Genomic DNA, 44,879 nt, shown 5'->3' with positions numbered 1-44,879 from the left:
GAGATTTTTATATTTCTCAGCTAAAAAACGCATAATTCTGCCTATTTTGTGTTAAATCGAATTAATTCCCAGCTTGACAAATTCTAAAAAATTTTATGCAACGCTACTGAGAATAATTATAAAATAAGAAACTGAGGCGATCAGGAATGAAAGTCTGGAATCGCATAAAAGTAAAGGTTTTAGCCTTTGGCATTACAATGTCTATTCTACCGCTGGCATCATTGGGTTATCTCAATGTTCGAACTGCCGAACAGGATTTGTTGATGTCCATCCAGCAACGGAATACTGACCTCGTAAAAGGAATATCCACAGATCTAGGTCAGTTAATTACTGGAATCGAAGATAAGATATCTACAGCTGGTAATATTTACGGGGAAACCCTTTTGCAACAGGACCGGGAAAGCCAGGAAAAATTCCTGTATATTTTTTTACGGGATATACCGGCTGTCGAGGATCTAAGTCTGTTGAATTCCCGGGGAATTGAGGTCATGCGGGTTTCCAAGCGGGAAGTAATTACTCCTCAAAAGTTGTCACAAGTGGACCCGAAACTGTTGACCCAAAAAGGCATGGTTAAACATTATCTTACTGCTGACCAGCGAACTATGGTAAGCTTGATTATCCCCATTAAAAATAGGTTAACCAGGGAAATTAAAGGTGGTTTTTATGTTCAGGTTAATTTAAGGTCAATTATGAACAGAATTATTACCAGATATGGTAACCAGAAAGGTGCTATTTTTGTAGTTGACCGAGAAGGAAAATTGATTGCCCATGAAGATTTCAGTCAAGTTTTAAGACAAACTCCGGTAAGCTCCAGCCTTGCTGTTCGCCAGTTTATGGAGGGGAAAGAGAATGCAGGCAGGATACCGTTAAGATATGTCTCATTTACCGGGGAGGAAGTATTAGGGGTTTATGCTCCCATTAAACAGTTAGGCTGGGCGGCAGTGGTGGAAATACCGGTCCGTGAGGCTTATCGCCCTGTTGCTGCTTTGAGTGTCAAGTTTCTGATCGGGACAATTCTGGTGGTAGTGCTGGTTGTTATCATCAGTATTCTTTTTGCTTTGCGTTTTACTAAACCCATTGAGACCCTGGAACAAGGAGCTAAACGGGTGGCTGCAGGCGAATTGAACCTGGTCTTACCCAAAACTACGGATGATGAAATCGGTCAGCTGGTAGATGCTTTTAACTTTATGACTCAACAGATCAGGAGCAAATCTGCTGAACTTATTCAGACGGAAAAAATGGCGGCTTTGGGTTTATTGGCTGCGGGGGTAGCCCATGAAATCAATAATCCCTTAGCTACGGTTTCCGCTTATGCTGAGGACCTGTTAGAGCGGATCGATCAAGAAGATATTGAGGAACTTTACCGTTCTGGTGAATTGGCAAAATATTTACAGGTAATATGTAAACAGACCGAAAGGGGCAAAAAAATTACAGGAAGCTTATTGAATTTTGCCAGACAACCTGCCGGTCATATGATGGATATAAATCTTAACGAATTGCTGGAAGATACTTTGGCCCTGGTTAATCACCGGATTAAGCAACTTGGTATCCAAATAGATAAAAAATTGGCTGTAAATTTGCCTGTAGTTAAAGGGGACCTTTCCCAGCTGCAACAGGTTTTACTCAATCTTATCTGCAATGCTCTGGATGCTATGGAAACAACGGGCGGACGGCTTAAACTGATTACGGAAAAAGGACAAAAAAGCATAGTAGTTAAAATTATTGACACCGGAACCGGTATTGCCAGGGAGGAGCTGAAGAAAGTTTTTGATCCTTTCTATACAACAAAACCACTGGGTAAAGGTACTGGCCTGGGACTGTCCATTTGTTACGGTATTGTCAAAGAAATGAAGGGAGACATTCAAATTAGTAGTGAATTGGGCAGAGGAACAACGGTTACTGTGATATTACCAATTGATAGTATGACTGGAGGGAAAGAAGGTGATGAACATGAGGGAACAGATTAAAGTTTTAATAGTTGATGATGAAGAAAATTTCCGGGATTTGTTGATTCAACGTTTGAGCAGAAAAGGTTATTGGGTCAAGGGGGCAGCGACGGGCGAAAAGGCTCTGCATTTTTTAAAAGAGGAAACCTTTCAGGTAGCAATTTTTGATATCAAACTGCCGGGGATGGATGGAATAGAACTGCTGCAACAGGCCAGACAAATAGAAGAGAATCTCCAGGTTATTATCCTTACGGGGCACGGGACCATAGAGTCTGCTATTGAGGCGATGAAGATGGGTGCTTATGATTATTTAACCAAGCCCTGCAACCTGGCGGAACTGGAAATCACTCTCCAAAAAGCTTATGAGAAAAAACAGTTACTGGAAGAAAATTTGGGGATGAAAGAAGTCCTGCGGAGGGACAGGAGTTCCAGAGTAATTGTAGGTAAAAGCCAGGCCATTACCAGAGTGCTGGAGCTGGCTAAAAAGGTGGCTGCTTCCGATTCACCGGTACTGATTGAGGGAGAAAGCGGTACCGGCAAGGAACTGATTGTCAATGCTATCCACCACTGGAGCAGCAGAGCCCAACAACCATTAGTAGCTGTCAATTCCGGAGCTCTGCCGGCCCAACTGTTGGAAAGCGAGCTCTTCGGTCATGAAAAAGGGGCTTTTACAGGAGCATTAACTACAAAAAAAGGTTTAATTGAAAGTGCTCACCGCGGAACCCTTTTTTTAGATGAAATTGGGGAAATGGAATTAGGATTACAGGTAAAACTGTTGCGGTTTTTGGAAACTGGTGAGTTCAGGAGAGTTGGTGATGTGCGTTTACGTAAAGTGGATGTACGGGTGATAGCGGCTACCAACCGGAATTTGGAAGAAGAAGTGGTTAAAGGTAATTTCCGGGAAGACTTATATTACCGGCTGAATGTCATTAAGATTCGGGTTCCGCCTCTGCGGGAGCGAAAAGAAGATATTCCCTTGCTGGCAGAGTATTTTTTGCAAAAAGCTGGTAATGGAGCACCTAAACAACTTGCTTCCGATGCCCTGGAGGCACTCATGAGTTATGACTATCCGGGGAATGTCCGGGAGCTGTTTAATATTCTGGAACGCGGCATACTGCTCAGCACCGGTGCTAAAATTCAGAAGGAGGACCTTTTTGGCTGTTTTGCCAGGGAAGATGAACCGAAGCTATGTACCCTTGAGGAAATGGAAAAGAGATATATTAAACAGGTTTTAGAGGCAGTTCAATGGAATAAAACCAAAGCGGCAGAACTACTGGGAATCAGTGTCCGTAATCTTTATCGCAAAATTGAAGAATATCAATTAAAGAAATAATTTCATCCATGACATTTTGTCACACCGGAATGACAAAATGTCATGGATTTTTTTATGAAAGGCCTATTTTCAGGCCTTTTTAGGCTGGTATGGTTTTTGCTCTTATATTAGCGGCGCGTAAATGAAGGCAGACAAAACTGGAGCACTCGGGGGAGGTGAAAAAAATGGAGCTGCAGCTTGAACCCGATAAATGCCTCAGGGTACGGACTGCTGCTAATATTTGTGATAACTGTGTTAAAGTCTGTCCGTCACAGGCGATAGAGATTAGTAATGGGTTCAGAATTGATAAGGAAAAATGTGATACTTGTGGCCTGTGTGCCGGAACCTGTCCGACAGAAGCCCTTACGCTGGACCAGCATTCTTATCATCAATTGATTGGTCGGGCCAGGGAAAAGCGGAAGATTGCCTTTACCTGTGAACAGAATCCATTGCTAGGGGTTATTAATCTTCCCTGTTTAGGTTATTTGTCTGAAACTTTACTGATAGGCCTGGTTTTAAACTGTAACCGGATCCGATTGGTTTTTGCTGCCGAAAAATGTGCTTCTTGTAACAGGCAAGCAGGGGCATTGATTGAAGAGAGACTGATTCGGGTGCAAGCGATGGCTTCCAGGCTGGGAAAAGAGGGAGTCTTGCTTGTTGATAATGGAGAGGAAGAAGAAGTTTTGACGAAACGGGAATTCTTCTCTTTTCTCAAAGACCGGATAGTAACTTTAACCTATTCTGGCTGGGAAGATAAAAGAGCCCGCAAAGGCAAAAAGTTGCTGCCTGCTGCCAGGGAGTTTCTCCTGAACAGCACAGGTCAAAGTTTAAAGCCTGGATCACAGCTTATGCTATCAGGCGGTAATTGGCCTTTTGCCCAGATAGAAGTGGATGAGCGCTGTACAGGCTGTCAGGTTTGTACACAAATTTGTCCTACTGGTGCCTTGCAGATAAATGATGATGATGAAGAAAAGGAGTTGCGGCATACTCCAGCCTTATGTCTAAATTGCGGGGCTTGTGCAGACTATTGCCCGCAGCAGGCGGTAAGCCAGGGGGATAAGGTGGACCTGGGCAAGGTGGTTGCTGCAACCAGTTTTCCGCTCAGGAAAATACATCAAAAAAGGTTTTGGCAGGAATGTGAACCTGAATTTTTACACCGGTCAAAAGCTAAAAAGCTTTTACTTAAATTCTAAAAAGGGGAGGAGTAGAATGAATCTAGTTTGCAAATGCGGTTACACCCACATTACGACAAAGACTCTGAACAAAAGGCGTAACAGTATTACAGGGAGAATCAGTTTTATATGCAAGCATTGCGGTAAAATGATCCACGTTCCTACTGTTACGCCCAGGGTTTTCAGAGAGCTCATCAGCAAGACAGGGACCAGGGGTTATAATGGCAACATTTTACTTAGTGAATAGAAAGGAGAATAAGCAGTGAGCACTGAAAAAAAATGGGCGATGGTAATCGATTTGCAGAAATGTATTGGTTGTGATACTTGCACAGTGGCCTGTAAAGCAGAAAACCGCACTCCGCCTGGAGTAACCTACAATGTGGTTATTGAGGAGGAACGGGGAACTTATCCCAATGTCAGCAAGGTTCATGTGCCCAGGCCCTGTATGCAGTGTGACCGGCCCGCCTGTGTCCAGGTTTGCCCGGTCAAAGCAACCTATAAACTGGAAAACGGGATCACCGCCATTGACTATGATCGCTGTATCGGCTGCCGCTACTGTATTATAAACTGTCCTTATGGAGCCAGGTATTTTGACTTCGGGCTGGATTATAGCCAGGAGATGGTTGGATGTAACGAGGTACAGGCCCCCGAATACGGTATTGACAGAGGTAAGCGGGAAAAAGGCAAGTCTCCGATAGGGAATGTTCGTAAATGCATGTTCTGTTATCACCGTTTACAGCGCGGAGAAGAACCGGCCTGTGTTGAGGTTTGCCTGGGAGATGCCCGTTATTTTGGCGATCTCAATGATCCGGAAAGTGTGGTCTCAAAATTGGCAGCAAGTCCAAGGGCTTTTGTTCTGCAGGAAGAAATGGGAACTAAGCCCAGGGTCATCTACTTGAAATAATGTTCAATAATAAGAGGAGGATGTGAGTACGGTGAAAAGCAGCGAACAGTTGACTAAAGCCTGGTATGGGGTACTCATTTTATTAATGGCGCTCGGCGGCTGGGCGATTATCGAAAGAATTAACGCCGGATTGGCCGTTACCAATTTGACCAGTGCTACACCCTGGGGAGCCTGGGTAGCTTTCTATATCTTTTTTGTGGGTTTAAGTGCCGGTTCTTTTCTCCTGTCTACCATGATCTTCGTTTTCAAGATGGAACAGTATGAAAAAATTGGTCGTGATGCCTTGCTGGTGGCCATTCTCAGTATGGTTTTGGCCATGTGCTTTATCTTACTGGATTTGGGGAGGATGGAACGGTTCTGGCATACCCTCCGTTACTGGAATTTTACCAGTGTGCTGGCCTGGGAAGTTCGTTTTTATGTAATCTATGTTGGCTTATTAACTGCTGAACTTTACTTCTCCATGCGCCAGGATCTGATTCGGGTTGCTCAAGGCACAGGGTGGCAAGCGTCTCTGGCTCGCTTCCTTACCTTTGGCAGTACTGACCTGAGCGAAGAATCGAAACAACGGGGTCATAGATGGTTGAAAATTTTAGGCTCAATCGGGATTCCCATCGCTATATTCGGAGTTCACGGTGGTACAGGAACGCTGTTTGCAGTGGCCAAAGCCCGGGCTTTCTGGAATAGCGGCCTTTTCCCGGTAATCTTTGTTGTCTCTGCTCTGGTTTCCGGTACCGCTCTGTTGCTGGCCTTTTATGTAATCCGGACCAAGGTAATGGGTCGTGAAGTCGATAAGGATATGGTCAAATCTCTGGCCGGACTTTTAAGCCTGTTCCTGCTTGTGGATGTAGGTCTGGAATTCTATGAATTCTTTGTTGGCGCCTATGGGCTGGAACATGCGGAACTGGCTACTATTGAAACTATCTTCGAGAGTCCTTTTTCCTGGTCATTCTGGTGGATACAAATGTTTTTGGGAGTAGTTGTTCCGTTATTCATTTTCTTTAACAGCAAGCTAAAAGAATCAGTTAAGGCCATTACCGTGGGAGCTGTTCTGGTAGTGATAGGTATTCTGGGTGTGCGGTTTAACATTGTAGTCCCTGCTTTAATTGTACCTGTTTTACACGGATTGCCCTGGGGCTATTACTATCCGACTTTAATCGAATGGGTCAGCAGTATTGGAATTATAGCTTTCGGTCTCTTTTTATACTCGGTAGCAATCAAGGCTTTACCGATTGATGCAATAGAAGACATCGAAGATATTAAGGAGGGAAAACTATATGGCGCAACTAAAGAAGTCTATTAAAATTAGCAGAAGAAGTTTTATTAAAACTGGTGCAGTCCTGGCGGGAGTAGGAATGGTGGCTCCTGCTGCCCTGGGGTCTGAGCAGTCAATGGTTGAAAACTGGTTCCTGGATGATCCCCATGGAACGGGAAAAGAGACCCTGAATTATGGCGCTGAGGATGTCATCTATACAACCTGTGAACAGTGTAATACCCATTGTACTCTGAAAGCTGTGATAACTCCTGCTCAAGGCAACGGTCCTACTTCTTACATCAGAAAGTTAGCCGGCAACCCATATAGTCCACTCAATATGCAACCTTTTGGTCAGATTCCTTACAAGACTCCAGTGGATAAGGCGGCCAAAGGCAATGGTGATTTGGCCAGGGAGGGACGAGGCTTTCGGGGTGGACGGACCTGTCTCAAGGGCCAGGCTGGTATCCAGACTGCATATGATGCGTTAAGAGTGCAAAAGCCGCTGAAAAGGGTTGGGCCCAGGGGAAGCGGGCAATGGCAGAGTATTAGCTGGGAACAGGCGCTGAAGGAAATTGTTTATGGCAGCCCCGATTTGGGAACTCCGGGGTTGAAAAGCATCTGGGCCTTTGTCCCCCAAGAAGAGGTTATGTCTGATTGGGAAAAGGTGAAGAAAGGGGAGCTGTCCCAGGAGGAATTTGATGCGAAATACAAGGATGTACTGATCGATACCAAACATCCGGATTTGGGACCCAGGGCTAACCAGATTGTAGGCTTTTTCGGGGACCGGCGGGAGTTCTTCAAGGACAGATACTGGAGCCAGACTATTGGCAGCATTAACAGCCTTGACCATGGCGGTATTTGTGGTGTCAATGGTGTAATCGGGAATGTACAGTCCTTTAATACTGATAAACCGAAAAAGCGTATGTATGCTGATGTGGACAATGCTGAGTTTGTCATTGTCTGGGGAACTGACCCGCTGGTAGCCAACAAGGGACCGACCTGGCTGGCGCCCAAATTCATGAATGCTCTCAAAAGAGGGATGAAGCTGGCAGTGGTGGACCCGAGATTGAGCCGGATTGCTGAGAAGGCACATATCTGGGTGCCCATAAAACCAGGAACCGACGCGGCTTTAGCGCTGGGAATGGCCCGCTGGATTATTGAAAACGGGCGTTATGATCTCAGGTATTTGACCAATCCCAACCAGGCAGCAGCAAATGCTGACGGGGAACCGACCTGGTCAGATGCAACCTATTTGGTCAATCTCAGCGCCAAAGGCAAGCCCAAACTCCGGGCCAGTGACCTCGGGATCGGAACGGAAGAACAGTTTGTGGTAATTCAGAATGGGAAACCCGTACCCCATGATCAGGCTACAGAAGGACAATTAGAAGTGGATACGGTTATTAACGGTATCCAGGTCAAGTCGGTATTTACCCTGTTTAAGGAACGGGTTATGGAACATACCATTGAGGAATATGCCAGGATCTGTGAAATCGAACCGCAGCAGATTATCGAACTGGCCCGGGAGTTCACTTCCCATGGTAAAAAAGCTGCCATTACCTCTTATCGGGGCCCGGCAATGCATGTTAATGGTTTCTATAATTTGCGGGCAATTAACTGCCTTAACCACTTGATCGGCAATTATGACTGGAAAGGGGGCAGCATGAGCACCGGGGCCAAGTTTAAGCCTTTAGAGGGCAGGTATGATCTAATGAAAGTGCCCAAAGCCAATAAAGCCTGGGGTATTCCGCTGGTACGCAATAAGGTTGTCTATGAAAAGACTACTCTCTTTGAGCGGGATGGCTATCCGGCTAAACGTCCCTGGTTCCAGTATTCCGGCAATAACATTCAAGAGGCTTTACCCAGCGCTGCTGAAGGTTATCCTTATCCCATCAAGGCCCTGTTTATTCACCGGATTTCCCCCTTGTTATCAGTACCGGTTGGCATGGCCCACAAGGAGATTTTAAAAGATCAGAAAGCTATACCCCTTCTGGTGGTATCCGATGTGGTCATCAGTGAAACAGGAACTTATGCTGATTATATTTTACCTGATTTAACTTACCTGGAACGCTGGGGTTTTGAAACAATCTATCCCAATTTCCCGTTGAAAGAAACCCATATTCAGCAGCCGGTAACCCGGGTTTATCCTGAAGCCCGGCAGATGGAAGACTTCTTCATTGATCTGGCCAAGGAACTGAAGTTGCCGGGAGTTGGTCCCGGAGCTTTCCCGGATGGCAGTTCACTGGATCGGGCCGAGGACTTTTATCTGAAACTGGTGGCCAACATTGCTTATGATGGAAAAGAACCTGTACCGGAAGCTGATGACAAAGAACTGTTAATCTTTGAAAAGTCAAGACAAAAAGCTTTAGGAAAGTTCTTCGATCTTCAGGCATGGAAAAGAGCGGTTAAGCCGGAAGAGTGGCGCAGGGTTGTCTATGTTCTAAATAGAGGGGGAAGATTTGAAAAACAGGGCAATGAATATGATGGTCCGTACCTTAAGTATAAATTAGCTTCTGAGGTTAATTTTTACTCCGAAAAAGTAGCCAAAGGGAAACACCCATATACCGGTAAACCCTTTGACGGCTTGCCCAGAATTGAAGAAATCACTTACTACAATTGCAAAAAGGTAGATATTAAGGATTATCCCCTAATTTTCATTAACTGGAAAGCAAGACATATCGGTACTCATCGCAATATCAGCGATGCCTGGCTGCGGGAGATCGAGGCAGAAAATTATGTATGGATGAATCCGGTTGATGCCAGGAAACGCGGGCTTAATACCGGAGATTCCATTATAATTAAATCTCCAGATTTTGAAGCGAAAGGCAAGGTGCTGGTAACTAATGGCATTAAACCCGGCGTTGTAGGATGCAGTTATAATTACGGCCATTTCGCCTATGGCGCATCCTCGGTACAAATAGACGGTAAAAAGACCAAAGTTGTGCAGCCCTATGGCCATACCCAATGGGTGGCAGGAGATAATGATACCGGTTTTGCCTTAGGAAGAGGTACTGGTTTTGCTGCCAATGCAGTTCAACTGGTGGATGTCACATTGAAAAACGCTTGTCTGTCCGATCCTATAGGCGGCGGAGCCAGTCAATTGGATACTAGAGTGGAAATAGTCAAAGCCTTATAAAAGTCTAGCCCCTGAAGCATTCAGGGGCTCAATTTTTATGTCTGTTTGCAAAACCTGAAACAGTAAGTTTTAAACTCATTAATTGCTGTGTTAAAAAATTTGTTTTTATGATAAACAAGGTTGAATTTACGCTTAATATTTAATCCGACAACCTTTACAACTGAAACTTTACCGGTTGCTACCGCATTCTGTACCGCAAGCCGGGACATGAAGGATAGTCCAAAACCACAATGAACAGCATTGATTATAGCTTCGACACTGTTAAATACTCCAACTGCTTTCCATTTTATTCCGTGGGATTTCATGGCGGCTTCGAATACTTCACGAGTGCCGCTGCCCTCCTCTCGTACAATAAAGCTCTGATCTTCAAGCTGTGCAGTGTCAATGCTCCCTGCTTTCGCCCATTCATGCATTGGTGGGCAGACAAGCACAAGCTCATCTTCATAAACTGGTACCTTAACTATGTCTGGCCAGTTGCCTATGCCCTCTACCAGTCCGATGTCAAGCTTGGCCACATACAGCATGTTTATAATGGTGGCCGTATTATCAATTACGGCATTTATCTGAACAGTTGGATGAGCAGCGGAAAATTCCCTGATGAGAAAGGGCAGGATTGCTGAGCCTATGGTTTTGCTGGCACCTACGCGCAAAATGCCGCCTTTTGACAGATCTGATAACCGTTTTTCAGCTTCATTTGACAGGCTTAATATGTGCGAGGCGTAAGAGTAGAGCTCCTCTCCAGCCTTCGTAAGATAAATCTTACGGCCAATCCGTTCAAAAAGCTTTATACCATAGTACCGTTCCAGTTCTACTATGGCCTGGCTAACTGGTGGTTGGGTCATATGTAGCTGTTTTGCTGCGGCCGTCATACTGCCTGTTTCGCACACTGCGAGGAATATTCGTAAATGTCGCAGAGTCATGTTCACACCTCAATCTATATGTATTTACATATCTTTTTCATTTTATTTTAATATTTTACGTTTATATAAGTCAAGAGTATAATAGCTTATGGAAACAAACTGAAGGATAGGAGGAGATATTAAATGGAAAATACTAAAGATCAGGTAAAGACCGGGATTAATGAGCGAATCAAAGATGCAACAGTCTGGATTGCCGAACATCTACCAGGCTTTTTACTTGTAACTGCAGTTACTTTCATAGCAATAAAGCTTCAGTCGACAAGGCTTTTTTCAGAGGTCCTGCCATTAAGCTCGCTCATTATCGCAATAATTATAGGTATGACTATAAAGAACGTCATTTCTTTGCCAACAAGCACACAAAAAGGTATAAGTTTCAGTGCTAAAAAAATCTTAAGACTTGCTATTATTTTTCTTGGTTTTAGACTCAGTATATCACAGGTCTTAGAGGTAGGCCCCTCCGCCCTTATATCTATCCTGATTGCTACTACTTCAGCTATCCTTTTCACTTTATGGCTTGGCCGCATCATGGATGTTCCGCTTAAGCGTGCCCTGTTGCTCGGTAGCGGTGTATCTATCTGCGGCGCAGCGGCGGTAGCAGCAGTTGATGCCGTAATTAAATCCGAGGAGGAAGACACTGCATTTGCTATTGGTGCAGTGACACTGTTCGGCACTATATTCATGTTTCTTTATCCGGCCCTGCATGGTCTTTTAAACATACCTGATCTGTTTTACGCATTGTGGGCAGGAAGCTCGATACATGAGGTTGCACAGGTAGCGGCAGCAAGCGTTGTGGCCAGCGGTCAATTCAAAGCCATGGCCTCTACCGTAAAAATGATCAGGGTGCTCTTTATTATTCCACTTACCCTTATCCTGACTTTTATCCCGTGGAACGACAATGTAACAGAAGAGGACAAAAATCCTGTTATCCCTCCACAGAAGAGCAAAATTACTATCCCGTGGTTTGCTATCCTCTTTTTTGTTATGGTGCTGATTAACTCATTCGCTGGACTGCCACAAAATGTTGTCGCCGGGCTTATAACTTTTGATAACTGGATTATGACTGCAGCTATGGCGGGGTTAGGTCTCGATCTCTCCTTCAAAGCAATGGCTAAAATTGGTACCCGTGCTGTTATTTTAGGTGCTGTTTCTTCGGTGTTTATTTCCATCCTCAGTGCTGCTGTAATCGGAGTTATATTAGACTAAAGTGATAAAAATTTCTTATCGATCCCCATTTATAATAAATATAATTTATTAGACAGATAAAATATGGTTATGTTACAATTAGACCGAAATTGAGAGAAAGGGGGAGGATTATGGGTACTTTTTGGTCCAGGGTTTACCGGAAGGCAGTGCAGGAACACTGGAGTCCAATGACAGCAGTTGGAGTGCTGGGTATCTTAAGTGCGCTCTATTTTGGTACACTGCAAACAGTTTGGGCGGTAACAGGGGAATTCACCCGCTGGGGCGGTCATCTGCTTCAGTTATTCGGTTATGACACCGGGGAAATGAGTTATTTTAAAATTATTAAGCTCAAAGGAATGCCATGGGACCGGGTTGATGGCTGGGTGGTCTTCGGCATGTTTGCCGGCGCCCTGATTGCTGCCCTCCTGGGAGGTAATTTCAAGATACGGGTGCCGGTGCAAAGACGCCGGCTGGTGCAGGGATTGTTAGGCGGTATAATTGCTGGCTTCGGCACAAGATTAGCTATGGGTTGCAATCTGGCAGCCATGTTTACGGGAATACCGCAGTTTTCTTTACATACCTGGCTCTTTACTCTGGCGACCATAGCCGGTACCTATCTTGGTCTTAAAATAACTTTGATGCCTTTCTTTTTGGGTAAACCGGTGATTTTGCCAGGTGGAACAGTACAAATGGCAAAAAAATATAACAGTCATCAGCCGGTATTGGGTTTTTTGTTAGCAGCAGTGGCCATTGTTTTGGCTGTACTGGCCTGGCAGAATGGTAACGGGAAGCTGGCCCTGGCAGGGTTATTTGGTCTGGCCTTTGGAGCTGTGATCGAACGGGGCCAAATCTGCTTCACCTCTGCTTTTCGTGACTTGTGGCTGGTGGGAAGAACGACGATAACCAGGGCGATTATTGTAGGGATGGCTATCCAGTCTTTGGGTACTATTTATTTTATTGTTCACGGAACTCCGGCCAAGGTGATGTGGGCAGGAGCTGGGGCAGTTCTCGGTGGACTGCTATTTGGCTTTGGCATTGTCATTGCCGGCGGGTGTGAGACCGGCTGGATGTATCGGGCTATGGAGGGGCAATTAAATTTTTGGGTAGTAGGTATAGGGAACATCATCGGTGCTACTTTGCTGGCGATAGGCTGGGATAAAGGTATTTTCACCTCTCTGGTAGCACCCTATCCGAAGGTGGACCTGGTGAAAATTCTCGGTCCGGCAGGGGCTTTAGCCGCAACCTATCTTTTCTTAGCGCTGATCTACGTTTGGGCTACCTGGATGGAGAAGCGCCGCAAATATAAATCGGAAATTCATTTGCCAGTTGAAATCAATACAGCTGTGGCAGAGAGCAAATAGGGGAGGAGAAGACTGTGGGAGATCGTTCCTTAGAGGTTGATTTTGTACTTGATTTACGGGGTGAACCTTGTCCTTATCCGTTGATCTACAGCCTGGAAACCCTCAGTAAGCTCCAGCCAGGGCAGACCCTGGAAGTGCTGGCCGACTGTCCTCAATCCTTCCGTTCGGTTCCGGAAGAGGCTGTGAAACACGGATATATTATGATGCATGAGCCGATTAAAGAAGGGCCGCTTATCAGGTTCTTCTTTAAGGTGCCGGATAAAAAATAAATCGAAAGGAAGGGAGTAATCCCTTCCTTATTTATTTCCCGCGAAATTCTTGTTATAATAACCTGAGTACATACTAGCAACCGGAGGTTACTATGCAGTACCAGTCATCTCTTAACAAATTATATTACTTTTTGCTTTATGCGATTATTGCGCTGCAAATTCCCTACTTACCTTTATATTTTAAGGAAGCAGGTGCCAACGGAAATTTTATCGGTCTAATTTCTGCTTTAGGGCCTTTTGTTGGCTTATTTATGCAACCATTTTGGGGAATCATTGCTGATAAAACCCAGCGGCTTAAATTCATAATCCAAGTATTATTGTTTTCTTCAGGTGTTTTTATTTTATTAGTCCCTTTATATAACAATAAAATTTGGTGGATGCTGACAATGCTATTATACACAATGGTACAAACAGCGTCTATGCCACTTACTGATACTCTAATGCTAAGTGATAATCAACGTTCCCGGGAATTCGGGAAATATCGCTTATGGGGTTCGCTGGGCTTTGCTGTGATAGTACTGATTACATCAGCATTTTTAACTAAATCCAATATTAAGTTTATTTTCCCTCTCAGCAGTATTCTTTTTTTTATTGTCTGGATTCTTAGTTTTTCTTTACCTAAAACTCCAGTTGTGCCTATAAAACAAAACATTTCAGAAATTTATCAGCTTATAAAAAATCCACTTTTTATCTTGTTAGTCGTTTATGCTTTCATAATCCAAATGCCTTTTAGTGCCTATAATACCTTTTTCAGTATCTATTTTTCCAGCCTTGGGGCTACTACAACAATGGTCGGATTAGCCTGGGCCTTGGCTGCCAGCAGCGAGATTCCTGTCTTTTATTTGTTTAATGTCCTGCGCAAATCTTTAAATTTATATCAAATCCTCACCATCGCCGGTATCATCTACGCAGTGCGCTGGTTTGTCTATGCCTATTTTCCATACCTCTGGCTGATACTATTACTACAGTTGAGCCAGGGTCTCAGTTTCGGGCTTTTCTACTTATCTGCTATTCAACTATTAAATGAAACTACCTCTCAAGAAGTAAAAGCCTCAGCTCAAACTATTTTTACTGCGATTGCCTGGTCATTAGGTGCTGCTGCCGGCAGTTATAGCGGGGGAATTATCTACACAGCTTTTGGGCTATTTACATTGTTTAAGTTATCTGCTCTGCTCGCATTCTTATCTGCCTTAACTTGGTATGTATTTACGGTAAAAGCGAAATTGCCATTAATACCGACTAAATACCGGTAGAACAGCCCGCCAGCCAATCCTGGTCCAGGGGGAATCGAGGAACAAAACCCCCATCTGCCGGTGACGGTGGAGGAGAGTATCGCTGATATCGTCAGAGTGCGACAGGCTGGGGCTGCCATGGTGCATTTGCATGTCCAGGATGAACAGGGACGGCCCAGCCAGAGCCGGGAGCTGTTTGCTAAGATAGGAAAAGGGCATTAAGCCCGAGCTGGAGATTTTTGATGCTGGTGCTGGGTACGGCCCGGCGCTTGCTGCGGGAAGGGCTGCTCCAGCCACCTTTGCATAACTACAATTACAAAATCATTAAGTAATTACAACTATAATCAATTAAAGGGCCATATTATTTGGTATTCTCCAGTATGTTTACCAAGTTCTTGGATTAAAAACTTCTCACAAAATGTGACCTTTTAGGAGGTAATGAGCGATGAATAAGAAGATTATCATTATTTATAGTTTCCTATGTATCTTTGTTCTAGCTACCATTAATTTAGCATATTCAAAATCTGATGAATTTCTTTTAGGCGAAAAAATAAAAAATTTATCTAAGTCGGAAAAGATCGTTGTAAAAATTAATGGAATACCTGTAACCGAAAAAGAATATGAGAGCAAAAAATTGTTCTTGGAAACACAAAAACAACCTGCAAATTTTGAAAATGTAATAAGAGCAATTGCCGAACAAAAACTACTATTTGAAGAAGCAAAAAAGCGTGGTATTACCGTCACAAAAGAAGAACTTGATAATTTTATACAATTGCAAAAAAGACTTTCAGAACAAGTGAGTGACGAAGAAAAAGCAAATTTCCGTGACTTTTTGGCCGGCCAGGGTCTTACCGTTGAAGAATACTGGTCTAATCCCGATGTTATAAATGCTTATGAAAGAGGTATATATATTGGTAAATTTAAAGCACAGTTAAGAAAAGAATTATTAATACCTGAGAATGAAAAAAATTCCCCAAAAGCTTATGAAATGGTTAAAACTAAAATAAATGAAATAGTTAATAAAGCTAAGATAGAGAAACTAGATGACCAAATAAAATGAGTATAAAGGACTTATGGTTATTGAATGAAGCCAGAGTGTATTTGGCAAGCTTTTTATCCCCCTAACTAATTTAGACACTGCGACTTTAAGAGTTAATGGAGGGCCACCACTTGACCAAATCACTCAAGAAGCCTGAGCAGGCCAACAAAATTCAGTATAAGCAGGCTCCATTCCGTCAATAATGTAACTGAAACTACAAGGACGGGGTGGAGCCAATGCTGATCAATAAGGTGGAAATCTGCGGTGTCAATACCGCCAAACTGCCGGTGCTGACCAATGAACAGATGCGGCAGCTGTTTGCCGCCATGCAGCAAGGCGATCAGGCTGCCAGGGAAAAACTGATTGAAGGCAACTTGCGGCTGGTCCTCAGTGTAATTCAGCGTTTTGTTAACCGCGGCGAATATGTGGACGACCTTTTCCAGGTCGGCTGTATTGGCTTGATGAAAGCCATCGACAACTTCGACTTAAGTCAGAATGTGAAGTTTTCCACCTATGCCGTCCCTATGATTATCGGGGAGATTCGCCGCTACCTGCGGGACAACAACCCCATTCGCGTCAGCCGCTCCCTGCGGGATATCGCCTATCGGGCCCTGCAGGTGCGGGACAACCTGGTCAACAAACTGAACCGGGAGCCCTCGGTTAATGAAATCGCCGAGGAGTTGAAATTACCCCGGGAAGAAGTGGTATTTGCTCTGGATGCCATCCAGGAACCCATCTCTCTCTTTGAACCAATCTACCATGATGGGGGAGATCCCATTTTCGTCATGGACCAGATTAAGGATGAGAAAAACCAGGATGTTGGCTGGCTGGAAAACATCTCCGTCAAAGAGGCCCTGGCCCGCCTGGGAGAAAGGGAAAAACAGATTCTCACCTTGCGCTTTTTTCACGGTAAAACCCAGATGGAGGTGGCAGAGGAAATCGGGATTTCCCAGGCCCAGGTCTCCCGGCTGGAAAAAGCTGCCTTAAACCATATGCGCAAACACGTCGGAACTTGAACACAAACCGCCTGCGGAACAGAGATGTTCCGGACAGGCGGTTTTTTTAGCAGGAAAAACGGCCGCCGGTGTTGAATACCTTTTAGGGAAACGGAGGTCGTACTATTATGGGTAAAAGGAAGCGACATGGAGCGGACTTGATGCTGCTTGGGGCTATCCTGGTGCTGCTGACTATCGGTCTATTGATGGTCTTCAGTGCCAGTTCCATTGAAGCGATGTTGCCCAAAAACGGGAATCCCGGCGAGTTTGGCAATCCCCTGGCCTTTTTTTATCGCCAGAGTGTAGCGGCTGGTATTGGACTGGTCTTAATGTTTGCCATACTGCGGCAGGATTATCGCAAGTTGATCGGCTGGAAAAAAATCATTTTTTCTGCCACCATCATTTTACTGGTGCTGGTTCTGATTGCGGGAGAATCTCGCAATGGTAACAAGGCCTGGCTGGGAGCGGGTGGTTTTTCCCTCCAGCCATCGGAGATGGCCAAGCTCTCTCTGGTAATTATGCTGGCTGCCTATTTTGAGCGGGAAGAACGTTTGGTGAAACGGGGTAAAAAACGCAAAATCAGCTATGTGCCCGCAATTATACAAGTAGTACTTATACTTGTCCTGGTGGGGCTGGAAGGAGATGCCGGTTCCGCAGGGGTTATTTGTCTGATTGCAGCGGTGGTATTGTTTGCTGCTGGTATCCCCTGGGCCTGGATTGGAGCTCTGGCGGCAGTGCTGGTACCGGTAGCGGTACTGGCTGTAACCACGGTTGGCTACCGGCTGAAACGGTTTACTGTTTTTCTCGACCCCTTTCAGGATCCTCTTGGTTACGGTTTTCAGCAGGCCCAGGCTTTGCTGGCCATCGGCTCCGGTGGGCTGCTGGGCGTGGGATTAGGGGACGGCAAGTCCAAGTATCTCTGGTTACCCGAACAGCACAATGACTTTATTTTCGCCGTACTGGCCGAGGAGATGGGCTTTATCGGGGGTATAATCGTCTTTACTCTGTTTGCCATTGTCCTTTACCGGGTCTATGAAATCAGCAAGAAAGCTCCAGATACCTTCGGCCGCTTGCTGGTTACGGGCATGGGGGCGGTATTGCTGGTAGAGGCTCTGGTCAATCTGGCCATGGTGCTGGATGTTTTCCCGGTAGTAGGGGTAACCCTGCCCTTTATCAGCTATGGCGGGTCTTCTCTATTGTTTAAACTGATTGCTGCCGGGATTATCCTCAATGTCTCCCGCTATACTGTGGAAGAAGAAAATGAGGGACAGGAACTGGCGGTAAGCTGACACACTTTCAGCCTCGTCTACATATAATGTAGGTAGACAGGAGGTGAAAGCCGTGCTCAAGGTGTCGGACTTACGGCTGCGGGAAGTCATCAATGTGGTGGACGGGCGGCGTTTGGGCCCCATCAAGGATATCGATATTGATGTGGAAAATGGCACCATCCGGGCCCTGGTACTGAACCCGGAAGGTGGGCGCATGTTTCGCATGTTCGGGCGCCAGGAGGATATCGTGATCCCCTGGGAAAATATCAACAAGATCGGCATTGATGTTATACTGGTAGAATTGGAGCAAATCGCCTATAATTACCAATAACCAGCCCTTAGGGCGGTTTTTTGCACGAGAGGAGGGGACAGCCTTTGGAACCTTTTCAGTTACGCGATAAAGGGGGAGTTGTCCATCTGGCCTTACCGGACTGGGAACCGTGGGCACAGGTGGCTTTTTCAACGCGCATCGGGGGGACAAGCAAGCCACCGTACAATACCTTGAATCTGGGGCTGCATGTAGGAGATGAAAGCGGGCGGGTGATTGTCAACCGTAAACGCTTTGCCCAGAGTTTGGGACTGGAAGCCGATGCCCTGGTCAGTGTACGGCAGGTTCACGGCTGCCATCTGGTTTGGGCTGGAGCTGCCCGCCGTGGCCAGGGGGCATTTAGCTGGGATGAAAGTCTGCAGGCAGCGGATGCCCTGGCCACAGCGGAACGGGGCTTGCCCCTGATCACTTTTTATGCTGATTGTGTGCCTTTGTATTTTCTGGCTCCGGAAGGCGGAGTAGTCGCTATGGCCCATGCCGGCTGGCAGGGAACGGTGCAACAGATTGGCCCCCTGGTAGTGCGGGAGTTATGTCAGCAACTGGAACTTGCTCCGGAGCAAATCTGGGTTGCGATCGGTCCTCATATCGGACCCTGCTGTTATGAAGTGGATGAACGGGTGGCCCTCAAGATCGAGGCTCTGGGGGTTGGAGGGCTTACCCCGGGACGGGAAGGCCACTGGCAGCTGGATCTGGGAGAGACCAACCGCCAGCTTTTGCTGCAGGCCGGGATCAAGCCGGAAAATGTCTGGCAGAGCCGCTATTGTACTGCCTGCCATTCGGATTTGTTTTTCTCCCATCGCAAGTCCGGGGGCAAAACGGGCAGGATGGGAGCCTTGATAATGCTGAAATAAAATGGGGAGGTAGATTATGGCGACTATTTTGCTGGTTGATGATGATCCGCTGATCGTAGAGCTGGTACAGTTCAATCTGGAAAAATGGGGTTACCAGGTGCTGGTGGCCAGAGATGGGCAGGAGGCCCTGAAACTGGCCCGTAATGAAAAACCGGATCTGGTGATTCTGGACCTGATGTTACCGGTAATTGACGGCCTGGAAGTTTGCCGCCATCTGCATGATGACCCGGCTACCCGCAATATACCGATTATCATGCTGACGGCCCGGGGTGAAGAAACCGACAAAGTGCTGGGTTTGGAGCTGGGGGCTGATGACTATATGACCAAGCCCTTCAGTCCCCGGGAACTGCTGGCCCGTATCAAGGCTCGCTTGCGGCGGCTAAGTCCGGCCGAAGAAGGCAAGGAAACGGGAGAAAAAGGGATCAGCTATGGGGAAGGGGAAATCATGTTGTTTCCCGAAAAATACCAGGTGGAAGTACGGGGCAGGAAGCAGAGCCTGACCCCCAAGGAGTGTGAGCTGTTACAGCTCCTGATGACCCATCCGGGCCGGGTGTTTTCCAGGGATTATCTGCTGGAGAAAATCTGGGGCTATGACTATGCCGGTGATACTCGCACTGTGGATGTGCATATCCGCCATTTGCGCATGAAAATAGAAGCTGACCCGGCCAATCCCCGCTATCTGGAAACAGTACGTGGGGCTGGCTACCGCATGAGGGAGTTGGAGCAGTGAAGAGAAAATTTCACTGGAAGATTATTATTTTATCCCTGGTAGTCTTAACCGGTGCTTTTATTCTGGTAGATCAGGTGCTGGTCAGTCGCTGGGAGGCCCGGCTGGCCCGCCAGGCCCACTGGCAGGAAAAAGCGGATTTGCAGGCAGAAGTAACCTACCTGCGTCGCCTTTTGTTTGAAGCTCTGCTGGGTACCCTGGTGCTGGCAGCTGGAGGCAGTTACCTGCTGGCCGTGCGCTTTACCAAGCCGGTTCAGGAGCTGGCGGAAGGGGCAATGGCGCTGGCCAAAGGGGATTTAAATTACCGTTTGCCGGTGCGGGGCGATGATGAACTGGCCTATCTGGCGGTGGCTTTTAACCGTATGAGTGAACGGTTACAGCAGCAGATCGAGCTGGCGGAATGGGAAAAACAGCGCCTGCAAACCATTCTGGCTTCCATGGCGGAAGGGCTGATCGCGGTTGATCGCCTGGGGCGGATCATGCTGATCAACCGGGCGGCCTGCAAGATGTTCGGAGTAGAGGCCAAGGATGTCTCCGGCCGAACGGTGCTGAGCCTGGTGCGCCATCCGGAAGTGGAAGAGCTGATCCGCAAAACCGTTCGACTGAAAGAGGTGCAAAAATCCGAAATTCGCCTGGCTGGCGAGAAGGAAATCTTTCTGCGCCTTACCGCTGCGCCCCTGGGCCAGGATGCCCACCACCAGGGGGCGGTAGTGCTGATGCAGGATATCACCGAATTGCGCAAACTGGAACAATTGCGCACCGAGTTTGTGGCCAATGTTTCCCACGAATTGCGCACCCCACTGACCTCCATTCGAGGTTTTGTAGAGACTTTGCTGGATGGGGCCATGGAAGACCGGGTGCTGACAGAACGTTTCCTTACCATCATCCAGTCAGAAGCAGAACGGCTACAGCGTCTGATCGATGACTTGCTCAGCCTGAGCCGGATTGAGGCACCGAGGGCGGAAGTGGTACGCCAGCCGGTGGATGTGGCGGAAAAGGTGCAGAAAGTGGTGGAAATTTTACAACCCCTGGCAGAAAACAAGGGTCTGGGTTTGCTCCAGGAGATTCAGCAGCCTTTGCCGCCGGCGGCTATGTCCGGGGATTTGCTGGAACAGGTGCTGTTGAACCTTATTGATAATGCCATTAAATATACACCGGCGGGATCTGTTTCCGTCAGAGTCTGGGCGGAAGCCAATCAGATCCGGGTGGAGGTAGCCGATACCGGTATCGGCATTCCCCCTGAGTCTTTACCGCGGCTGTTCGAGCGCTTTTACCGGGTGGACAAGGCCCGTTCCCGGGATCTGGGCGGGACAGGCCTGGGCCTGTCCATTGTCAAACACATTCTGGAACGGTATGGCCAGACTATTGAAGTCAAGTCAGAACTGGGCAAAGGCTCGGTTTTTTCCTTTACACTCCCGGTTTATTCCTGAAGCAAGCAGGAAGTGGCTGGTTTTTGTAGAATATTACTTAGTTAAGACACGAACGAGGTGAAAGAATGAACAAGCAAAAGCGGAGAAAGAAAGAGTACAGGTTGTTCGTGTTAGCCAGTATTGTCTTGCTGCTGATCGGGGCGTCTGTCCTCTGGTGGGGAATTCGCTTTATGGCCAACCGGATTGTGGCCAGGGTTATAGATATTCAGCCGGTACAATGGGGGAAACTAGAAGAGGTGGAACAGGCTGAGGCCTGGACCATCCGCCGGGAGAAGATTTTACCCGTTCCAGCCGGGGCTAAACTGGAGCCAGTGGTTCCCGAGGGGCAGCGGGTACGCCGGGGAGAAGTGATCGCTCGCTTGCAACAGGGGCAACTGGATGGTGCTGCTGGTCGCTGGGACGAACGGGTAGTTGCTCCTGAGCCCGGCCAGGTTTGCTATCATGTGGATGGGCTGGAAAGCGTTCTCCTGCCTGAGCTGATCGATACCGTTGAACCGGACCAGCTCTGGCAGGCTTTACAACAGGAACTGGGCAAAGAAAAACCCCCGGTCCAGGGGGTAAAGCTCCTCGACAATCTGCAGAACCCGGCTTTTTTGCTCCATCTCAACTCAACAGTACACTGGCAGGCGGGAAAAACAGTGCTTAAACTGAGAGGTAAGGATACCAGCCTGCTGGTGAAAAAGCTGAAACAACGCGGTGGTGAGACCTGGGTAATCCTGACCGCTCTCAATGATGTGGGGGATCTGGCCCATGAGCGCCGGAACAATCTGGAACTGGTGGAAAGGACCTACCGCGGCTATCTGGTCCCTGCCTCTGCCCTGACCGAGACAGGGGGGAAAAAGGGTCTGTATGTGGTCTACAAAGAAATCGCCTATTTCAGGCCGGTGAAAGTCAACGGCCAGGTAGGGGAAATGGCGGCTGTGGAGGAAATAGCACCGGAAAATAAAGCGCCCTTGCTGGGCCCAGGTGCGCGGGTGGTGGTCACACCGGCCCTGGTCACCGATGGGCAAAGGGTGATGAGGTGAGAAGTATGGCTGATAGCTGGGCTGAGATTGCAGTGAATCTGGCCAGAGTCAGGGAGGAAATCAGGACAGCAGCCTTGCGGGCTGGCCGGCGGCCGGAGGAGATCACCCTGGTGGCGGTGTCCAAGACTGTGCCACCCGAGGGGATTCAGGCAGCTCTGGCTGCCGGGGTGACTGACCTGGGGGAAAACCGGGTACAGGAACTGCTGGCCAAGCAGCCGGAATTGCCTCCTGGACTGCGCTGGCATTTGATTGGCACGCTCCAAACCAATAAAGTAAAATATATTATCGACCGCATTCATCTGTTGCACTCTCTGGACCGCTGGGAACTGGCCCGGGAGATCAGCAAGCGGGCTAGTGCTCGGGGGCTGATCCTAAAAGCCCTGATTCAGGTGAATGTATCGGGAGAAGAAACCAAACATGGCCTGGCTCCTGGCGATGTCCCGGTTTTTTACCGGGAAGTCCAGGAACTGCCGGGTTTACAGATTGAAGGGCTGATGACTATGGCGCCTTTTGTGGCTGACGCTGAACAGGCCCGCCCTTATTTTCGTCAGTTGCGGGAATTGGCCCGGGAGCTGGGACTAAAACATTTATCCATGGGTATGTCCAATGATTATCAGGTGGCCATTGAAGAAGGGGCTACCCTGGTACGCATTGGTAGTGATATATTTGGTGCAAGGAGGTAAACTAAAATGGCAAAAATTATGGATAAGGTAATGGGTATGATCGGTCTGGCCGATGAGGAAGAAGAACTGCTGGAAGAACAGGATGAGTTCATGGAAGAACGGGAAGAGCAGTTTCGTCGTGGCAAAAAGGCGCCTGTGGTAGCCCTGCCGCAGCAAAAAGGCATGAAAGTGGTAGTAATTGAACCGCGCGCCTTTGATGAAGTCCAGTCCATTGCCGATAATCTGAAAAACCGTCGCAGTGTAGTGGTAAACCTGGAAAAAACCGATCCCAGTGTGGCCCAGCGCATTGTAGATTTTGTTTCCGGCACAGTTTATGCTCTGGGTGGCAGTCTGCAAAAGGTTGGCACCGGTATTTATCTTTTCGTTCCCAATGGAGTGGACATTTCCTCCATGCTGGACAGCCGGGATGAACAGCGGGATCGAGGCATTTTTACCTGGGTGAAGTAAGATGGCTTTAACGGATAAGCGTATCGGTTTTATTGGTGCCGGGGCCATGGGTTCGGCCTTGATCAATGGTTTGCTGAAAGCCGGACTGGTTACCCCTGATCAGATCTATGCCGCCGACATCCACCGGGAGCGACTGCTGGCCTGGCAGGAAAAAATGGGCATCCATGCCTGTGCTGATAATGGCGAAGCCGCTGCTGCCGCCGATATCCTGGTGCTGGCGGTAAAACCGCAGGCCATGGAAGAAGTGCTGGAGGAGATTCGGGAAAGGGTCAATGGAGATAAACTGATAATCTCTATTGCTGCTGGAATTACCACTACTCTGATTGAAACTTTTCTGCCCGGCGTGCCGGTAATCAGGGCCATGCCCAACACTCCCTGTCTGGTAGGGGCCGGAGCTACGGCTATGTGTCTGGGCAAATATGCTACTACAGCCCATGAAACTATGGCAGCCGCTATTTTTGGTGCTGTTGGCACAGCTGTTACCGTCAAGGAAAATCTGATGGATGCCGTTACCGGTTTATCCGGTTCCGGGCCCGCTTATGTCTACATTATGCTGGAGGCTCTGGCCGATGCCGGGGTGCGGGTGGGCATCCAGCGGGATATCGCCATGACCCTGGCGGCCCAGACCATGCTGGGGGCGGCCAAAATGGTGCTGGAAACAGGAGAGCATCCCGGTCGCCTGAAGGACATGGTTACTACTCCCGGGGGCACCACCACCGCCGGTATTTACGCCCTGGAAGAAGGGGGCTTAAGGGTAACCTTGATGAATGCCGTGATGGCGGCCACCAGGCGGGCCCAGGAAATGAGTGCCGGGCAAAAATAGGGAGGTAGGAGCTTGCTGATCGATTTTATTGACACTTTGTTTAAGGTTTATAGCTGGATGTTGATCATTTATATTCTCTTGAGCTGGTTTCCGGTTAACCGTTATCACCCGGCGGTCCGGTTATTACGGGATATGACTGAACCATATCTTGACCTATTTCGCCGGTTCATTCCTCCGGTCGGGATGGTGGACTTTTCGCCAATTATTGCCTTCTTTGTTCTCGATTTAATCCGGCGAGGCGTTCTCTCTTTCCTCAGTCGCATGCTGGGGGGATATTGATGCGGGAATACTGGCTGCGGCAGGCGGGCAATGACGAGGAAAGAGCCCTGGTGGAACGGCTCTGGGATCTGCTGGTGCAGGTGGAAACCAGGGAAGTGCCCGCTTTTACTTTTTTCCTTGACCCCGGCCAGCAGGTTTTGGCCAGAACTATCCTGGAAACAAGGCGACAGACAGTTGCTTATCAGCAACAAGGAGGTTTTACCGGTGAACCGGAACGCTGCCGCCTGCTCTTGTTTCCGGCTGACTGGGCTGAATTTGGCTTTGAACAGCCGGGCGTTACGGTCATGCGGGTAGAAGGCCGTTTTCAATTCTTTCAACCGGGTCACCGGGATATTCTCGGGTCTATGCTGGCCAGTGGGATCAAGCGGGAGCTGGTAGGAGACATCCTCTGTACAGAAAAAGGAATCTGGGTAGCGGTGGCCAGTGAAATTGTTTCTGCCTTGCAGTGCCAGTGGAACCGGGTGGGCCCTGTACCCGTTGAACTTTTGCCAGAGCCTGAACCACCGGCAATTACGCGCCCCGCAGGGGAAGAACGGCTGGTGAGTTTGGCTTCTCCGCGGCTGGATGCTCTGCTGGCCCAAAGTGCAGGCGTAGCCCGCCAGCAGGCGGTAGAGTGGATTACCAGCGGTCTGGTACGCCTCAACTGGCGCCAATGCCTTAAACCCGCTGCAGAGATCCAGCCAGGAGACTGGTTGTCTGTTCAGGGGTTTGGCCGGGTGCTGGTGAAGGCCCAGAACGGTAACAGCAAAAAAGGCAGATTTTTATTCAAAGTGGAAATCTGGAGCAAAACCGGCAGAGGAGGATGAGCGATGGCACAGGTCAAAACGCCCCTGGATTACAAAAACCCCGATTTTGAACGGGGTTTTCGGGGTTATAGTCCGGAAGCGGTGGACAAATATGTAGCCGAGTTGCTGGCTGACTATGAGAAGATCTATAAGGAAAACCTGGAGCTGAAAGAACAGCTGGCCTCCAGAGAATTATCCCTCAGCCATTACAAGCGCCTGGAGGATGATATCAAGGAGGCCCTGGTGCTGGCTCGCCGCACTGCCGATGACCTGCGCCGGGCAGCGGAAACAGAAGCTACAGCTATCCGGGCGGCGGCAGAAAAGGATGCCAGCCAGCTGATCAGTCAGGCCAAAGAGCGGGTAAAAGATATCTTGCAGGAGCAGGAAGAACTGCTGAAACTCAATCATAAGCTGCGTACGGAACTGAAAGCCATGTTACAGGCTTATCTGGACTTGCTGGAAAAGGGAACCTACTTTGCAACAGAGACTAAACAAGAATAATCCATAGAAAGAGAAGCGGCAGGAATCGGGCATTTCTGCCGTTACTTATTTTGGGGAGGTATGTAGCCAGTGTTTTTTGTGAATCAACCGCTGATTGTAGACCTGACCCGGCTGCTGCCGGGACCATATGGCACTTTCTTGCTGGCCCAGTTTGGGGCCCGGGTGGTGAAAATTGAAGACAAAGGCAAGGGAGATTATCTGAAAAGCCTCTTTCCTGAACGGGAAGGGGAGGATGCCTATATTTACCACCTGCTCAACAGCTGCAAGGAAATCCGTTACCTGGATTTGAAACAGGCAGTGGACCGGGAGGAGTTCCTGCAGCTGGTGAAAGAGGCTGATTTGTTGATTGAAAGTTTTCGGCCCGGGGTAATGGAACGACTGGGCCTGGGTTATGATTTTCTGCAAACGTTAAATCCGCGCCTGGCTTACATCACTATAGGGGGCTATCAGCCGGATTCCCCCTGGGCTAAAGATGCAGGCCATGACCTCAACTACCAGGCGGTAGGAGGAATCATCGGCAGTACCGGTAAACAGGAACGGGCCATTCCCGGGTTATTGCTGGGCGATCTGGCCGGGGGCATGGCATTGTTTGCAGTGGCTGCCGCAGCCCTTTACAAGCAGGCAGTGAGCGGACAGGGGGGACGCTATACTATTGGTATTGCCGAGGTAGTCCAGAGCTGGGCCAATGTTACCGGTGCCTTTTATGGCCAGGACAAACGCCGTTACTCCTTACCCGGCCAGGGTGTGGTAGCCGGAGGCATAGTCTGTTATAACCTCTACCGCTGTCTGGACGGATATGTGGTGCTGGCTGCACTGGAAGAAAAATTCTGGGCCAATTTTTGCCGGGCCACCGGCAAAGAACACTGGCTGTCCCAGCAATTTGCCCCGGCCTTGCCCGGACAACCGGTCTATGAGGAAGTGTGCCAGTATTTTGCTCAGCGCCGGAAGGAACAGATTCTGGCCGAACTGGGGGATAAGGATTGTTGCCTCAGTCCGGTGCTGGAGCTCAAGGAGCTGGTACCTGATTCGGAAACGGAACACCGGGAAAGGATTACCGGTTTTGTCCGCTAAGAAAAGGAAAACCCGGCGCGGACCGGGTTACTTCTGTTTGCGGAAAAAGGCGGCGATGGCTTCTTTTTGTTCCTGGGTACCACAACAATATACGGATTGGGCCTGCTCGAACAGAAGGGCCGCAGCGAGACTGGCTTCCTGGGCCACCTGCACGCCCTGTTTGGCAAAGCGTAGCCCGGCCGGCGGGAAGGAAGCGATAGCTTGCGCCCAGCCCAGAGCAGCCTTTTCCAGCTCTGCTTCGGGTACCACCTTTTCCACCAAACCGATGGTTTTAGCTTCCTGGGCATCGATTTCCTCACAGGTGAGCAGCAGGCGTTTGGCCTGACCGGCCCCGACCAGTTTGGTCAGGCGACTGGTGCCCCCCAGGTCAGGGGCAAGACCAAAACGCACTTCCGGCAAGGCAAAACGGGCATTAGCGGCTGCGATCCGGAGGTCACAGGCCAGAACCAGCTCCAGGCCGGAACCAAAACAGACTCCCTGAATGGCGGCAATGACAGGAACGGTTAATTGCTGCCAGCGCTGAAAAATCTGCTGTAATCTCTGGACCTGCTGCAGCACAAAGCTGGCATCCACCTGAGCCAGCAGGCTGAGATCGATACCGGCAGAAAAATGGGGACCGGCCGCCTGCACCATTACGGCCCGCAGGTTGGGGTCCTGAGCCAGTTTCTGCTGGATTTCTTCCATTTCCTGCAGCAGATCCAGATTAATGGTATTGAGGGCAGCAGGACGATTGAGGGTAATCAGGGCCAGATTGTCCAGATACTCCAGAATTAAGGTTTTTTCGGCCATGCTCTCTACCTCCCATAACTGAATGAACGCTTATTCAATATTATAGTATTTTCTGGCATGAAAAGATAGCCCTTGACAAAAACCGTACGAAAAGTATACAATAATTGACAAAATGAGCTATTTGTCTAATGGCGATGAACGGGACAGGCCGTAGGGAGGCAGGGAACAGCGACTCCGGGAGGGTGGAAGCCGGAGCCCGGGCAGTACGGCGGATCCCCCGGGAGCTGGCGGCTGAAAGGCTTACAGGCGGAGTAGGCTGGCCCGGTGCAACCGTTACCTGCACAAGGAGTGGCCGGTTTATGCCGGCAAGTTGGGTGGTACCACGGGTATAACTCCCGTCCCATAGGGGGCGGGAGTATATTTTTTGCGGTAAACATTTTCAGTTTAGGAGGAAAGGCAATGGATTACAGCAAAACTCTCAATATGATCAAAACCGATTTTCCCATGCGGGGCAATTTGCCGCAACGGGAGCCGGAAATTCTCAGGTTCTGGGAAGAAATGGATATCTACCGGCAGGTACAACAGAAAAACCAGGGCCGGCCCAAGTTTATCCTGCATGATGGCCCGCCTTATGCCAATGGGGATATTCATCTGGGCCATACCCTGAACAAAGTATTAAAGGATATTATTGTCAAGTACAAATCCATGACCGGCTATGATGCCCCCTATGTACCGGGCTGGGATACCCATGGCCTGCCCATTGAACAGCGGGCGATCAAGGACCTGGGTCTTAACCGCAAGGCGGTAAGCCCGGTGGAATTCCGCCAGCGCTGTGCGGAATATGCCAGAAAATATGCCGGTGTACAAAAAGAACAGTTTAAACGCCTGGGGGTAAGGGGAGACTGGGAAAACCCCTATCTTACCCTGATGCCGCATTTTGAGGCCAAACAGATTGAGATTTTCGGGGAAATGGCCAAACGGGGCTATATTTACAAAGGTCTGAAGCCGGTGTACTGGTGTGCCAGCTGCGAAACCGCCCTGGCGGAAGCGGAGGTGGAATACAATGACAAGACCTCCCATTCCATTTATGTCCGCTTTCCGGTCCAGGATGGCAAAGGGAAACTGCCGCAGGAGGCAGGGGTGGTAATCTGGACCACAACCCCCTGGACCCTGCCCGCCAACCTGGCCATTTGTCTGCATCCGGATTTCGATTATGTGCTGGTGCAAACGGAAAAAGGGCAGTTGCTGGTGGCCCGGGAATTGCTAAAACAGTTCCTGGAAGCTACCGGCCTGACGGAACAGGGGATTGTGGCCCGGTTCAAAGGCCAGGAACTGGAAGGAGTAGTTTGCCGCCATCCTTTCATGGATCGGGAGAGTCCCCTCATCCTCGGTGACCATGTCACTCTGGAAGCCGGTACCGGTGCGGTCCATACTGCACCAGGCCACGGGGCGGAGGACTTTGAAGTGGGTCAGAAATATGGCTTGCCAGTTGTTAACCCGGTGGATGACAGCGGCTATTTCACCCAGGAAGCTGGACCTTTTGCCGGGCTGCATATCAATGACGGGAACCTGAAGGTAATCCAGTGGCTGGATGAACATGGCTATTTGCTGAAAAGCGGCAGGATTTCTCACCAGTACCCCCATTGCTGGCGCTGTAAAAATCCCATTGTCTTCCGGGCTACCGAGCAATGGTTTGCTTCCATCGATGGTTTTCGTCAGCAGGCCTTAAAGGCCATTGACGAGGTGCAATGGATCCCGGCCTGGGGCCGTGACCGTATCTACAACATGGTGGCAGAGCGGGGAGACTGGTGTATTTCCCGGCAACGCCTCTGGGGTGTGCCTATTCCCATTTTCTACTGTGAACAATGCGGTCAGGAAATCATCAATGACCAGACCATCAAGCATATTAAAAACCTGTTCAAAGAACATGGTTCCGACATCTGGTTTGCCCGGGAAACTGCCGAGCTGGTGCCTCCCGGTCTAACCTGCCCCAGGTGTGGCCATGACCGCTTCCGCAAGGAAACTGATATCATGGATGTCTGGTTTGACAGTGGCTCCAGCCATGCGGCGGTTTGCGATCAGCCAGAATACTGGCCGGAACTGAGCTGGCCCGCTGACCTCTATCTGGAGGGTAGTGACCAGCACCGGGGCTGGTTCAACTCCTCCCTGCTGACTGCAGTGGCCACCCGCGGGCAGGCACCTTACAGGGCAGTGCTGACCCACGGCTTCCTGGTGGATGAAAAAGGCAGAAAGATGTCCAAGTCCCTGGGTAACGGGGTTGATCCCCTGGAGGTCATCAACCAGATGGGGGCGGATATCCTGCGGCTCTGGGTGGCTTCTGCTGATTATCGTTCCGATGTAGCGGCCAGCCCCAATATTCTTAAGCAGATTGCCGAGGCTTACAAAAAGATCCGCAATACCTGTCGCTATTTACTGGGCAACCTTTATGATTTCAATCCGGCTACCGATCTGGTGGATTATGACGAGATGCCGGAGCTGGACAAATGGGCCCTCTACCGATTGCAGCGGTTAATCGAACGGGTACGGGCCGGCTATGAAAACTATGAATTCCATATTGTCTACCATGCTATTCACAACTTCTGTGCTGTGGACTTAAGTGCCATCTATTTCGATATTTCCAAGGACCGGCTGTATGTTTCCCTGCCTACATCCCGGGAACGGCGGGCGGCTCAGACGGTGATGTACTACGTCATTGATGCCCTGGTGCGCCTGCTGGCACCGGTACTGGCCTTTACCACTGAGGAAATCTGGCGCTACCTGCCGGGGGAAAGACCCCGGAGTGTTCAGCTGACCGACATGCCCGGGGTGGAGCAGCGCTACCTGGATGAGGCACTGGCAGAACGCTGGGAGAAACTGCTGGAAGTACGGGAAAAAGTAACCAAGGCCCTGGAAGTGGCCCGACAGCAGAAGGTGATCGGGCATTCTCTGGATGCCCGGGTGAAGCTGACTGCCAGTGGCGCAGAGCTGGAACTGTTACAACAATACCTGGAGCAGCTGGCCCCCATTTTCATCGTCTCCCAGGTGGAACTGGCCAGCGGTACCGGGGAACTGGAGGTAGAAGTCACTGCCGCAGCTGGAAGCAAGTGCGAAAGATGCTGGATTTATAGCACCGAAACAGGCCAGGATGCAGAACATCCAGACCTTTGTCCCCGCTGTGCCGCAGTTATAAAACAATTATAAAGAGTGGAGTTTGGGAGGTTTGTATGAGTGCGGGGAAAGGGAAAGAGCTAATCAAGATCGGCAAAAGCCCTTTGTTTAACAGTCTGGTTGATGGGATTATGATTCTCGATCCTGATGCCTGTTGTGTACAGATTAATCAAGCAGCAGCGGATATTTTTGCTGTTAATCCTGAACACTTCATCGGGCAGAATGTGGTGGAATGTCATTCACCGCTGTTACAGGCTCAGGTTTTAGAATTAATGGAGGAATTCCGTTCCGGAAATAAAGAAGCTTATGAAAAGAGGAATATCAAAGTCAATCAACGCTTGCTGGATGTTTTTATGACCCCGCTCCGGGACAGCAAAAACCGTTTCCTGGGACTAATCATGATGGTCAGGGATGTGACCAGGGAACGGGAGATGCAGGATAAACTCATCCGCCAGGAAAAACTGGCGGTTGTCGGGCAGCTGGCTGCCGGGCTGGCCCATGAAATCCGTAACCCCCTGACGACGGTGATGGGTTTCATGCAGCTGCTAAATCCGCTGCTGCCGGAAGGGAAGGCCCGGGAGTATGCAGCCCTGGTCAATGAAGAATTACGGCGCATCAAGGGTTTGGTGAGCGAAATTCTCTTGCTCACCAAACCCAGTGCCCCCAATTTTCGGGATGTGGATCTGATCAACCTGGTGCGGGAAACCCTAGCGGTAATGGTCAGTGAAGCCAACCTGAAAGGGGTTGCCTTAGAAGGGGTTACATATGGTCAGGCCTATGTGCGGGCTGACCGGGAACAAATCAAGCAGGTGCTGGTCAATTTTATCAAAAACGCGGTGGATGCCTGTGGTAGCCGTGGCAAAGTGGTAGTCGAAGTGGAGAGCCGGGAGCAGGAATGGGCTGTACTGGTGATGGATGATGGCCCGGGGTTGCCTCCTGAGGTTTTAAACAAAGTCTTTGAGCCCTTTTTTACTACCAAGGAAGAAGGAATGGGCCTGGGACTGGTGGTTTCCAAACAAATAGCTGAAACCCACGGGGGCCGGATCGAGCTGGGCAATCGGCCTACCGGGGGTGCTGTCGCAACCCTGTACTTGCCTAAACTGAGCAGAACCCATTGAGCAAAAAATGCCCAATGGGTTTTTTCGATTTTTATTGACAAAAATAATAATGTTTGTTATGCTTTAGATAAGCATAAAAACAGAGCGAAATACTCGGAATAAAGAGGAGGTAATTTGCATGCGTGTAGCCAACAATATTGCTGAATTGATCGGCCAAACCCCCCTGGTGCGGTTGAACAAACTGGTAGATGAGAATATGGCTGAGGTTTATGTAAAACTGGAGTCATTCAACCCGGGCAGCAGTGTTAAAGACCGGATTGCTCTGTCCATGATTGAAGCTGCTGAACAAGCAGGCATCCTCAAGCCTGGTGCTACCATCGTAGAGCCCACCAGTGGCAATACCGGGATTGGACTGGCCATGGTGGCAGCTTCTAGGGGTTATAAGCTGATCCTGGTGATGCCGGAAACCATGAGCATAGAGCGGCGCAATTTGTTGAAAGCCTATGGTGCCGAGCTGATTCTCACCCCTGGCAGTGAGGGAATGAAAGGAGCCGTGCGCCGGGCGGAAGAACTGCTGGCCCAGAATCCCGATTATTTCCTGCCCCAGCAATTTAAAAACCCGGCCAACCCGGAAATCCATCGCAAGACTACCGCGCTGGAAATTCTGGAGCAGACCGGCGGTCAGCTGGATGCCTTTGTCGGCGGGGTCGGCACCGGCGGTACTATAACCGGGGTTGGTGAGGTTTTGAAAGAAAAAATCCCTGGGGTCAAAATAGTAGCTGTGGAACCTGCTGCCAGCCCGGTGTTGAGTGGCGGCAATCCCGGACCTCACAAAATCCAGGGCATTGGCGCTGGATTCGTGCCTGACGTGCTGAATACAAAGATTTATGACCAGGTCATTCAGGTGACCAATGAAGATGCGATGGAAACTGCCCGTAACCTGGCCCGCAAAGAGGGGATTCTGGTAGGTATTTCCTCTGGTGCTGCCGTCTGGGCTGCCCTGAAGGTAGCGAAAGAACTGGGGGCAGGCAAAAGAGTGGTTGTGGTGGCTCCCGATACCGGTGAACGTTATCTCAGTACTGAGCTGTTCCAGTAAAATAAAAAGGGACCGGCGCTTCTGGCGCTGGTCCCTTTTTAGCGCAGACAGTTTAACTTATGAGGTAGAAGGTATTCTTTGTAGCGCAAGGGGAAATCGGTCAGCTTATCGGCTGGCACTAACTCCAGCACATAATACCAGCGCAATTCCGGGTCATTGACGGCAATGCTGCGCACATAAAACTGGTCCCCCAGTTTGGCCTGCAAGATATCTCTGGCCTGACTGCTGAAAAGGCGATAAAAACCAAAGAAGAGTCCTGGCTGGGCCTGACACTCAAGGGCCAGCGGAAATTCCACAAAGGTCACCCGGCTCAGCCAGTTTTTTCTGGTAATCAGCTGGGGACGGCCGGAGAGATAACCCAGATGAATCAGCTGCATTTCCTTGATTTCCTCTGGTTTGAGTTTATTGATATGGCGATGGATTTGCAGTTCCCGCACTACCTGAAAAAATTTTAGCCACACAGAAAATCCTCCTCACCGCTGGGTAGCTAAAATTTTCGACAGAGCAGAAGGGAATTCCTGCTACTGAAGACGGGTTTTGTGTTATAATAAAAGATAAAAAACAGCGGGAGGAAAGAGAATGCTGAAGTATTGCTTTGACCAGAACAAGATCAAATTGACTGAAGAGAAAAATCCCGGTGAAATCATTTTCCAGGTGGAAATCCTGGATGAAAACTTGCTTCCTGCCTGGCAACAGGTGGAGGCCTATTTTGAAAATGATGATGATCCCCTGGATGTCACCTTCCTGCCTTTCGCCGGCAATCGCTGGCATGCTATTATGGGCCCGGCATTAAGGGTGCGCTTTTTGCTGAAAATGTTTGAACTGCGCTTATTAACTTCCCTGGAGTGGGAAGATAAAGCTAATGTTTGTCAGACCCTTTAAGGTCCTGATAGACCTTCCAGCTATACCAGAGGGAAAAGGCTGTAGCAGCCATTAACGCGCCAAAGAAAAAACCAAAGGCAATGGCTCCTCCCCGGAAGGAACCGATCAGACCCACCAGTCCGGCCCCCATCCAGACGGGACCGCTGACGCGGTGGGTTTTTTGCCAGACTTGTTCATTTTCCAGGGTCCAGGGGGTGCGGATGCCGATAAAATAATTGGGGCGCAGTTTGCCCAGATAATTGCCGAGGAAGATAAATAACAGAGAGATCAGGGCCGGTACCGTTTTATCCACCGGGATGGCGTAACCCAGACTGTTTAATAAAGCAATGACAAAAATAACCGTTAGTAGCCCATGAATGAACAGCCTGACCATGTCCAGCACTTGTTGAAACTTCTCGATTTTGGCCTTGGGGTCCAGGGCTGGCAGGGAGACCAGCAGCAGATAGATGCCCAGGTTGAGGGCCAGCGGGAAACCGACTCCCAGAGGTTTACTCATGTAGCCATCTACTTCTCCCCGCATATTCCAGTGGGTAGGCAGGGGGTCAGGCAAACGGGGATAGAGGTAAACACTCAGGGCCAGCTGCCCCAGCAGGAGACTCCAGATGGCGATTTCAATCCATTTTCTTCTCATCTTCATGCACTCCTTTCATTTCCAGAAACCAGCTCAGGACATCTTCCAGCACTGAGGTATTGAGGGAATAGAGGATATTTTGCCCCTGGCGTTCATCCACCACCAGTCCCGCCTGTTTTAACAGGTTTAAATGGTGGGAGATGCTGGGCTTGCTGATCTGGAAGTGTTCTGCGATGGCGCCGGCGGTCAGATCACCCTGCCGCAGCAATTCCAGGATTTTGCGCCGGGTGGGATCGGAAAGGGCCTTAAATGTGAGGGATAAGGACATAGCCCCACCTCCATTTAGATATTTAGATAACTGTCTAAATATATCTTACGGGAAACCAGGCCTTCGTGTCAAGATAGTAAAGCCAGTAAACCTGCGGCCGACCGGGCCTGTTGAAAAAAATCCCCCCAGAGCTGCCGGGCCTGAGGAATGTACTGAAGGTAATTATGCAAGGTAAATTGCTGCGGGTTTAAATTGCCTGCCTCGACTTCATCCCAGCTGACCGGCCAGGAGAGGGGTGCGCCCGGCAATGGGCGCACACTGTAGACCCAGGCAGTGGATTTGCCGGTGGTATTTTGCAGGTAATCCAGATAGACTTTGCCCTGGCGCTTGCTTTTACTGAATTCGGTAGAAAGACCGGTCGGCCAGACCTGAACCAGGGTCTGGCAGAGCAGGGCCAGGGCCCGCCGCAATTGACCACTCGCTGGTCCCGGTTGAATGGGCACAAAAATGTGCAAGCCCCGGGAACCGGAAGTTTTAACAAATCCCACCAGACCCAGCTTTTCCAGCGCAGCCTTGACCAGCAGGGCAGCCTGACAGACCTGGGAAAAGGGGACTCCTGGGGCGGGATCCAGGTCAAAGAGGAGGATATCGGGCTGGTCCAGCCGGGGTACCCGGGAAGGCCAGGCATGGATCTCAATGGCACCGGTATTGATGATCCATAGCAGGTGTTCAACAGTTTTTACATAGAGATAATCGATGCCATGCCAGTGGACCCGGGGAAAATCTGGCGGAGTGTGAGGTGGAGCCTGTTTTTGATAAAAATATTCACCCTCAATGCCATCAGGGTAACGTTTCAGGACCAGGGGACGCTGGCACAGCAGGGGAAGCAGGGCAGATGCCATAGCCTGATAATAGGCCAGCAAATCTCCCTTGGTAATACCTTCCGGCCAAAAGGGTTTATCCAGATTAGTAAGCTGGAGGTTCATTTTTTCTCCTCCTGTTTTCTAATTCCCAGCAAACGGGGATGGCGCAGCTGGTTTTCTGCCGTTAACTCCAAATAGGCGACTTCAGCAATTAACAGGGGCTGTACCCAGAAAATATTGCCTTCCTGCTCCAGGGTTAGCGCTCTTAGCAGCTGTACCAGCGCCTGATAACGGGGAGCGGGTAGGGAGCAATTAACTTTACCCCTGACTTTTTTCTCTCCTGCCGGGCTGATTTCTCCTACCAGCAGAGAGCTGACCGGACGGTTTTCCCGGGTAAAACCGAGGATCGAGAGTTCAAGCCGCTGTTCCCGCTTGATTTTGAGCCAGTGCTGACTGCGTTTTCCCGGCAGGTAGGGACTTTCAGGGTCTTTTGCCATCATTCCTTCCAGTTCCAGCTCCTTTACTTTTTGCCACAGCAGGCGGGCCTGTTCTCCTTGATACCACTGCACCGGTCCAGCCAGAGGGTGATGAGGGAAAGAACGGGCCAGTTTTTCCTTGCGCTCCCGCAGGGGAAGATGCAGCAACGGCTCCCCCAGGTGCAGGCAATCAAATACCCAGTAGTACCAGGGCAGGGTTTGTTTTCCCTGCATTTGCTTTAAGATGGCGGAAAAGGAGAGACGGCCCTGCTGGTCAAAGGCTACCAGTTCACCATCTAAAACCACTGGCAGAAAGGAAAAAGCTGAACGCAGGTCTTCCAGGGCCGGGAAAGCGTGGTTGAGCAACTGGCCACGGCGGCTTAAAAGTCGCCAGCCTCCTTCTTCCAGATAGAGCAGGGCCCGGATGCCATCCCATTTGACTTCATAATACCAGTTTGTCGGCCATTCTTCCCGCCAGAGGGTTCCCAGCATGGGCGGGTAAAAGAGGGGCATCAGCCTTCACCCCCGGCTGCTTTGGCCTGGGGTTTGGTCAGTTCCAGACTGGCTTTTAAGGCCTCCAGCAAATCTACTACTTTTGCCGGCTGAGCAGCCGGGACAGCGACTACGTCCTGGCCGGCGATTTTGGCTGCGATTGCCTGGCGCAGAGCTTCCCGGTAGCGGTCGGTGTATTTTTCCGGGTCAAAGGGGGCGGCCAGGTTATTGATCAGGGTAACCGCCATTTCCAGTTCTTTTTCCTGCAACTGGGCCTGAAATTCCAGTTCCGGTATATAGCGGGGAGAGCGAATTTCATCGGGATAGAACATGGTTTCCAGCACCAGACATTCCTGATGACAGCGCACTGCTGCCAGGGCCTCCTTGCTGCGGATGGTGACTTTGGCGATGGCGATTTTGCCGGTCTTTTCCATGGCTGCTTTCAGCAGGGCATAGGGCTTTTGCCCTCCTTCGGCGGGAGCCAGATAATAGGTCTTGTCATAGTAAATAGGATCAATCTGGCTGAGCTCAACGAAATCCAGGATTTCAATGGCTCTGGCCGTTGGGGCCGGTATATTTTCTAGATCCTCTTCTGAGATGATGACATACTGGCCTTTATTGTACTCGTAACCGCGCACTATTTCCTCTGCCTCCACTTCCCGTTGACAGGTGGGGCAATATTTCCGGTACTGTACCGGTGTATGACAGGGTTGATGCAGATAATTGAAGCGGATATCCTTTTTTTCGGTGGCTACATACATTTTGACCGGGATATTAACCAGGCCGAAGCTGACGGCTCCTTTCCATAAACTGCGCATAAGCGACCCTCCTCAGAAGCTATTTTGTAAAGAGATGGCTGATTTTATTAAAGGATAATAATAATTATTATTGACAAACAGAAATTTACATGGTATATTGTTAACAGTAGCAAGGCAAAACTAATACTGAAATCGATGAGGAGGTATAAATTATGAGTCAACACGTAAATGTTATTCAAAATCCCGCTTTTAAAGCAGAAGCTATGAATAAAATCGCCAACTTCAGCGGCGGCATGCTGGGGGTTGACACTTACTACTTCAAACCCGGCCAGGTGCTGGATTACCATCGCCATCCGGAAGGCGACCAGGTTTTCTTTGTCTTCCAGGGCGAAGGGGAGTTTTATCTGGATAATGGCAATGGGGAAGAGAAAATCGCTGTTGCTGCTGGTTCCATTATCTATGTACCGGCAGGTACCTGGCATAAACTGGTCAATAGCGGCAATAGTGACATGATCGCTTCCCAGGCTACCAAAGCCGGAGCTGGTATGGAATTGCGCAAATAAAGAACTGGATTGAGCGGGCCGCATGGCCCGTTTTCCTTTTACTTGACCTGATAGCGAAGGGGCAGTAAAATAGGCGGTGAGGTGATAGGCATGCGGATAGGAGTGATTTCTGATACTCATGGCAATTCTCAGGTCTGGCAACAGGCCTGGCAGCAGGTACTGGCCGATTGTGATTTGATTTTGCATGCCGGGGATATCCTGGCTCCTGGCCCCCGTAACCCGATTACAGCCGGATACAATCCGCCGGCGCTGGCGGAGGCCCTTAACAGCTTAACCCGACCCTGGCTGGCAGTGCGGGGCAATTGTGATGCCGAAGTGGATGAAATGATGCTGGCTCGCCAGCTCCCTCCTTTGACCCAGGTACATACTTCCTTTGGTTTACTGGTTATAACCCATGGGCATCAATATGATGGCCCCGCTGGTCTGATTAAGCTGGCTAAACAGCAGAAAGCCCGGGTGGTGATCAGCGGCCATACCCATGTGCCTGTACTGCTGGAACAGGAAGGGACCTTTTTGTTAAATCCGGGCAGTCCTACTTTGCCTAAAGAGGATTGGCCTCCGACCCTGGCGGTAGTGACTGAACGGGGCATTCAGCTGCTTAATCTTCAGAATGGTGCAGTGATAAAGGAAATTAACTGGTAGAAAGGCGGAAAAAAGATGCAAAATGAGTTGATCCGGGGGATAGCTGCCGGGGGGCAAATCCGGGCCCTGGCCCTGACGGCAACCCGGGCTGTGGAAGAAGCACGACAAAGGCATGATACCTGGCCTACTGCTACTGCGGCTCTGGGCCGCTGTCTGATGGCAGTGGCGCTCTTGGGAGCGACTTTGAAAAATGAGGAAACCGTCACCTTGCGTATTTTTGGTGATGGCCCCATTGGTGGGATTATTACTCAGGCAGATGCTGAAGGCAATTTGCGGGGCTATGTCCAGGAGCCTCATGTGGATTTACCGCCCAAAGGTCCCGGAAAACTGGATGTAGGCCGGGCGGTGGGACAGGGCCAGCTCTACATTACCCGTGACCTGGGCCTGAAAGAGCCCTATACCGGGACTTCCCCTCTGGTATCAGGGGAGATTGCCGAGGATCTGACCCATTATTTTGCCAAATCGGAACAGATCCCCTCTGTCGTGGCGCTGGGGGTACTGGTGGCTCCAGAGGGCCATGTGCAGGCTGCTGGTGGTTTTCTCCTGCAGCTGATGCCTGGTGCGACCGAGGAGGTTATCAACGCTCTGGAGGCCAATTTGGCCCAGCTCCCACCGGTTTCCTCCCAGGTAGCCGAAGGAGCAAGGGCGGAGGACTTGTTGCAACAGGCTTTACAGGGCTTTGATTTTCAGATCCTGGAACGCAAGGAAGTGCGCTTTGCCTGCCGCTGTTCCAGAGAAAGAATGAGTGGCATTTTGCTTGCGCTGGGCTGGAAAGAGCTAGCAGAAATGGCTGCCGAGGGTGGGGCAGAATTGCGCTGCCATTTTTGCAATGAAAAGTATCATTTCAGCAAGGCAGAGCTGGAGCAGCTGATGTTTGAATTGAATAAAAGGGAGGAAAAATAAAAAAACCAGCGCTATCGCTGGTTTTTTTGCTAAATTAGATGGCCCGCTGGACCTTGCCGGAACGCAGGCACCGGGTGCAAACCATGATCCGCCTGGGAGTGCCATTGACCAGAGCTTTTACCCGCTGCAGGTTGGGAGACCAGGTCCGCTTGGTCCGGATGTGAGAGTGGCTGAGCTGGATGCCTACCACTTGACCTTTACCGCAAACTGCACACTTTGCCATTTTACAACCCACCTCCTTTACAGCCAACCGCTCGCAAAAATCACTTCTATATTCTAACAGAAACATTCTTAGTTGGCAAGCAGGAAAATGTGCAAGCTGCGTTGAATATATAATTTTAAGGGGGGATGTCCCGTGATTACCAGAGATATGTCCATTTTTGAGACGATAGCCCGCTATCCGCAAACCAGAGAGATTTTTAAAAAGTATGGAATGCACTGTCTTGAATGTATGGGTGCTACTGCAGAATCCATTGCGGCCGGGGCGAAGATGCATGGTGTTGATTTAGAAAAACTGCTGGCTGAACTGAACCAGATTGTTAGCAGTAATTAAGCAGCAGGTGACCCGCATGCAGGTGGGCCCTTTTTTTGTGATTAATTAGCGGTTATAATATTAAAAGATGTGCTGGAGGAGGTTTTTATATGCTGGGAAAAATTCAGATCAGTGAAGATGTGATTGCTGTTATAGCTGGCAATGCAGCCATGGAATGTTATGGACTGGTTGGGATGGCTTCTCGCAAGATAACTGACGGCCTGGCCGAACTTTTTCGCGGCGACCAGGCTCACAAGGGCGTGTATGTCACCCGCACTGATGAACAGGAAGTATCCATTGACCTCTACATTATCGTCCAGTATGGGGTAAAGATTTCCGAGGTTGCCCATAATATTCAGGAAAGGGTCAAGTATCTGGTGGAAAACACCACCGGGCTGCGGGTAGCCCAGGTAAATGTTACAGTCCAGGGAGTACGTTTGCAGGAAAGTTAATTTAGAGCAGGAGGAACAGGTGTGTCTAGGACTATCGATGGCAGTCAGCTGAGAAAGGCTTTTGTAACCGCAGGTGAAGTATTACAGGCTCAGCGGGAGCAAGTGGATGCATTAAATGTTTTTCCCGTTCCTGATGGTGATACCGGAACCAATATGGCTCTGACCTGGCAGGGAGCGGTAGCGGAACTGGCCCGGGTTCGGGAGGATACCATTCCCGCCGTGGCCCAGGCTATGGCCCGGGGCTCTTTGATGGGAGCCCGCGGCAACTCGGGCGTGATCCTCTCCCAGATTTTGCGGGGATTTGCCTTGAAGCTGAACCAGGTACAGGAAATGGGACCGAAAGAGGTGGCTGCTGCTTTCCGCGGCGCTGCCGATACGGCTTACAAAGGGGTACTAAAGCCGGTTGAAGGCACGATACTGACTGTGATTCGCGAAGCGGCTCAGGGGGCGGAAAAGGCTGTCCGCAAGGCTAGCTCCGCTATTGAAGTATGGCAAGCAGCAGTGGTAGCTGCTGAAGAAGGATTACAGCGGACACCGGAATTGCTGCCCATTTTGCGGCAGGTAGGGGTAGTGGATGCCGGTGGCCAGGGGCTGGTTATCCTTTTGCGGGCCATGCTGGCATCCTTCCAGGACCAGGATGTACAATGGGTACTGACCAAACCGGCGCAAGCCCAGGCCACTCCTCAAATGGTGGAAGTAGTAGATGAGTTACCAGCTGACCTGGGGGATATCAAATACCACTATTGTACGGAATTTATTCTGAAAGGCCAGGATTTGCCTCTGGCCCTGTTACGGGGGAAACTGGACCCCCTGGGAGATTCCCTGCTGGTGGTGGGCGAGGCTGATCTAGCCAAAATCCATGTCCACACCAACCATCCTGGTCAGGCCCTGGAAATTGCGGTACAATACGGCAGCTTACATAATATTAAAATCTCCAACATGTTAGACCAGTATCTGGAGAAGCAACAGCAGGAAGCCAGCAAGCCAGCTGCCGCTCCTGTTAAAGAAGAAAAGGAGCTGGGACTGGTGGCCGTGGCAACGGGAGCCGGCTTAACCCGGGTTTTCACCAGCCTGGGGGTTGACCAGGTGGTGGCCGGCGGACAGACTAATAATCCCAGTACCGCAGATCTGCTGGCTGCAGTAGAAGCGGTTCCGGCCCGCACTGTCCTGATCCTGCCCAATAACGGGAATGTGATCATGGCGGCTGAACAGGTAGGGCAGCTGACCAGCAAGCAGGTAGTAGTTATCCCCAGCCGTACTATTCCGCAGGGGCTGGCAGCTTTAATGCAGTTTGATCCGGGTGCAGACCTGGCGGCCAATGTGGAGGCAATGACGGCAGCCCTGGGTCAGGTGGTTTCCGGGGAAATTACCTATGCCGTCCGGGATAGTCAGATCGATGGTCTGGCCATCAAGGCCGGCGACATACTGGGGTTAATTGATGACAAAGTACAGGTGGTGGGCAAGACCCGGGAAGAAGTGTTTTTGAACATGCTGGCCCACATAGTAACGGAAGATCATTCTTTATTGACCATTTTTGCCGGGGAAGGGGTTGGGCCTGAGGAACAGCAAGAAATGCTGACCCGCCTGCAGGCGGCCTATCCGCAGCTGGAAATTGAGCTGCACCAGGGAGACCAACCCGTTTATGCTTATGTGTTTGGGGTGGAATAGATGGGAAAAGTCAGGATTGTGACTGATAGCACTGCCGATATTCCGGCCGAGGTGGTGCAGGAATATGGCATCAAGATAGTGCCTTTAAAAGTTTTTCTGGATGGGGAAACCTATCTGGATGGCGTAACCCTGAATTCCAAAGAGTTTTATCAGCGTTTGCCCCATTTGCAAAACCTGCCTACCACTTCCCAGCCTTCACCACTGGAGTTTGCTGAAGTATACAGGGAACTGGCGGCTGAGGGCACCCAGGTCATTTCCATCCATCTCAGCCAGAAGACCAGCGGCACGGTGCAAAGTGCCCGCCTGGGAGCGGAAATGACGGAAGGGGCAGATATTACGGTAATCGATTCGGAAAGCCTCAGCATTGGCCTTGGCATCATAGTGGTTGAGGCGGCCCGGGCAGCCCGGGAAGGGCGCAGTAAAGAGGAAATTATCGCCCTGGTGGAGAAGCTGAAACAGGAAAGCCGTCTTTATTTTGTACTCAATACCCTGGATTATATCTTCAAGGGCGGGCGCATTGGCAAGGCCGAGGCCTTTGTCGGCAGCCTGCTCAATATCAAGCCCATCCTTACCATGCAGGATGGAGTGGTTACCCCCATTGACAAAGTACGGGGCTGGAATAAGGCCATTGACCGGATTGTAGAACTGGTCCGGGAGCGTCTGCAGGGACGGCCTATGCGCTGTGCCCTCCTCCATGCCAATGATTTTGAAAGTGTGATGAAACTGCATCAGCGCATTGTCCAGGAATTTCAGTGTTTTGATGTGATTATGATCAATGAGGTCGGAACAGTTATCGGCACCTATGCCGGTCCAGGCGCAGTGGGCATCGCCTTTTTCCCGGTGGAGGAGTCGGTTTGAGGTGAAAGGCAATGGACAGCAAAACCCTCTTGTTAAAAGCCATCCAGGCGGAAAAACGCCTGGGTTGCAATAATGGGGCTGTGTTTGGCGGCTTTGACCGTTTTGTCATACAGCAGCTGGAAAAACTGGCGGGTAAGCCGGGTGGTGGAGGCAGGGCAGAAACTGCCGACTTCATCCGGCTTTTTGCCGATTATGGCCAGGTGAGTCGCAGCAAGCGGGAGGAGAAGCTGGAAAAGCTCTGGCACTGGCTGGTCAATTTGCCGGTAAGCAGGCCGGCGCCCCGGAGGGCCCAGTCCCAACCCCAGCTGGAAACACAGCTGGAGGCGAAGGAAAAGACAGAAGCACCACCGGCCCGCACTGCCGAAAAAAGCCAGGGCCTGCCGGCCCAGTTGCAATATGTGAAAAATATCGGCCCTAAGAGAGCTACTGCCTTGCAGGCCATGGGTATCAATACCCTGCGGGATCTGCTCTTTCACCTGCCCCGGGATTACCAGGACCGCAGTCAGTTCAAACACCCCTCCCAGCTGGTACACGGGGAAAAGGAAACGGTGCTGGGGACGGTGGTCAATGTCCAGGAGCTGCGTCCGCGCCGGGGGCTGGTGATCTTAAAAGCTCTGCTCAGGGTGGAAGAGAGCCAGGTCTATGCTGTCTGGTTCAATCAGCGTTATCTGAAAGAACAGCTGAAGGCGGGCACAGAACTGGTGGTGGCGGGCAAAACCGATCGGGCCTATGGCATTCCCCAGATCAATGTGGAGGAATTCGAGATTGTGGACCGCCAGGACTTGATTCACACCGGCCGGATTGTGCCGGTCTATCCTGGCAGTGGCCAGCTCAATTCCCGCTTTTTCCGCACCGTAATTTACCGCTTGCTGGACCAGGTGGATGAGATCGCCCCCGAATTTTTGCCAGGGCAGTACTGTCAGCAACATAGCCTCCTGCCCCGGCCCCAGGCTTTACAGGAAATCCATTTTCCCCAGTCCTGGACCAGCAGGGAGCTGGCCCGGCGGCGTCTGGCTTTTGATGAGCTTTTTCTCCTGCAGCTGGCTCTGGCTCTGTTGAAAGGCACGGAAAAAACCGCTCCCAAAGGTATAGCTCATAGTCCGGTACCCTTGCCGCTGGAAATTGAATTTCGCCAGCGCCTGCCCTTTCAGTTAACCAGAGCCCAGGAAAGGGTACTGGGGGAAATCTACCGGGATATGGCCGCACCCCGGCCCATGACCCGGCTGGTGCAGGGGGATGTGGGCTCCGGGAAAACCATCGTGGCTGCCCTGGCCCTGTTGAAAACAGTGGCCTCTGGCTATCAGGGGGCATTGATGGCTCCCACCGAGATTCTGGCCGAACAGCACTACTGGAATTTGCAGGAGCTGTTCCGACCCCTGGGCTTGCCGGTTGGCCTTTTGACCAGCAGCAAAAGCAAAAAGGAACGGCGGCAACTGCTGGCTGACCTGGCTTCCGGCCATCTGGCCATTGTCATCGGCACCCATGCCCTGTTACAGGAGGATGTGGTTTTTGCCCGCCTGGGCCTGGCGGTAGTGGATGAACAGCACCGCTTCGGAGTGCGTCAGCGAGCCCTCTTGCGGGAAAAAGGCAACCATCCTGACTTGCTGGTGATGACAGCCACCCCCATTCCCCGCACCCTGGCCCTGACTCTGTACGGGGACCTGGATGTCTCCGTCATCGATGAACTGCCGCCGGGGCGCAAGCCGGTGAAAACCCACTGGCTCAATCGCAGCCGGCTGGACAAGCTTTATGCTTTTATCCGGGAACAGTTAGAGCAAGGGCGCCAGGCCTATGTAGTCTGTCCGCTGGTAGAGGAATCGGAAAAAATGGATCTGGAGGCGGCTACCAAACTGGCCCAGGAGTGGCAGGAACAGATTTTTCCCCAGTTCCGGGTCGGGCTGCTGCATGGCCGCATGAAACAGGAGGAAAAGGAAGGGGTAATGGAGGAATTCCGCCAGAACCGCC

Annotated in this window: 48 protein-coding genes; 39 read left to right on the top strand and 9 right to left on the bottom strand. The window is 50.2% G+C overall.

Translation table 11 applies throughout. The features are described from left to right. Nucleotides 1–146: 146 nt before the first annotated feature. The 6 genes from ULO1_RS03680 to ULO1_RS03650 all read left to right on the top strand — a co-directional run bounded on the left by ULO1_RS03680 (nt 147) and on the right by ULO1_RS03650 (nt 9,719). Nucleotides 147–1,967 carry a sensor histidine kinase gene (locus ULO1_RS03680; RefSeq protein ID WP_079933012.1) on the top strand — a complete coding sequence of 607 codons (1,821 nt, stop codon included), beginning with the start codon at nt 147–149 and terminating at the stop codon, nt 1,965–1,967. Beyond that, nucleotides 1,951–3,279 carry a sigma-54 dependent transcriptional regulator gene (locus ULO1_RS03675; protein ID WP_079933013.1) on the top strand — a complete coding sequence of 443 codons (1,329 nt, stop codon included), beginning with the start codon at nt 1,951–1,953 and terminating at the stop codon, nt 3,277–3,279. Before ULO1_RS03680 ends, ULO1_RS03675 begins: the two co-directional genes overlap by 17 nt. Before the next feature lie 164 nt (nt 3,280–3,443). Next, complete coding sequence (locus tag ULO1_RS03670) at nt 3,444–4,451, top strand: 4Fe-4S binding protein (protein WP_079906525.1); 1,008 nt, start codon at nt 3,444–3,446, stop codon at nt 4,449–4,451. A gap of 241 nt (nt 4,452–4,692) precedes the next feature. Next, complete coding sequence (locus tag ULO1_RS03660; RefSeq protein WP_078664615.1) at nt 4,693–5,334, top strand: 4Fe-4S dicluster domain-containing protein; 642 nt, start codon at nt 4,693–4,695, stop codon at nt 5,332–5,334. A gap of 31 nt (nt 5,335–5,365) precedes the next feature. Continuing rightward, nucleotides 5,366–6,634 carry an NrfD/PsrC family molybdoenzyme membrane anchor subunit gene (nrfD, locus tag ULO1_RS03655; RefSeq protein WP_079933010.1) on the top strand — a complete coding sequence of 423 codons (1,269 nt, stop codon included), beginning with the start codon at nt 5,366–5,368 and terminating at the stop codon, nt 6,632–6,634. After that, complete coding sequence (locus ULO1_RS03650; RefSeq protein ID WP_079933009.1) at nt 6,609–9,719, top strand: molybdopterin-dependent oxidoreductase; 3,111 nt, start codon at nt 6,609–6,611, stop codon at nt 9,717–9,719. Before nrfD ends, ULO1_RS03650 begins: the two co-directional genes overlap by 26 nt. 35 nt (nt 9,720–9,754) lie before the next feature. Here ULO1_RS03650 and ULO1_RS03645 read toward each other — a convergent pair whose 3' ends face one another. Continuing rightward, nucleotides 9,755–10,639: a LysR family transcriptional regulator gene (locus tag ULO1_RS03645; RefSeq protein ID WP_078664618.1), complete on the bottom strand. Its 885-nt coding sequence runs from the start codon at nt 10,637–10,639 to the stop codon at nt 9,755–9,757. A 123-nt stretch (nt 10,640–10,762) separates the two neighbouring features. On the opposite strand from ULO1_RS03645, the gene ULO1_RS03640 reads away from it, so the two are divergent. The 20 genes from ULO1_RS03640 to ULO1_RS03545 all read left to right on the top strand — a co-directional run bounded on the left by ULO1_RS03640 (nt 10,763) and on the right by ULO1_RS03545 (nt 26,935). After that, complete coding sequence (locus ULO1_RS03640; RefSeq protein ID WP_079933008.1) at nt 10,763–11,842, top strand: YeiH family protein; 1,080 nt, start codon at nt 10,763–10,765, stop codon at nt 11,840–11,842. Between the two features lie 110 nt (nt 11,843–11,952). Next, entirely contained in the window at nt 11,953–13,182 is a 1,230-nt protein-coding gene (gene yedE, locus ULO1_RS03635) for a selenium metabolism membrane protein YedE/FdhT (RefSeq protein ID WP_079933007.1), read from the top strand. Between the two features lie 14 nt (nt 13,183–13,196). Then, nucleotides 13,197–13,451 (top strand): sulfurtransferase-like selenium metabolism protein YedF, encoded by a 255-nt coding sequence (gene yedF / locus ULO1_RS03630; RefSeq protein ID WP_079933006.1) that lies wholly within the window; start codon nt 13,197–13,199, stop codon nt 13,449–13,451. Nucleotides 13,452–13,543: 92 nt separating this feature from the next. Continuing rightward, on the top strand, nt 13,544–14,704 hold the full coding sequence (locus ULO1_RS03625; protein ID WP_079906521.1) for an MFS transporter: 1,161 nt from the start codon (nt 13,544–13,546) through the stop codon (nt 14,702–14,704). Between the two features lie 33 nt (nt 14,705–14,737). Next, nucleotides 14,738–14,905, top strand: a complete 168-nt coding sequence (locus ULO1_RS03620) for a 3-keto-5-aminohexanoate cleavage protein (RefSeq protein ID WP_079906520.1) — start codon at nt 14,738–14,740, stop codon at nt 14,903–14,905. A gap of 223 nt (nt 14,906–15,128) precedes the next feature. Then, entirely contained in the window at nt 15,129–15,743 is a 615-nt protein-coding gene (locus ULO1_RS03615) for a SurA N-terminal domain-containing protein (RefSeq protein WP_079933005.1), read from the top strand. Nucleotides 15,744–15,958: 215 nt separating this feature from the next. Then, nucleotides 15,959–16,738, top strand: a complete 780-nt coding sequence (sigG, locus tag ULO1_RS03610) for an RNA polymerase sporulation sigma factor SigG (protein ID WP_078664623.1) — start codon at nt 15,959–15,961, stop codon at nt 16,736–16,738. Between the two features lie 107 nt (nt 16,739–16,845). Continuing rightward, nucleotides 16,846–18,006, top strand: a complete 1,161-nt coding sequence (ftsW, locus tag ULO1_RS03605; RefSeq protein ID WP_078664624.1) for a putative lipid II flippase FtsW — start codon at nt 16,846–16,848, stop codon at nt 18,004–18,006. Between the two features lie 52 nt (nt 18,007–18,058). After that, nucleotides 18,059–18,316, top strand: a complete 258-nt coding sequence (locus ULO1_RS03600) for a YlmC/YmxH family sporulation protein (protein ID WP_143325401.1) — start codon at nt 18,059–18,061, stop codon at nt 18,314–18,316. A gap of 44 nt (nt 18,317–18,360) precedes the next feature. After that, nucleotides 18,361–19,164 carry a peptidoglycan editing factor PgeF gene (gene pgeF / locus ULO1_RS03595; protein WP_159446823.1) on the top strand — a complete coding sequence of 268 codons (804 nt, stop codon included), beginning with the start codon at nt 18,361–18,363 and terminating at the stop codon, nt 19,162–19,164. A 16-nt stretch (nt 19,165–19,180) separates the two neighbouring features. Further along, nucleotides 19,181–19,894, top strand: a complete 714-nt coding sequence (locus ULO1_RS03590) for a response regulator (RefSeq protein ID WP_079933002.1) — start codon at nt 19,181–19,183, stop codon at nt 19,892–19,894. Next, a complete protein-coding gene (gene pnpS / locus ULO1_RS03585; RefSeq protein WP_079906518.1) occupies nt 19,891–21,321 on the top strand; it encodes a two-component system histidine kinase PnpS in 1,431 nt (476 codons plus the stop codon). The genes ULO1_RS03590 and pnpS overlap by 4 nt, the downstream gene beginning before the upstream one ends. Before the next feature lie 65 nt (nt 21,322–21,386). Then, the gene (locus tag ULO1_RS03580) at nt 21,387–22,346 is read left to right on the top strand and encodes an HlyD family efflux transporter periplasmic adaptor subunit (protein WP_143311943.1); all 960 of its coding nucleotides are present in this window, start codon (nt 21,387–21,389) and stop codon (nt 22,344–22,346) included. A gap of 5 nt (nt 22,347–22,351) precedes the next feature. Then, on the top strand, nt 22,352–23,029 hold the full coding sequence (locus ULO1_RS03575; RefSeq protein ID WP_079933000.1) for a YggS family pyridoxal phosphate-dependent enzyme: 678 nt from the start codon (nt 22,352–22,354) through the stop codon (nt 23,027–23,029). A gap of 6 nt (nt 23,030–23,035) precedes the next feature. Continuing rightward, nucleotides 23,036–23,476, top strand: coding sequence for a cell division protein SepF (locus ULO1_RS03570; RefSeq protein WP_078664631.1), 441 nt, complete (start codon nt 23,036–23,038; stop codon nt 23,474–23,476). A 1-nt stretch (nt 23,477) separates the two neighbouring features. After that, nucleotides 23,478–24,299: a pyrroline-5-carboxylate reductase gene (gene proC, locus ULO1_RS03565; RefSeq protein WP_078664632.1), complete on the top strand. Its 822-nt coding sequence runs from the start codon at nt 23,478–23,480 to the stop codon at nt 24,297–24,299. Nucleotides 24,300–24,311: 12 nt separating this feature from the next. Beyond that, complete coding sequence (locus tag ULO1_RS03560) at nt 24,312–24,578, top strand: YggT family protein (protein WP_079932999.1); 267 nt, start codon at nt 24,312–24,314, stop codon at nt 24,576–24,578. Then, on the top strand, nt 24,578–25,384 hold the full coding sequence (locus ULO1_RS03555; RefSeq protein ID WP_079932998.1) for an RNA-binding protein: 807 nt from the start codon (nt 24,578–24,580) through the stop codon (nt 25,382–25,384). Before ULO1_RS03560 ends, ULO1_RS03555 begins: the two co-directional genes overlap by 1 nt. A 3-nt stretch (nt 25,385–25,387) precedes the next feature. Further along, a complete protein-coding gene (locus ULO1_RS03550; protein WP_078664634.1) occupies nt 25,388–25,864 on the top strand; it encodes a DivIVA domain-containing protein in 477 nt (158 codons plus the stop codon). A gap of 69 nt (nt 25,865–25,933) precedes the next feature. After that, nucleotides 25,934–26,935: a CaiB/BaiF CoA-transferase family protein gene (locus tag ULO1_RS03545; RefSeq protein ID WP_079932997.1), complete on the top strand. Its 1,002-nt coding sequence runs from the start codon at nt 25,934–25,936 to the stop codon at nt 26,933–26,935. Nucleotides 26,936–26,962: 27 nt separating this feature from the next. On the opposite strand, the gene ULO1_RS03540 is transcribed toward ULO1_RS03545, so the two are convergent. After that, nucleotides 26,963–27,724 carry an enoyl-CoA hydratase/isomerase family protein gene (locus tag ULO1_RS03540; RefSeq protein ID WP_079906513.1) on the bottom strand — a complete coding sequence of 254 codons (762 nt, stop codon included), beginning with the start codon at nt 27,722–27,724 and terminating at the stop codon, nt 26,963–26,965. A gap of 182 nt (nt 27,725–27,906) precedes the next feature. On the opposite strand from ULO1_RS03540, the gene ULO1_RS14670 reads away from it, so the two are divergent. The 4 genes from ULO1_RS14670 (at nt 27,907) to cysK (ending at nt 32,986) form a co-directional block, all read left to right on the top strand. Continuing rightward, nucleotides 27,907–28,056 carry a hypothetical protein gene (locus tag ULO1_RS14670; protein WP_159071904.1) on the top strand — a complete coding sequence of 50 codons (150 nt, stop codon included), beginning with the start codon at nt 27,907–27,909 and terminating at the stop codon, nt 28,054–28,056. Nucleotides 28,057–28,123: 67 nt separating this feature from the next. After that, the gene (gene ileS, locus ULO1_RS03535; RefSeq protein WP_079932996.1) at nt 28,124–30,865 is read left to right on the top strand and encodes an isoleucine--tRNA ligase; all 2,742 of its coding nucleotides are present in this window, start codon (nt 28,124–28,126) and stop codon (nt 30,863–30,865) included. Nucleotides 30,866–30,888: 23 nt separating this feature from the next. Then, nucleotides 30,889–31,950 (top strand): nitrogen regulation protein NR(II), encoded by a 1,062-nt coding sequence (locus ULO1_RS03530; RefSeq protein ID WP_079932995.1) that lies wholly within the window; start codon nt 30,889–30,891, stop codon nt 31,948–31,950. A gap of 118 nt (nt 31,951–32,068) precedes the next feature. Further along, the gene (gene cysK, locus ULO1_RS03525; protein WP_078664964.1) at nt 32,069–32,986 is read left to right on the top strand and encodes a cysteine synthase A; all 918 of its coding nucleotides are present in this window, start codon (nt 32,069–32,071) and stop codon (nt 32,984–32,986) included. A gap of 38 nt (nt 32,987–33,024) precedes the next feature. Here the strand turns inward: cysK and ULO1_RS03520 are convergent, their stop codons facing one another. Continuing rightward, on the bottom strand, nt 33,025–33,447 hold the full coding sequence (locus ULO1_RS03520) for a hypothetical protein (RefSeq protein ID WP_079906510.1): 423 nt from the start codon (nt 33,445–33,447) through the stop codon (nt 33,025–33,027). Between the two features lie 118 nt (nt 33,448–33,565). Here ULO1_RS03520 and ULO1_RS03515 point away from each other — a divergent pair, with 118 nt between their 5' ends. Continuing rightward, on the top strand, nt 33,566–33,868 hold the full coding sequence (locus ULO1_RS03515) for a hypothetical protein (RefSeq protein WP_078664962.1): 303 nt from the start codon (nt 33,566–33,568) through the stop codon (nt 33,866–33,868). On the opposite strand, the gene ULO1_RS03510 is transcribed toward ULO1_RS03515, so the two are convergent. From ULO1_RS03510 to ULO1_RS03490, 5 genes are all read right to left on the bottom strand, one after another. Beyond that, nucleotides 33,846–34,499: an SdpI family protein gene (locus tag ULO1_RS03510; RefSeq protein WP_159071903.1), complete on the bottom strand. Its 654-nt coding sequence runs from the start codon at nt 34,497–34,499 to the stop codon at nt 33,846–33,848. The genes ULO1_RS03515 and ULO1_RS03510 overlap by 23 nt on opposite strands. Next, on the bottom strand, nt 34,480–34,767 hold the full coding sequence (locus ULO1_RS03505; protein ID WP_078664960.1) for an autorepressor SdpR family transcription factor: 288 nt from the start codon (nt 34,765–34,767) through the stop codon (nt 34,480–34,482). Before ULO1_RS03505 ends, ULO1_RS03510 begins: the two co-directional genes overlap by 20 nt. Before the next feature lie 68 nt (nt 34,768–34,835). Then, on the bottom strand, nt 34,836–35,693 hold the full coding sequence (gene ligD, locus ULO1_RS03500; protein ID WP_079932994.1) for a non-homologous end-joining DNA ligase: 858 nt from the start codon (nt 35,691–35,693) through the stop codon (nt 34,836–34,838). Beyond that, nucleotides 35,690–36,559 (bottom strand): hypothetical protein, encoded by an 870-nt coding sequence (locus ULO1_RS03495; RefSeq protein WP_079932993.1) that lies wholly within the window; start codon nt 36,557–36,559, stop codon nt 35,690–35,692. The genes ligD and ULO1_RS03495 overlap by 4 nt, the downstream gene beginning before the upstream one ends. Continuing rightward, entirely contained in the window at nt 36,559–37,356 is a 798-nt protein-coding gene (locus tag ULO1_RS03490; protein ID WP_078664957.1) for a Ku protein, read from the bottom strand. Before ULO1_RS03490 ends, ULO1_RS03495 begins: the two co-directional genes overlap by 1 nt. Nucleotides 37,357–37,508: 152 nt before the next feature. Between ULO1_RS03490 and ULO1_RS03485 the strand changes: the two genes are divergently transcribed. The 3 genes from ULO1_RS03485 to hslO all read left to right on the top strand — a co-directional run bounded on the left by ULO1_RS03485 (nt 37,509) and on the right by hslO (nt 39,404). Continuing rightward, a complete protein-coding gene (locus ULO1_RS03485) occupies nt 37,509–37,859 on the top strand; it encodes a cupin domain-containing protein (protein WP_078664956.1) in 351 nt (116 codons plus the stop codon). Between the two features lie 90 nt (nt 37,860–37,949). Then, nucleotides 37,950–38,501 (top strand): phosphodiesterase, encoded by a 552-nt coding sequence (gene yfcE / locus ULO1_RS03480; protein WP_079932992.1) that lies wholly within the window; start codon nt 37,950–37,952, stop codon nt 38,499–38,501. 15 nt (nt 38,502–38,516) lie between these two features. After that, nucleotides 38,517–39,404 (top strand): Hsp33 family molecular chaperone HslO, encoded by an 888-nt coding sequence (gene hslO, locus ULO1_RS03475; protein ID WP_079906506.1) that lies wholly within the window; start codon nt 38,517–38,519, stop codon nt 39,402–39,404. A gap of 34 nt (nt 39,405–39,438) precedes the next feature. On the opposite strand, the gene rpmB is transcribed toward hslO, so the two are convergent. Next, complete coding sequence (gene rpmB, locus ULO1_RS03470; protein WP_078664953.1) at nt 39,439–39,627, bottom strand: 50S ribosomal protein L28; 189 nt, start codon at nt 39,625–39,627, stop codon at nt 39,439–39,441. Between the two features lie 132 nt (nt 39,628–39,759). Here rpmB and ULO1_RS03465 point away from each other — a divergent pair, with 132 nt between their 5' ends. From ULO1_RS03465 to recG, 5 genes are all read left to right on the top strand, one after another. Then, complete coding sequence (locus tag ULO1_RS03465) at nt 39,760–39,957, top strand: DUF1858 domain-containing protein (protein ID WP_107753612.1); 198 nt, start codon at nt 39,760–39,762, stop codon at nt 39,955–39,957. 89 nt (nt 39,958–40,046) lie between these two features. Then, on the top strand, nt 40,047–40,388 hold the full coding sequence (locus ULO1_RS03460; RefSeq protein ID WP_078664952.1) for an Asp23/Gls24 family envelope stress response protein: 342 nt from the start codon (nt 40,047–40,049) through the stop codon (nt 40,386–40,388). Between the two features lie 21 nt (nt 40,389–40,409). Continuing rightward, nucleotides 40,410–42,056 carry a DAK2 domain-containing protein gene (locus ULO1_RS03455; protein WP_078664951.1) on the top strand — a complete coding sequence of 549 codons (1,647 nt, stop codon included), beginning with the start codon at nt 40,410–40,412 and terminating at the stop codon, nt 42,054–42,056. Then, nucleotides 42,057–42,914 carry a DegV family protein gene (locus tag ULO1_RS03450; protein WP_079906504.1) on the top strand — a complete coding sequence of 286 codons (858 nt, stop codon included), beginning with the start codon at nt 42,057–42,059 and terminating at the stop codon, nt 42,912–42,914. Between the two features lie 11 nt (nt 42,915–42,925). Next, a partial coding sequence (recG, locus tag ULO1_RS03445) for an ATP-dependent DNA helicase RecG (protein ID WP_079932991.1) occupies nt 42,926–44,879 on the top strand: 1,954 nt, incomplete at its 3' end.

It is taken from the genome of Carboxydocella sp. ULO1 (genome assembly GCF_002049255.1).
Lineage (GTDB): Bacteria > Bacillota.
Note: the sequence above shows the minus strand (reverse complement) of the source record. Positions and strands in the feature narration are given on the sequence as shown.

Coding starts and splice junctions, on each gene's coding strand:
- ULO1_RS03680 (WP_079933012.1), top strand. CDS start 147: ATGAAAGTCTGGAATCGCATAAAAGTAAAGGTTTTAGCCTTTGGCATT.
- ULO1_RS03675 (WP_079933013.1), top strand. CDS start 1,951: ATGAGGGAACAGATTAAAGTTTTAATAGTTGATGATGAAGAAAATTTC.
- ULO1_RS03670 (WP_079906525.1), top strand. CDS start 3,444: ATGGAGCTGCAGCTTGAACCCGATAAATGCCTCAGGGTACGGACTGCT.
- ULO1_RS03650 (WP_079933009.1), top strand. CDS start 6,609: ATGGCGCAACTAAAGAAGTCTATTAAAATTAGCAGAAGAAGTTTTATT.
- ULO1_RS03645 (WP_078664618.1), bottom strand. CDS start 10,639: ATGACTCTGCGACATTTACGAATATTCCTCGCAGTGTGCGAAACAGGC.
- ULO1_RS03640 (WP_079933008.1), top strand. CDS start 10,763: ATGGAAAATACTAAAGATCAGGTAAAGACCGGGATTAATGAGCGAATC.
- yedE (WP_079933007.1), top strand. CDS start 11,953: ATGGGTACTTTTTGGTCCAGGGTTTACCGGAAGGCAGTGCAGGAACAC.
- ULO1_RS03625 (WP_079906521.1), top strand. CDS start 13,544: ATGCAGTACCAGTCATCTCTTAACAAATTATATTACTTTTTGCTTTAT.
- ULO1_RS03615 (WP_079933005.1), top strand. CDS start 15,129: ATGAATAAGAAGATTATCATTATTTATAGTTTCCTATGTATCTTTGTT.
- sigG (WP_078664623.1), top strand. CDS start 15,959: ATGCTGATCAATAAGGTGGAAATCTGCGGTGTCAATACCGCCAAACTG.
- ftsW (WP_078664624.1), top strand. CDS start 16,846: ATGGGTAAAAGGAAGCGACATGGAGCGGACTTGATGCTGCTTGGGGCT.
- ULO1_RS03590 (WP_079933002.1), top strand. CDS start 19,181: ATGGCGACTATTTTGCTGGTTGATGATGATCCGCTGATCGTAGAGCTG.
- ULO1_RS03580 (WP_143311943.1), top strand. CDS start 21,387: ATGAACAAGCAAAAGCGGAGAAAGAAAGAGTACAGGTTGTTCGTGTTA.
- ULO1_RS03575 (WP_079933000.1), top strand. CDS start 22,352: ATGGCTGATAGCTGGGCTGAGATTGCAGTGAATCTGGCCAGAGTCAGG.
- ULO1_RS03570 (WP_078664631.1), top strand. CDS start 23,036: ATGGCAAAAATTATGGATAAGGTAATGGGTATGATCGGTCTGGCCGAT.
- proC (WP_078664632.1), top strand. CDS start 23,478: ATGGCTTTAACGGATAAGCGTATCGGTTTTATTGGTGCCGGGGCCATG.
- ULO1_RS03555 (WP_079932998.1), top strand. CDS start 24,578: ATGCGGGAATACTGGCTGCGGCAGGCGGGCAATGACGAGGAAAGAGCC.
- ULO1_RS03550 (WP_078664634.1), top strand. CDS start 25,388: ATGGCACAGGTCAAAACGCCCCTGGATTACAAAAACCCCGATTTTGAA.
- ULO1_RS03540 (WP_079906513.1), bottom strand. CDS start 27,724: ATGGCCGAAAAAACCTTAATTCTGGAGTATCTGGACAATCTGGCCCTG.
- ileS (WP_079932996.1), top strand. CDS start 28,124: ATGGATTACAGCAAAACTCTCAATATGATCAAAACCGATTTTCCCATG.
- ULO1_RS03530 (WP_079932995.1), top strand. CDS start 30,889: ATGAGTGCGGGGAAAGGGAAAGAGCTAATCAAGATCGGCAAAAGCCCT.
- cysK (WP_078664964.1), top strand. CDS start 32,069: ATGCGTGTAGCCAACAATATTGCTGAATTGATCGGCCAAACCCCCCTG.
- ULO1_RS03515 (WP_078664962.1), top strand. CDS start 33,566: ATGCTGAAGTATTGCTTTGACCAGAACAAGATCAAATTGACTGAAGAG.
- ULO1_RS03510 (WP_159071903.1), bottom strand. CDS start 34,499: ATGAGAAGAAAATGGATTGAAATCGCCATCTGGAGTCTCCTGCTGGGG.
- ULO1_RS03505 (WP_078664960.1), bottom strand. CDS start 34,767: ATGTCCTTATCCCTCACATTTAAGGCCCTTTCCGATCCCACCCGGCGC.
- ligD (WP_079932994.1), bottom strand. CDS start 35,693: ATGAACCTCCAGCTTACTAATCTGGATAAACCCTTTTGGCCGGAAGGT.
- ULO1_RS03495 (WP_079932993.1), bottom strand. CDS start 36,559: ATGCCCCTCTTTTACCCGCCCATGCTGGGAACCCTCTGGCGGGAAGAA.
- ULO1_RS03490 (WP_078664957.1), bottom strand. CDS start 37,356: ATGCGCAGTTTATGGAAAGGAGCCGTCAGCTTCGGCCTGGTTAATATC.
- ULO1_RS03485 (WP_078664956.1), top strand. CDS start 37,509: ATGAGTCAACACGTAAATGTTATTCAAAATCCCGCTTTTAAAGCAGAA.
- yfcE (WP_079932992.1), top strand. CDS start 37,950: ATGCGGATAGGAGTGATTTCTGATACTCATGGCAATTCTCAGGTCTGG.
- hslO (WP_079906506.1), top strand. CDS start 38,517: ATGCAAAATGAGTTGATCCGGGGGATAGCTGCCGGGGGGCAAATCCGG.
- rpmB (WP_078664953.1), bottom strand. CDS start 39,627: ATGGCAAAGTGTGCAGTTTGCGGTAAAGGTCAAGTGGTAGGCATCCAG.
- ULO1_RS03460 (WP_078664952.1), top strand. CDS start 40,047: ATGCTGGGAAAAATTCAGATCAGTGAAGATGTGATTGCTGTTATAGCT.
- ULO1_RS03450 (WP_079906504.1), top strand. CDS start 42,057: ATGGGAAAAGTCAGGATTGTGACTGATAGCACTGCCGATATTCCGGCC.